Origin of the sequence: Rhizobium sp. S152, assembly GCF_030380735.1 — a bacterium.
Classification (GTDB): domain Bacteria; phylum Pseudomonadota; class Alphaproteobacteria; order Rhizobiales; family Rhizobiaceae; genus Rhizobium.
In genome coordinates, this window is record NZ_JAUDRZ010000008.1 from 505,680 (window position 1) to 559,907 (window position 54,228).

Annotated in this window: 62 protein-coding genes and 1 pseudogene (2 of these 63 running past the window's edge); 34 read left to right on the forward strand and 29 right to left on the reverse strand. The window is 62.8% G+C overall.

Annotated features, from left to right (window positions below; translation table 11 throughout):
• A protein-coding gene (locus QTL95_RS11985; protein WP_289720180.1) for a methyl-accepting chemotaxis protein crosses the window boundary here: on the forward strand, positions 1–218 show its final stretch. It extends 1,597 nt beyond the left edge of the window; the window shows 218 of its 1,815 coding nt (coding positions 1,598–1,815); its start codon lies off the left edge, out of view; its stop codon occupies positions 216–218.
• A gap of 54 nt (positions 219–272) precedes the next feature.
• Here the strand turns inward: QTL95_RS11985 and QTL95_RS11990 are convergent, their stop codons facing one another.
• A complete protein-coding gene (locus QTL95_RS11990) occupies positions 273–671 on the reverse strand; it encodes a RidA family protein (RefSeq protein WP_289720181.1) in 399 nt (132 codons plus the stop codon).
• 187 nt (positions 672–858) lie between these two features.
• Here QTL95_RS11990 and QTL95_RS11995 point away from each other — a divergent pair, with 187 nt between their 5' ends.
• Entirely contained in the window at positions 859–1,455 is a 597-nt protein-coding gene (locus tag QTL95_RS11995) for a TetR/AcrR family transcriptional regulator (RefSeq protein ID WP_289720183.1), read from the forward strand.
• 12 nt (positions 1,456–1,467) lie between these two features.
• On the opposite strand, the gene QTL95_RS12000 is transcribed toward QTL95_RS11995, so the two are convergent.
• Both QTL95_RS12000 and QTL95_RS12005 read right to left on the reverse strand, forming a co-directional pair.
• The gene (locus QTL95_RS12000; protein WP_289720184.1) at positions 1,468–2,721 is read right to left on the reverse strand and encodes a class I SAM-dependent RNA methyltransferase; all 1,254 of its coding nucleotides are present in this window, start codon (positions 2,719–2,721) and stop codon (positions 1,468–1,470) included.
• Complete coding sequence (locus QTL95_RS12005) at positions 2,718–3,464, reverse strand: TlyA family RNA methyltransferase (protein WP_289720185.1); 747 nt, start codon at positions 3,462–3,464, stop codon at positions 2,718–2,720. The genes QTL95_RS12000 and QTL95_RS12005 overlap by 4 nt, the downstream gene beginning before the upstream one ends.
• 130 nt (positions 3,465–3,594) lie before the next feature.
• Between QTL95_RS12005 and QTL95_RS12010 the strand changes: the two genes are divergently transcribed.
• Together QTL95_RS12010 and QTL95_RS12015 are read left to right on the forward strand one after the other, a co-directional pair.
• Positions 3,595–3,858, forward strand: coding sequence for a hypothetical protein (locus tag QTL95_RS12010; protein ID WP_289720186.1), 264 nt, complete (start codon positions 3,595–3,597; stop codon positions 3,856–3,858).
• Positions 3,858–5,798 carry a methyl-accepting chemotaxis protein gene (locus tag QTL95_RS12015; protein WP_289720187.1) on the forward strand — a complete coding sequence of 647 codons (1,941 nt, stop codon included), beginning with the start codon at positions 3,858–3,860 and terminating at the stop codon, positions 5,796–5,798. The genes QTL95_RS12010 and QTL95_RS12015 overlap by 1 nt, the downstream gene beginning before the upstream one ends.
• A gap of 140 nt (positions 5,799–5,938) precedes the next feature.
• Here the strand turns inward: QTL95_RS12015 and QTL95_RS12020 are convergent, their stop codons facing one another.
• Positions 5,939–6,409: a MarR family winged helix-turn-helix transcriptional regulator gene (locus QTL95_RS12020; protein WP_289720188.1), complete on the reverse strand. Its 471-nt coding sequence runs from the start codon at positions 6,407–6,409 to the stop codon at positions 5,939–5,941.
• 121 nt (positions 6,410–6,530) lie between these two features.
• Between QTL95_RS12020 and QTL95_RS12025 the strand changes: the two genes are divergently transcribed.
• Complete coding sequence (locus QTL95_RS12025) at positions 6,531–6,938, forward strand: nuclear transport factor 2 family protein (protein WP_289720189.1); 408 nt, start codon at positions 6,531–6,533, stop codon at positions 6,936–6,938.
• Positions 6,939–7,037: 99 nt separating this feature from the next.
• Complete coding sequence (locus QTL95_RS12030; protein ID WP_289720190.1) at positions 7,038–7,403, forward strand: BA14K family protein; 366 nt, start codon at positions 7,038–7,040, stop codon at positions 7,401–7,403.
• An 80-nt stretch (positions 7,404–7,483) separates the two neighbouring features.
• Here QTL95_RS12030 and QTL95_RS12035 read toward each other — a convergent pair whose 3' ends face one another.
• The gene (locus QTL95_RS12035; protein WP_289720191.1) at positions 7,484–7,906 is read right to left on the reverse strand and encodes a potassium channel family protein; all 423 of its coding nucleotides are present in this window, start codon (positions 7,904–7,906) and stop codon (positions 7,484–7,486) included.
• An 88-nt stretch (positions 7,907–7,994) separates the two neighbouring features.
• Here QTL95_RS12035 and cax point away from each other — a divergent pair, with 88 nt between their 5' ends.
• Positions 7,995–9,173 (forward strand): calcium/proton exchanger, encoded by a 1,179-nt coding sequence (gene cax / locus QTL95_RS12040; RefSeq protein ID WP_289720192.1) that lies wholly within the window; start codon positions 7,995–7,997, stop codon positions 9,171–9,173.
• A 15-nt stretch (positions 9,174–9,188) separates the two neighbouring features.
• Here cax and dxs read toward each other — a convergent pair whose 3' ends face one another.
• Both dxs and QTL95_RS12050 read right to left on the reverse strand, forming a co-directional pair.
• Positions 9,189–11,105 carry a 1-deoxy-D-xylulose-5-phosphate synthase gene (gene dxs / locus QTL95_RS12045; RefSeq protein ID WP_289720193.1) on the reverse strand — a complete coding sequence of 639 codons (1,917 nt, stop codon included), beginning with the start codon at positions 11,103–11,105 and terminating at the stop codon, positions 9,189–9,191.
• Between the two features lie 119 nt (positions 11,106–11,224).
• Entirely contained in the window at positions 11,225–12,148 is a 924-nt protein-coding gene (locus QTL95_RS12050; RefSeq protein WP_289720194.1) for a pirin family protein, read from the reverse strand.
• A 111-nt stretch (positions 12,149–12,259) separates the two neighbouring features.
• Here QTL95_RS12050 and QTL95_RS12055 point away from each other — a divergent pair, with 111 nt between their 5' ends.
• Together QTL95_RS12055 and QTL95_RS12060 are read left to right on the forward strand one after the other, a co-directional pair.
• Positions 12,260–12,550 (forward strand): toxin-antitoxin system TumE family protein, encoded by a 291-nt coding sequence (locus QTL95_RS12055; protein ID WP_289720195.1) that lies wholly within the window; start codon positions 12,260–12,262, stop codon positions 12,548–12,550.
• The gene (locus QTL95_RS12060) at positions 12,547–12,897 is read left to right on the forward strand and encodes an HVO_A0114 family putative DNA-binding protein (RefSeq protein ID WP_289720196.1); all 351 of its coding nucleotides are present in this window, start codon (positions 12,547–12,549) and stop codon (positions 12,895–12,897) included. The genes QTL95_RS12055 and QTL95_RS12060 overlap by 4 nt, the downstream gene beginning before the upstream one ends.
• Before the next feature lie 2 nt (positions 12,898–12,899).
• Here the strand turns inward: QTL95_RS12060 and QTL95_RS12065 are convergent, their stop codons facing one another.
• Together QTL95_RS12065 and QTL95_RS12070 are read right to left on the reverse strand one after the other, a co-directional pair.
• Positions 12,900–13,151: an exodeoxyribonuclease VII small subunit gene (locus tag QTL95_RS12065; RefSeq protein WP_289720197.1), complete on the reverse strand. Its 252-nt coding sequence runs from the start codon at positions 13,149–13,151 to the stop codon at positions 12,900–12,902.
• Positions 13,152–13,153: 2 nt separating this feature from the next.
• Positions 13,154–14,089 (reverse strand): histone deacetylase family protein, encoded by a 936-nt coding sequence (locus QTL95_RS12070; protein ID WP_289720198.1) that lies wholly within the window; start codon positions 14,087–14,089, stop codon positions 13,154–13,156.
• A gap of 223 nt (positions 14,090–14,312) precedes the next feature.
• Here QTL95_RS12070 and QTL95_RS12075 point away from each other — a divergent pair, with 223 nt between their 5' ends.
• Positions 14,313–14,714: an acyl-CoA thioesterase gene (locus tag QTL95_RS12075; protein WP_289720199.1), complete on the forward strand. Its 402-nt coding sequence runs from the start codon at positions 14,313–14,315 to the stop codon at positions 14,712–14,714.
• Here the strand turns inward: QTL95_RS12075 and QTL95_RS12080 are convergent.
• The 3 genes from QTL95_RS12080 to QTL95_RS12090 are packed head-to-tail and all read right to left on the reverse strand — an operon-like array spanning position 14,711 to position 16,581.
• Positions 14,711–15,274 (reverse strand): biotin transporter BioY, encoded by a 564-nt coding sequence (locus tag QTL95_RS12080; protein WP_289720200.1) that lies wholly within the window; start codon positions 15,272–15,274, stop codon positions 14,711–14,713. The genes QTL95_RS12075 and QTL95_RS12080 overlap by 4 nt on opposite strands.
• A gap of 24 nt (positions 15,275–15,298) precedes the next feature.
• Entirely contained in the window at positions 15,299–15,907 is a 609-nt protein-coding gene (locus QTL95_RS12085; RefSeq protein WP_289720201.1) for a CbiQ family ECF transporter T component, read from the reverse strand.
• Complete coding sequence (locus tag QTL95_RS12090; protein WP_289720202.1) at positions 15,907–16,581, reverse strand: energy-coupling factor ABC transporter ATP-binding protein; 675 nt, start codon at positions 16,579–16,581, stop codon at positions 15,907–15,909. The genes QTL95_RS12085 and QTL95_RS12090 overlap by 1 nt, the downstream gene beginning before the upstream one ends.
• Before the next feature lie 92 nt (positions 16,582–16,673).
• On the opposite strand from QTL95_RS12090, the gene QTL95_RS12095 reads away from it, so the two are divergent.
• Positions 16,674–17,864: a winged helix-turn-helix domain-containing protein gene (locus tag QTL95_RS12095; RefSeq protein WP_289720203.1), complete on the forward strand. Its 1,191-nt coding sequence runs from the start codon at positions 16,674–16,676 to the stop codon at positions 17,862–17,864.
• Between the two features lie 120 nt (positions 17,865–17,984).
• On the forward strand, positions 17,985–18,329 hold the full coding sequence (locus QTL95_RS28745; protein WP_289720204.1) for a KTSC domain-containing protein: 345 nt from the start codon (positions 17,985–17,987) through the stop codon (positions 18,327–18,329).
• Positions 18,330–18,377: 48 nt separating this feature from the next.
• On the opposite strand, the gene ribB is transcribed toward QTL95_RS28745, so the two are convergent.
• The 3 genes from ribB to QTL95_RS12115 form a co-directional block, all read right to left on the reverse strand.
• Positions 18,378–19,478: a 3,4-dihydroxy-2-butanone-4-phosphate synthase gene (gene ribB / locus QTL95_RS12105; protein ID WP_289720205.1), complete on the reverse strand. Its 1,101-nt coding sequence runs from the start codon at positions 19,476–19,478 to the stop codon at positions 18,378–18,380.
• Positions 19,479–19,488: 10 nt separating this feature from the next.
• On the reverse strand, positions 19,489–20,586 hold the full coding sequence (aroC, locus tag QTL95_RS12110; RefSeq protein ID WP_289720206.1) for a chorismate synthase: 1,098 nt from the start codon (positions 20,584–20,586) through the stop codon (positions 19,489–19,491).
• A gap of 157 nt (positions 20,587–20,743) precedes the next feature.
• Positions 20,744–23,914, reverse strand: a complete 3,171-nt coding sequence (locus tag QTL95_RS12115) for a bifunctional diguanylate cyclase/phosphodiesterase (RefSeq protein WP_289720207.1) — start codon at positions 23,912–23,914, stop codon at positions 20,744–20,746.
• Between the two features lie 245 nt (positions 23,915–24,159).
• Between QTL95_RS12115 and QTL95_RS12120 the strand changes: the two genes are divergently transcribed.
• Entirely contained in the window at positions 24,160–24,420 is a 261-nt protein-coding gene (locus QTL95_RS12120; protein WP_289720208.1) for a DUF1344 domain-containing protein, read from the forward strand.
• A gap of 2 nt (positions 24,421–24,422) precedes the next feature.
• Here the strand turns inward: QTL95_RS12120 and QTL95_RS12125 are convergent, their stop codons facing one another.
• The 4 genes from QTL95_RS12125 to QTL95_RS12140 form a co-directional block, all read right to left on the reverse strand.
• A complete protein-coding gene (locus QTL95_RS12125) occupies positions 24,423–25,013 on the reverse strand; it encodes a histidine phosphatase family protein (protein ID WP_289720209.1) in 591 nt (196 codons plus the stop codon).
• Positions 25,014–25,101: 88 nt separating this feature from the next.
• Positions 25,102–25,920 carry an enoyl-ACP reductase FabI gene (gene fabI, locus QTL95_RS12130; RefSeq protein WP_289720210.1) on the reverse strand — a complete coding sequence of 273 codons (819 nt, stop codon included), beginning with the start codon at positions 25,918–25,920 and terminating at the stop codon, positions 25,102–25,104.
• 122 nt (positions 25,921–26,042) lie between these two features.
• Positions 26,043–27,224, reverse strand: a complete 1,182-nt coding sequence (locus QTL95_RS12135) for a J domain-containing protein (RefSeq protein WP_289720211.1) — start codon at positions 27,222–27,224, stop codon at positions 26,043–26,045.
• Between the two features lie 259 nt (positions 27,225–27,483).
• Positions 27,484–27,942 carry an RT0821/Lpp0805 family surface protein gene (locus QTL95_RS12140; protein ID WP_037180944.1) on the reverse strand — a complete coding sequence of 153 codons (459 nt, stop codon included), beginning with the start codon at positions 27,940–27,942 and terminating at the stop codon, positions 27,484–27,486.
• Between the two features lie 66 nt (positions 27,943–28,008).
• Between QTL95_RS12140 and pdxH the strand changes: the two genes are divergently transcribed.
• Positions 28,009–28,629 (forward strand): pyridoxamine 5'-phosphate oxidase, encoded by a 621-nt coding sequence (gene pdxH / locus QTL95_RS12145; RefSeq protein WP_289720212.1) that lies wholly within the window; start codon positions 28,009–28,011, stop codon positions 28,627–28,629.
• Positions 28,630–28,634: 5 nt separating this feature from the next.
• Here the strand turns inward: pdxH and QTL95_RS12150 are convergent, their stop codons facing one another.
• Positions 28,635–29,681 (reverse strand): polysaccharide deacetylase family protein, encoded by a 1,047-nt coding sequence (locus QTL95_RS12150; RefSeq protein WP_289720213.1) that lies wholly within the window; start codon positions 29,679–29,681, stop codon positions 28,635–28,637.
• A 226-nt stretch (positions 29,682–29,907) separates the two neighbouring features.
• Here QTL95_RS12150 and QTL95_RS12155 point away from each other — a divergent pair, with 226 nt between their 5' ends.
• Together QTL95_RS12155 and QTL95_RS12160 are read left to right on the forward strand one after the other, a co-directional pair.
• Complete coding sequence (locus QTL95_RS12155; protein ID WP_289720214.1) at positions 29,908–31,182, forward strand: D-alanyl-D-alanine carboxypeptidase family protein; 1,275 nt, start codon at positions 29,908–29,910, stop codon at positions 31,180–31,182.
• Between the two features lie 70 nt (positions 31,183–31,252).
• A complete protein-coding gene (locus QTL95_RS12160) occupies positions 31,253–31,555 on the forward strand; it encodes a pyrophosphatase (protein ID WP_289720215.1) in 303 nt (100 codons plus the stop codon).
• 12 nt (positions 31,556–31,567) lie between these two features.
• On the opposite strand, the gene QTL95_RS12165 is transcribed toward QTL95_RS12160, so the two are convergent.
• The 3 genes from QTL95_RS12165 to QTL95_RS12175 form a co-directional block, all read right to left on the reverse strand.
• A complete protein-coding gene (locus QTL95_RS12165) occupies positions 31,568–32,065 on the reverse strand; it encodes a GNAT family N-acetyltransferase (protein WP_289720216.1) in 498 nt (165 codons plus the stop codon).
• Positions 32,066–32,076: 11 nt separating this feature from the next.
• A complete protein-coding gene (tldD, locus tag QTL95_RS12170; RefSeq protein WP_289720217.1) occupies positions 32,077–33,492 on the reverse strand; it encodes a metalloprotease TldD in 1,416 nt (471 codons plus the stop codon).
• Between the two features lie 121 nt (positions 33,493–33,613).
• On the reverse strand, positions 33,614–34,201 hold the full coding sequence (locus QTL95_RS12175; protein WP_289720218.1) for an invasion associated locus B family protein: 588 nt from the start codon (positions 34,199–34,201) through the stop codon (positions 33,614–33,616).
• A 339-nt stretch (positions 34,202–34,540) separates the two neighbouring features.
• Here QTL95_RS12175 and coxB point away from each other — a divergent pair, with 339 nt between their 5' ends.
• The 10 genes and pseudogenes from coxB to QTL95_RS12225 all read left to right on the forward strand — a co-directional run bounded on the left by coxB (position 34,541) and on the right by QTL95_RS12225 (position 43,729).
• Positions 34,541–35,431 (forward strand): cytochrome c oxidase subunit II, encoded by an 891-nt coding sequence (gene coxB / locus QTL95_RS12180; protein WP_289720219.1) that lies wholly within the window; start codon positions 34,541–34,543, stop codon positions 35,429–35,431.
• 18 nt (positions 35,432–35,449) lie between these two features.
• Positions 35,450–37,165 carry a cytochrome c oxidase subunit I gene (gene ctaD / locus QTL95_RS12185; RefSeq protein WP_289720220.1) on the forward strand — a complete coding sequence of 572 codons (1,716 nt, stop codon included), beginning with the start codon at positions 35,450–35,452 and terminating at the stop codon, positions 37,163–37,165.
• A gap of 71 nt (positions 37,166–37,236) precedes the next feature.
• A complete protein-coding gene (locus QTL95_RS12190; RefSeq protein ID WP_289720221.1) occupies positions 37,237–38,193 on the forward strand; it encodes a heme o synthase in 957 nt (318 codons plus the stop codon).
• A complete protein-coding gene (locus tag QTL95_RS12195) occupies positions 38,190–38,330 on the forward strand; it encodes a hypothetical protein (protein WP_037180922.1) in 141 nt (46 codons plus the stop codon). The genes QTL95_RS12190 and QTL95_RS12195 overlap by 4 nt, the downstream gene beginning before the upstream one ends.
• 1 nt (position 38,331) lies before the next feature.
• Complete coding sequence (locus tag QTL95_RS12200; RefSeq protein WP_289720222.1) at positions 38,332–38,940, forward strand: cytochrome c oxidase assembly protein; 609 nt, start codon at positions 38,332–38,334, stop codon at positions 38,938–38,940.
• A gap of 58 nt (positions 38,941–38,998) precedes the next feature.
• A complete protein-coding gene (locus QTL95_RS12205; RefSeq protein WP_289720223.1) occupies positions 38,999–39,877 on the forward strand; it encodes a cytochrome c oxidase subunit 3 in 879 nt (292 codons plus the stop codon).
• A gap of 198 nt (positions 39,878–40,075) precedes the next feature.
• Positions 40,076–41,164, forward strand: a complete 1,089-nt coding sequence (locus tag QTL95_RS12210) for a helix-turn-helix transcriptional regulator (protein ID WP_289720224.1) — start codon at positions 40,076–40,078, stop codon at positions 41,162–41,164.
• A gap of 282 nt (positions 41,165–41,446) precedes the next feature.
• Positions 41,447–41,938: a DUF995 domain-containing protein gene (locus tag QTL95_RS12215; RefSeq protein WP_289720225.1), complete on the forward strand. Its 492-nt coding sequence runs from the start codon at positions 41,447–41,449 to the stop codon at positions 41,936–41,938.
• Positions 41,939–41,975: 37 nt separating this feature from the next.
• Positions 41,976–42,095, forward strand: a pseudogene (locus tag QTL95_RS12220) (cytochrome c oxidase subunit 3); the annotation flags it as partial.
• A 137-nt stretch (positions 42,096–42,232) separates the two neighbouring features.
• Positions 42,233–43,729, forward strand: coding sequence for a DUF1254 domain-containing protein (locus QTL95_RS12225; protein WP_289720226.1), 1,497 nt, complete (start codon positions 42,233–42,235; stop codon positions 43,727–43,729).
• Between the two features lie 36 nt (positions 43,730–43,765).
• On the opposite strand, the gene QTL95_RS12230 is transcribed toward QTL95_RS12225, so the two are convergent.
• Positions 43,766–44,407 (reverse strand): chloramphenicol phosphotransferase CPT family protein, encoded by a 642-nt coding sequence (locus tag QTL95_RS12230; RefSeq protein WP_289720227.1) that lies wholly within the window; start codon positions 44,405–44,407, stop codon positions 43,766–43,768.
• A 130-nt stretch (positions 44,408–44,537) separates the two neighbouring features.
• On the opposite strand from QTL95_RS12230, the gene QTL95_RS12235 reads away from it, so the two are divergent.
• From QTL95_RS12235 to QTL95_RS12260, 6 genes are all read left to right on the forward strand, one after another.
• Positions 44,538–44,921, forward strand: a complete 384-nt coding sequence (locus QTL95_RS12235) for a DUF983 domain-containing protein (protein WP_289720228.1) — start codon at positions 44,538–44,540, stop codon at positions 44,919–44,921.
• Positions 44,890–45,666, forward strand: coding sequence for an SURF1 family protein (locus tag QTL95_RS12240; RefSeq protein WP_442981287.1), 777 nt, complete (start codon positions 44,890–44,892; stop codon positions 45,664–45,666). Before QTL95_RS12235 ends, QTL95_RS12240 begins: the two co-directional genes overlap by 32 nt.
• A 62-nt stretch (positions 45,667–45,728) precedes the next feature.
• Positions 45,729–46,730: a 4-hydroxy-3-methylbut-2-enyl diphosphate reductase gene (ispH, locus tag QTL95_RS12245; RefSeq protein ID WP_289720230.1), complete on the forward strand. Its 1,002-nt coding sequence runs from the start codon at positions 45,729–45,731 to the stop codon at positions 46,728–46,730.
• A 154-nt stretch (positions 46,731–46,884) separates the two neighbouring features.
• Positions 46,885–47,850 (forward strand): homoserine kinase, encoded by a 966-nt coding sequence (locus QTL95_RS12250; RefSeq protein ID WP_289720231.1) that lies wholly within the window; start codon positions 46,885–46,887, stop codon positions 47,848–47,850.
• A complete protein-coding gene (gene rnhA, locus QTL95_RS12255) occupies positions 47,847–48,287 on the forward strand; it encodes a ribonuclease HI (protein ID WP_289720232.1) in 441 nt (146 codons plus the stop codon). The genes QTL95_RS12250 and rnhA overlap by 4 nt, the downstream gene beginning before the upstream one ends.
• 87 nt (positions 48,288–48,374) lie before the next feature.
• The gene (locus tag QTL95_RS12260; RefSeq protein ID WP_289720363.1) at positions 48,375–48,671 is read left to right on the forward strand and encodes a YkgJ family cysteine cluster protein; all 297 of its coding nucleotides are present in this window, start codon (positions 48,375–48,377) and stop codon (positions 48,669–48,671) included.
• A gap of 118 nt (positions 48,672–48,789) precedes the next feature.
• Here QTL95_RS12260 and QTL95_RS12265 read toward each other — a convergent pair whose 3' ends face one another.
• Positions 48,790–49,731: an AEC family transporter gene (locus QTL95_RS12265; protein WP_289720233.1), complete on the reverse strand. Its 942-nt coding sequence runs from the start codon at positions 49,729–49,731 to the stop codon at positions 48,790–48,792.
• A 99-nt stretch (positions 49,732–49,830) separates the two neighbouring features.
• Between QTL95_RS12265 and QTL95_RS12270 the strand changes: the two genes are divergently transcribed.
• Positions 49,831–50,730 carry a LysR family transcriptional regulator gene (locus QTL95_RS12270; RefSeq protein ID WP_289720234.1) on the forward strand — a complete coding sequence of 300 codons (900 nt, stop codon included), beginning with the start codon at positions 49,831–49,833 and terminating at the stop codon, positions 50,728–50,730.
• Between the two features lie 24 nt (positions 50,731–50,754).
• On the opposite strand, the gene QTL95_RS12275 is transcribed toward QTL95_RS12270, so the two are convergent.
• Positions 50,755–51,252, reverse strand: a complete 498-nt coding sequence (locus tag QTL95_RS12275) for a GNAT family N-acetyltransferase (RefSeq protein WP_289720235.1) — start codon at positions 51,250–51,252, stop codon at positions 50,755–50,757.
• Between the two features lie 156 nt (positions 51,253–51,408).
• Positions 51,409–52,599, reverse strand: coding sequence for a formaldehyde dehydrogenase, glutathione-independent (fdhA, locus tag QTL95_RS12280; protein ID WP_289720236.1), 1,191 nt, complete (start codon positions 52,597–52,599; stop codon positions 51,409–51,411).
• A 246-nt stretch (positions 52,600–52,845) separates the two neighbouring features.
• On the opposite strand from fdhA, the gene QTL95_RS12285 reads away from it, so the two are divergent.
• On the forward strand, positions 52,846–53,154 hold the full coding sequence (locus QTL95_RS12285) for a Dabb family protein (protein WP_026283108.1): 309 nt from the start codon (positions 52,846–52,848) through the stop codon (positions 53,152–53,154).
• Between the two features lie 30 nt (positions 53,155–53,184).
• Here the strand turns inward: QTL95_RS12285 and QTL95_RS12290 are convergent, their stop codons facing one another.
• Positions 53,185–54,084: a metal ABC transporter solute-binding protein, Zn/Mn family gene (locus tag QTL95_RS12290; protein WP_289720237.1), complete on the reverse strand. Its 900-nt coding sequence runs from the start codon at positions 54,082–54,084 to the stop codon at positions 53,185–53,187.
• Between the two features lie 16 nt (positions 54,085–54,100).
• Positions 54,101–54,228, reverse strand: the 3' end of a protein-coding gene (locus QTL95_RS12295; RefSeq protein WP_289720238.1) for a metal ABC transporter permease. The gene runs 745 nt beyond the window's last position; the window shows 128 of its 873 coding nt (coding positions 746–873); its start codon lies off the right edge, out of view; its stop codon occupies positions 54,101–54,103.

Consider the following 54,228-nt stretch of genomic DNA (forward strand, 5'->3'; position numbering starts at 1 on the left):
CGATCGTCACCGCGACCCGCGAGCAGTCGACCGGTCTTGCCGAGATCAACCACGCCGTCAACACCATGGACCAGGGCACCCAGCAGAACGCCGCCATGGTCGAGGAACAGACGGCGGCGAGCCACGGGTTGGCGCAGGAGGCGGCGAAGCTGATGCAGCTTCTCGGCCAGTTCAACCTGCAGGCCGCCTCCCACGCCGCCTCCCGCTACGCCGCCTGATCCAGGCGACGGACAAAGAAAATGCCCGCGCATGTGTCGCGGGCATTTTGCGTTTCAGGCCGCCTGCGGGATGCGGGCGATGACCTTGATCTCGAAATCGAATCCCGACAGCCAGGTCACCCCGACCGCCGTCCAGTTCGTGTATGGCGGCTCGCCCATCATTTTGAAACGGACTGCATCGATCGCCGGAAACTGCGCCGCCGGATCGGTGTGGAACGTCGTGACGTCCACGATGTCGTCGAAGCTGCAACCGGCGGCCTTCAGTACGGCGGCGAGATTGTCGAAGGCAAGCTGCACCTGCTTTTCGAACACCGGCTCCGGTGAGCCGTCCTCCCTGCTGCCGACCTGACCCGACACGAACAGAAGGTCGCCCGAGCGGATGGCCGGCGAGTAGCGGTTGATATCATAGAGGGCCTGCCGGCCGGCGGGGAAGATGGCGTCGCGCTTGGTCATGTCTTTCTCCTTTGTCGACATGGCAGATCGCCCGCGTGCGGTGCGCCGCACGGCGTTCATCTTTTCGGGCTCTCTGCGCTTCACGGGTCGAAACGTAAATGATATACGCTTCGTATGTGAATATATGTTGGCATACGTCCCGTATGTCAATACGCATACGATGCGTATGTTCAGCTTGGAGGCATGGATGGTTTCGAAAACGCGGGCGCAGATGGTCGAGGATACCAAGGCCAAGCTGATCAAGGCGGCGCGCAAGGCCTTCGCAACAAAGGGTTATCAGGCGTCCTCAATGGACGATTTCACCGCCGAGGCCGGCCTGACGCGCGGCGCGCTCTATCACAATTTCGGCGACAAGAAGGGCCTGCTACAGGCCGTCATCGACCAGATCGATGCCGAGATGCTGGTGCGCCAGCGGGCCGCGCAGGCCGAGGGAAAGACCCCTTGGGAAGGGTTCATGAACGAGGGCATCGCCTATATCGAGATGGCGCTCGAGCCGGAGATCCAGCGGATCATGCTGCTTGATGGCCCGGCCGTGCTCGGCGATCCCTCGCAGTGGCCGAACCAGACCGCCTGCCTGCGCACGTCCACGCAAACGATCGAGGCGCTGATCGAAGAGGGGATCGTCAAGCCGATGGATGCCGAAGCCGCCGCCCGCCTCATCAACGGCGCGGCGCTGAACGCGGCGCTATGGATCGCCGCCGCCGACGATCCGCATGCGGTGCATGAAAAGGCGGTCGATGCCTTCCGCCATCTCGCCGGCGGCCTGCTACGCAGCGAAGCCTGACGAAGCCCTCGGTTACTTCTCGAGCGTCGCCACCACCTCGACATGGGCCGACCACAGGAACTGGTCTACCGGCGTCACCGACGTAATGCGGTAGCCGCCCTCGACGAGGATGGCGAGGTCGCGCGCCAGCGTCAGCGGATTGCAGCTGACGGCGACCACCTTCTTGACGGTCGAGCGGGCAAGCTCCCTGCACTGGAATTCGGCGCCCGCGCGTGGCGGGTCGAACACGACGGCGTCGTAGACCTTGAGTTCCGAGGTCATCAACGGACGGCGGAAGAGGTCGCGCTTCTCCGTCGTCACCGGCTTCAGCCCCTGCGTGTTGCGGCCGGCGAAATCGAGCGTCGCGATGGCCTTCTCGTCACCTTCGACCGCATGCACCCGGCCGATGCGGGCAAGCCGCAGCGCAAACGTGCCGGCGCCCGCGAAGAGGTCGGCAATCCGCTTGGCCTTGCCGACATGCGCCAGCACCAGCTCGGCCATCGCCTCCTCGGCCTGCTTGGTGGCCTGGGTGAAGCTGCCGGGTGGCGGCGATGCCTTGACCCCGTCGAACTCGACGACCGGCTTCACCGGCTCGATGAGGATTTCGCCATTGACCGAGATGCGCGCGACGCCGCGCAGAGAAAGCGCCGTCTCGATCACCTTGCGGCGATGCTGGTCGGAGAGCTTCTTCTTGATGCCATCAATCGCGATGTCGAGCCCCGACAGGGTCTCGAGCACGGCGATGCGGAAGGCTTCCGCGTCCGTCGCGATGGCCGCGCCGATCGCCTTGATCGCCGGCAGCCTGGCAATGATGCCCGCCGACGAGATGGGACATTCCTCGATATTGACGATGTGGTGACTTTCGGCCTGGTTGAAGCCGATGAGCATGTCCTTCTCGGTCTTGCGGGCGGCAAACACCACGCGCCGGCGCTCGCCGGGATGCGCGGCGATCGTCTCGCCGACCTCAGGCGTCAGACCCTTGGACTTCAGTGCGTCGATGACCAATTGCCGCTTGAAGGCGCGATAGGGGACGTCGGCCAGATGCTGCAACGTGCAGCCGCCGCAGGTGCCGTTGACGCCATCGGGACCGAAGTGCCGACAGAGCGGCTCTTGCCGGCCGGGCGATGCCGTCGCGATCGACATCAGCGTTCCCTGGTTCTTCACGCGCGCGATCGCCACGGTTTCGTCGGGCAGGGCGAAGGGCACGTAGACTGGTCCATCGCTGCCGATGACAATGCCGTCGCCCTGGGCGCCGAGTTTCTGGATCGTTACTTTCTCGGTGCTCACGGTTTCGTTCCTGCCAACAGATATTCCTGATTGCCGTCTCCGCCCGAGATCGGCGAGGGGATGAGCCCCAGGCTCGTCCAGCCCATGTCCTCCACGAACCAGCGCTGCAGTTCGGCGGCGACGCTAGGCGCGGAAGAGGGATCCTTAAGCATCCCGCCCTTTCCGATCGCCTCGCGCCCCGCCTCGAACTGCGGCTTGACCAGCAGCACGGCGGTCGCGGCCGGCTCCGCCAGATCGAGTGCCGGTGCCAGTGCCAGCTTCAGGCTGATGAAGGACACGTCGGAGACGATGAAGGTGAGGGGGTGGCCGATATCCTCGGCAACGAGGTTGCGCGCGTTCAGCCCCTCGATATTCGTCACGTCGGGGTTTTCGGCGATACGCGGATGCATCTGCCCATGGCCGACGTCGATGGCGGTGACATGCGCCGCCCCGCGCTCCAGAAGCACCTCGGTAAAGCCCCCGGTGGAGGCGCCGACGTCGAGACAGTGATGGCCACTCGGATCGAGCTTGAAATGGTCCAGCGCCGCCGTCAGCTTCAGCGCCGCGCGTGACACGTATTCCTGCGCGGGATCGTCGATCTCGATCGTGACATCCCCGCCGAAGACGGCGCCGGCCTTGGTGATAACCCGGCCGTCCACCTTCACGGTGCCGCGGCTCACCGCATCGCGGGCGCGCGAGCGACTGGCAAAAAGACCCAGGCTCACGAGAAGCTGGTCGAGACGTTGTGTGTTCTGATCGGACATGGCGTGTCCATGCCGATCAAAACCGTCACTTGCAAGCCTTTTTGTTTCTTTCCGCCTTCGTGTCACGTAAAGCGCTTATCAAGCAAAAGGTAAGTAAGATCTCGCTTATTACACCGACCAGGTAGACGGTTTGTTGTCCACAGATTGTATTGGCGTCGTGAAATGCACCTTATACAAGTCCAGACAGGCGGAATGTTGCAATGCACATTTAAACGTTTTTAAATTACTCGCCGCCTATGGTCGCGACGATTGCAGCGGGCTTCAAGCCGCTCCCGCCATGATGGCACCGACATCTGACCTGCCGATCATGTGTATTTTCCCCGATGAATTTTTCGGCATGCATCTGCATGCGCGAGTTGCCCACGGCGTTGCGCCGCCAGGAGAAATTGACTGATGTTTGCCAGAAACATGTCCCTGAACGGTAAGCTCGCCGCGACCTTCGCCGCGCTGATCCTTATCTTTCTTTCCGTTTCCGCCTTCGTCTACTCGAAGGCCGGCACGGCCGCCGATGCTTCCGACCAGCAGAAGAAATCCGAACAGCTGGTCACCCAGATCGACGACGCGCTGCAGGCCATGCTCGAGCAGGCCGTGAACCTGCGCGGCTTCCTGCTGTTTCGCAGCGACAGCACCTACGGAGATATCGCAGTCAACCGCGAGCGCATGTTGAAGGCGATCGCCGCCGCGCGCCAGACCGCCGCCGGCAACGCCGATTTCATCCAGCAGATCGACGGCATGCAGAAGGCCGCCGATCTCTATTACAACGAGCTTGCCGTGCCGCAGTCCAAGGCCCGCAAGGAAACCGAGATGCCGGTCGACCAGATCGTCAAGATCGGCGTCAACGAGACCAAGGGCCAGCTCGACGGTTTCCGCCAGGCATCCGCCAAGATCAAGGCCGCCGCCCGCGAGCAGTCCGATGCGCTTGCCGCCCTGCGCGCGTCCGCCAATAGCGAACTCAGCGCCAGCCTCGTCATCGGCGGCATCGCGGCGGCGCTTGCGGCAGCCCTGCTCGCCTGGATGCTGTCGCGCAGCATCGTCAAGCCGATCGTCGGCATGACGGCCGCCATGGGCCGCCTTGCCGGCGGCCAGAACGATATCGACGTTCCCGCCCTCGATCGCCGTGATGAAGTCGGCCGCATGGCGCAGTCGGTTCTCGTCTTCAAGGACGCCGCCATCGAGAAGATCCGCCTTGCAGGCGAAACCGATCGCATGCGCGGCGAGGCTGAACGTCAGCGCCACGCCGGCGATGAAGCGAAGGCCCGCGAGGAGAGCGAGATCCACTTCGCGATCGACAATCTCGCCAATGGTCTCGCCGATCTTGCCAACGGCAATGTCGCCGTGCGCATCGACACCCCCTTTGCCGCCCGCTTCGACCGCTTGCGCAGCGACTTCAACAATGCCGTCGAGAAGCTGCAGAGCGCGCTTCAGTCCGTCGGCCACAATGCCTCGGCCATCAACTCCGGTGCTGGCGAAATCCGCAGCGCCGCCGACGATCTGGCCCGCCGCACCGAGCAGCAGGCGGCAGCCGTCGAGGAAACCGCGGCCGCCCTCGAAGAAGTCACCACCACCGTTCGCGACAGCGCCAAGCGCGCAGAGGATGTCGGCCAGCTCGTCGAGCGCACCCGCCTGGGCGCCGAGAAGTCGGGCGAGGTCGTCCGCAAGGCCGTGACCGCCATGGAGCAGATCGAACGTTCTTCCAGCGAAATCGGCAATATCATCGGCGTCATCGACGATATCGCCTTCCAGACCAACCTGCTGGCGCTCAACGCCGGCGTCGAAGCAGCGCGTGCCGGCGATGCGGGCAAGGGCTTTGCGGTCGTGGCCCAGGAAGTGCGAGAGCTTGCCCAGCGCTCTGCCAACGCCGCCAAGGAAATCAAGGCGCTGATCAACACCTCGGGCAGCCATGTCGAGACCGGCGTCTCGCTGGTCGACGAAACCGGCAAGGCGCTCGCCGAAATTGTCGGCGCCGTGCAGGAAATCAACAAGCACGTCGGTGCGATCGTCACCGCCACCCGCGAACAGTCGATCGGCCTGCAGGAGATCAACACGGCCGTCAACAACATGGATCAGGGCACCCAGCAGAATGCCGCCATGGTAGAGGAACAGACGGCCGCCAGCCATTCGCTCGCGCAGGAGGCAACCGCGCTGGATGAACTGCTGCGCCAGTTCAACCTCGGTCAGCCGCAACAGGCCGCGCCTCGCGCCAGCGTCGCGACCGCCGCTTCCCGCCCTGTCGCATCGCCGGCGCACGCGCTCACCAAAACAGTCGCCAAGGCATTCGGCGGCCGCGCCACCTCGGCGGCCGTTGCCGTCAAGGAAGAATGGTCGGAGTTCTGATCGAACACCGACACCCCTCTATTTCAGGCAGGCCGAACATTTCAGTATGGCCTCATTTCAGCAGGGACGGGGTCGCGCTCAGGCGCGGCCCCTTTTTTGTTGTCACGCGCCGGCTCCAGATGCGCCATGAGTGCTCCCCGTTAGCCCTCCGGCATCGGCGGCGGCGGCTCCACACCCGCGATTCGGTCGAGGTTGTCGATCAGCCGCCGGAGCAGCCCGGTCAGTTGTTCGGTTTCGCTGTCGGTGAATCCCCGCAGCGCTTCGCGATTGCCTTCAAACAGGGTGGCGATCGCCCCGGGCATGCGCGCTTCGGCAGCCGCGGTCAGGCCGATGCGGCTGCTGCGACCGTCATCGGGGTCCGGCGTCCTGTGGATCAGCCCGTCGCGTTCCATCCGGGCCAGCATCTGCGCCATCGGCGGCTGCTCGACCCTGGCGAAGCGGGCAAGATCGCGCTGCGAGCTGACATTGCCGTTTTGCAGCGCCACCAGAACCGGCAGTTGCCCCACGCCGAAGCCCAGCGGCTTCAGGCGGGCCTCGCTGAGCCTCGCAAAGCCGCGTCCGGCCAGGCTGATGAGATGCCCCGGCGTCGACAGCACGTCCTTCTCTTTCATTACACTCCCTCAGCGCCCATTGACGAAAATATATATGCACGTATATAAATTGTTCATGCCATCGTCAACGCTGTTGGTTGATGCCCTGCATTCGACGCCAATCCCTCTCAAAGGAACCGACATGCCGGAAACCAACATGCAGCTGATCGAACGGATCTACGGCTGCTTCAACGCAAGGGACATCGACGGCGTGCTCGCCACGCTGGCCGAAGATGTCGCATGGGCAAATGGCATGGACGGCGGCCATGAACACGGGCGCGATGCCGTGCGCGCCTATTGGACACGCCAATGGGCGGTCGTCAGTCCGCATGTGGAGCCGGTGGCTTCAAGCGAAAGAGCCGATGGCGTGGTTGCCGTCCAGGTGATCCAGACGATCCGCGATCTCGAAGGCCGATCGCTGGCCGGCCAGAGCCACGGCTTGAAGGACAAGACGGTCGTGCATGTGTTCCAGATACGCGACGGCAGGATCACCCGCTTCGATATCGAGGAAGGAGCGCCAGCATTTTCCCTAGCGTCCTCAAAGCGGTAGCATCTTTGATCCGCAAACGATTAGGGAGCATATTATTCGCTTTCTTGGAACTTTTATTGTTCGATCGCGTTTCCCTTCGTAACCGAAAGGATCTCTATTATGAGAAAAATCATTACGACCCTAGCAGTCGGCGGTTTGAGCGCCTTGATGGCGCTGACGTCGGTCGCCCCCGTTCAGGCCATGCCGATCCAGGCTCCAACGGCCGTTCAGCAAACGGAAAATCGCGCTGCTAACGTGGAATCCGTGGAGTGGCGTCATCACCGCCGCGGCTGGGATCGCCGTCATGCCTATCGCCACGACCGGCGCTATGACCGACGCTACTATGGTCATCGTCGCCACCACCACTCGAATGGCGCCGCTATCATCGGCGGCCTTGCGGCGGGTGCGATCATCGGTGGCGCAATCGCCAACAGCAATAACCATCGTTACTACTATCACAACGGACGCCGGTATCTTCGCGATTAGGGGCCCGTAAGTGGAGGAGCGAAAGGGCCGCACGTCGATGCGGCCTTTTTGTTGCGCTCAGGCTGCTCGTACTCGCGACGCTAGACGCCGCTCTCGTCGCCGCGAAAATAGACCCGCTGGATAACCGCCATGATCAGCGCCGTCGCCCATCCGAAGATGATCCAGCCGTTGACCGCTTCGAACACCGAGATCTGTCGCCAATCCTTGCCGAGCACGATGTCGCCGTAGCCCACCGTGGTGAATGTCGTGGTGGAAAAATAGATGGCATCGTCGAGCGAGGGCAGGGCGCCGAGCGCGAGGTAGAGCAGCGCCCACAGGCATATGTCGAGCCCGATCGGCACCAGTAGATAGCTGACCCAGACGACGGTGACAATCGTCGCCCGCTGGGCGAGATAGTGCTCGTCGATCCGCCGGAAGACGCGGAGACCGGCTGCCATGAACACGGCCTGGATCGCAACGGTTGCCGCGATCATCGCGGTGGCGAGAAGCAGATTGAAGAACACCTGACCTCCAGAGGAAGCCGCGTCTGTTTGGCGCGGCCGCTGCCAGAATAGCAGTTGCACCTCTCCATGCATTGAGCCGGGTCAATGCATGTCGATGGCCATCGTCCTATCCTATGAGAGACGGGTGGAGGCATCGATCGTGCAGGACGCGCAACGCAAACACGGAGCTTCGGGTGTGGTCGATGCCGCGGTCGCCGAATTGCGGGCCGCGCCGCTTCTGGCGCTCCTCGTCTTCGTTCCGATCGTGATCCTCACTGAGTTCACCTCGCCGGATTCCCATACGCTGCTCTTCATCCTCTCCGTCCTGGCAATCGTCCCGCTGGCGGCACTTCTCAGCCGCGCGACGGAGGCGGTCTCCGCGCGTACCGGCGATGCCGTCGGCGGCCTGTTGAATGCGACGCTCGGAAACCTCACCGAACTCGTCATCTCCCTCGCGGCGCTGCAGGCGGGGCAGTATCTGCTCGTCAAGGCGTCGATCGCCGGCGCGATCGTCACCAACACGCTGTTCATGCTCGGCGGATCCTTCCTGCTCGGGGGCCTCAGGCATCACCTGCAGGAGTTCAATCGCGTCAGCGCCCGCTTCCAGGCATCGCTGCTGTTTCTCGCGACCGTCGCCCTGTTCGTCCCCTCGCTCGTGAGCCGGGCGGATCAGGGGCCGGAGATGGTGCAGGCGCTCAGCCTCGGCCTTGCCGTGATCCTGATCGCCGTCTATGCCATGGGCATGCTGTTCTCGCTCAAGACCCACCGCGAGCTTTTCGCCAGCGTCGGAGAGACGGAGGAGCAGCATGGCGCATGGTCGTTGTCGACCAGCATCACCGTGCTGATCGTGGTCACGCTCTTCGTCGCCCTGATCAGCGAGGTTTTCGTCGGCTCCGTGCAGGCGGCGGCCGAGAAGATGGGAATGACGCCTGCCTTCGTGGGCTTCATCGTGGTGGCGCTCGTTGGCGCGGCCGCGGAAATGACGGCGGCCTTCTCGGCTGCCCGCGCCAACCGGCTCGATCTCAGCGTCGGCATCGCGCTTGGCAGCGCCTCGCAGATAGCGCTCTTCGTCGCACCTGTTCTCGTCATCCTGAGCTATGTGATCGGCCCCGAGCCCATGTCGCTGCAGTTCTGGCCGGGCGCGGTGGCGATGATGTTCCTCGCCATGATGGCGGCGACTCTACTGTCCAGCGGCGGACACGGCGCCTGGTATGTCGGCGTGCTGGCGCTCGCCGTCTACGCCATATTCGGGCTGACGCTGTTCCTGCTGCCGCCCGCCGCGTCCTGAGGCCGGCGCGACACGTTACCCGGCAACCCCGACAGCAGCCGGCCGGCCCAGTGCCTTGAACACCGTCGCGACGATCCCGGCCCGGTCGAGTCCCGCTTGGGCGTTCATCACCTCGGGTTTAGCCTGCTCCACCCAGAGATCGGGCATCACGAGCGAGCGTATCTTCAGACCGTTGTCGAGCAGGCCCTCGGTCGCCAGGAATTGCACCACATGGCTGCCGAAGCCGCCGACGGCGCCTTCTTCGACAGTGATCAGCATCTCGTGATGGCGGGCAAGCTGGCGGATCAGGTCATGGTCGAGCGGCTTGGCGAAGCGGGCATCGGCAACCGTGGTCGATAGTCCCGCCGCATCCAGGTCTTCCGCCGCCAGCATGCAGTCCGCCAGCCGGGTGCCGAAGGAGAGCAACGCCACCTTGGTGCCTTCCTTGACGATCCGGCCCTTGCCAATCTGCAATATCTCGCCGCGAACCGGCATCTCGATGCCGACGCCTTCGCCGCGCGGATAGCGGAAGGAAATCGGCCCGGCATCATAGGCCGCAGCCGTGCGCACCATGTGCTTCAGCTCCGCCTCGTCGGCCGCGGCCATGACGACGAAGCCAGGCAACGTGGCTAAGAAGGTCGTGTCGAAGGAGCCCGCATGCGTCGGCCCGTCGGCGCCGACGAAGCCGGCACGGTCGATCGGGAAACGCACCGGCAGGCCCTGGATCGCCACGTCGTGGACCACCTGGTCGAATGCGCGCTGCAGGAAGGTGGAATAGAGTGCCGTAAACGGCTTGTAGCCTTCGGCGGCAAGTCCGGCAGCGAACGTCACGGCATGCTGCTCGGCGATGCCGACATCGAAACAGCGCGACGGAAATACGTTTGCCAGCTTGTCCAGCCCAGTGCCATTGGGCATGGCGGCGGTGATGCCGACGATCTTGTCGTCGAGTTCCGCTTCCTGCACCAGCGCTTCGGCAAACACATTGGTGTAGCTCGGCGCATTCGGCTTTACCTTCGCCTGCGCGCCTGTAATGACGTCGAACTTGTTGACGCCATGATACTTGTCGGCGGCGGCTTCCGCGGGCGCATAGCCCTTACCCTTCTGCGTCACGACATGGATCAACACCGGCCCGTTCGCGTTATCGCGCACATTGCGAAGCACCGGAAGCAGGTGCTCAAAGGAATGACCGTCGATCGGGCCGATATGGTAGAAGCCCATCTCCTCGAACATGGTGCCGCCGGTCACGTAGCCGCGGGCATGCTCGACGGCGCGGGTAATCGCCCGGTCGATCGACTTGCCGAGATAGCCGGTCAGTTTCTTGCCGACTTCGCGCATACCCATATAGGTGCGGCCCGAGGCGAGGCGCGCCAGATAGGCGCTCATCGCGCCCGTCGGCGGCGCGATCGACATGTCGTTATCGTTGAGGATGACGATCAGCCGCGCGTCGAGCGCGCCGGCATTGTTCAGTGCCTCATAGGCCATGCCGGCCGACATCGCGCCGTCGCCGATGACGGCGATGACGTTGCGCTTCGAGCCCGAGAGGTCGGCGGCGACAGCCATACCGAGACCGGCCGAAATGGACGTCGAGGAGTGAGCGGCGCCAAAGGGGTCGTATTCGCTCTCGGCGCGGCGGGTGAAGCCGGATAGTCCGCCCTCCTGACGCAGCGTGCGGATGCGGTCGCGGCGGCCGGTCAGGATCTTGTGCGGATAACACTGGTGCCCGACATCGAAGATGAGCCGGTCGTCGGGTGTGTTGAAAACGTTGTGGATGGCGATCGTCAGCTCGACAACGCCAAGGCCGGCGCCCAGATGCCCGCCCGTCTTCGACACCGCATCGATCATCTCGTCGCGGACCTCGCGCGCCAGCTGCGGCAGGTCGCGATCCTCCAGCTTTCGGAGGTCGGCCGGATAGGTCACTTTATCCAGCAGCGGCGTCTTCGGCGGTTGTGTCACGGGAGGCACTCTTTCTTGTGATTCTTGGGCCATGCGATTCTGGGGCGCATAGCCTTCAGCCATAAATTGCGGTGAAAAAAGTCGATTTCAAGAACCGCAACGATCCTTTCTAGATGAGATCAGCCCGCCGGCAAAGGGACGAATTCCTCTTCGTCCCCCGGAACGATGTCGAAACGCCCGGTTCGCCACTCCTCCTTCGCCTTTTCGATGCGCTCTTTCGACGACGAAACGAAGTTCCACCAGATATAGCGCTTCGAGTTCAGCGCGGCGCCCCCGAACAGCATGAGATGACAGCCCTGGCTGCCGCCCTCGAGCGTGATCGCGTCCCCGGGACGGAAGACAAGCAGTTGATCGGCGGCGAAGCGATCACCCGCGATCACAACCTCGCCTGACAGCACGTAGATTGCGCGCTCTTCATGCGCGGCGGCAAACGGAAAGCGGATGCCGGCGTCGAGGTTGATGTCGGCATAGAGCGTGTCGGAGAACACCTTGACCGGCGAGGCCATACCCTCGAACGCGCCGATCACGACACGCCCGCGCACGCCGCGCTCGTCGATCACGGGCATCTCGCTTCTTTCCGTATGCGCGAAGGAGGGATCGATCTCCTCCTTGTCGTCAGGCAGCGCCAGCCATGTCTGCAGCCCGGACATCAGCAGCGGATGGCCGCGCAGATTATCAGGCGTGCGTTCCGAATGCACGATGCCGCGCCCCGCCGTCATCAGGTTGATATCGCCGGGACGGATCACCTTTTCGGTGCCGAGGCTGTCGAGATGGCGGATTTCACCATCGAACAGATAGGTGACGGTCGAGAGCCCGATATGCGGATGCGGCTTCACATCAAGCGCCTCGTCCGGCTTCAGGATCGCCGGCCCCATCCGATCGAAGAAGATGAACGGCCCGACCAGCCGCCGCTGCCGTGTCGGCAACGCGCGCCGCACCTGAAACCCGCCGATATCGCTGGTGCGCGGAATGATCAGGTTCTCGATCGCATCGCAGGCGAAGGCATCGCCGGGCAGCGGGTCTTTACCGGGAAAGAAGGACATGGGAGATCTCCATTCACGAAAGCGGTCAGGTTACCGACTGAGACAGCCAATAGCCAGTCACGCCGCGCATTGCAATTGACCGGCTATGGCGTCGGATGTCATAGTGCCTGTATGAAGGCTGAGCTGCTCTTTCGTGAACGTATAATTTATGACGATGGAGCCATTCTCGAAATGACCATCTGGCGTGTTCCCGATCGTGTGCCGCCATCGCGGCACTTCCTGAAATATGCGCTCTTCTATGGCCTGCCCGGCGAGCGGCTTGTCCTTTACGACAATGAGCGCGGCAAGGGAGACCATCGGCACTACGGAGCACGCGAGGAAGCATATCAGTTCGTTTCGGTCGAACGTCTGGTGGCAGACTTCAAAAGGGATGTCGAGCAATTGAGAGGTGAAGCGATATGAGCAAGGAGATCGAACTTCACGTCGGAGGAACCTTCGACCAGGCAGCCAGCCGCTTTGTCGATGCCTGGCATCGCGCCGAAGGGGGCGAGCCCGTCTCCGAGGAGCATCTGACCTTCGTCGACTGGGAAGCCTTTTCCCGCACCATGACGGCGAAAAGGCTGGAACTGCTGCGCCACCTTCATCGCAATCCGCAGACGAGCATCTCGGCGCTGGCAAAGAGCCTGAAGCGCGATTACCGCAGGGTGCACGAGGATGTCGACATCCTGTCCGAAGCCGGCCTTATCAAGCGCGACGGCAACGGGCTACGCACCGGCTATGATGAAATCAGAACGGTGATAGCCCTCTAGCCTCAAGCCCCATCCAGCGGCTCGACGCCCTGCGGTTTGCCCGCGCGGTCAAGGCGGATCTTCTCGATGCGGTTTTCGGCGGCGGACAGCAGCGTTTCGCAATGCTTCTTCAGGGTCTCGCCGCGCTCGTAGATTTCGATGGATTCGTCCAGCGCCACGTCGCCGCGTTCCAGGCGCGCAACGATGCTTTCGAGTTCGGCGACCGCCTTTTCGAAGGAAAGGCCCGAGACCTCTGGCTTGGCGCTTTCACTCATGCTCAACCTCTCATCATTCTCAGAATATGCAGCCCGGCCGATTCGGCGAGCCCTTCCAGATCATAGCCGCCTTCCAGAAGGCTGACGACCCGGTTGCCGGCACTTTTGTCGGCGACCTCGAGCAGCCGCCCGGTCGCCCAGTCGAAATCCTCGCCGACAAGATTGATCTGGGCCAGCGGATCGCGATGGTGCGCGTCGAAGCCGGCCGAGATAATGATCAGGTCCGGCCGGAAGTCGTTGAGCGCCGGCAGCACGCGTGACTTGAAGGCCTCGCGGAAATGGTCGCTGCCGACATTCGGCGAGAGTGGCGCGTTGACGATCGTGCCGTGCTTGCCCGTCTCGTCCTTGGCGCCGCTGCCGGGATAGAGCGGCATCTGGTGGGTGGAGCAGAAGAGTACCGAGGGATCGTCCCAGAACACGTCCTGGGTGCCGTTGCCATGGTGCACGTCCCAGTCGACGATCGCTACCCGCTCGGCGCCGTAGGTCTTCTGTGCGTGGCGCGCGGCGATGGCGGCATTGTTGAAAAAGCAGAAGCCCATCGCCTTGGATTTCGCCGCATGGTGTCCCGGCGGGCGCGAGGCGACGAAGACGTTGTCCGCCTTGCCCGTGAACACGTCGTCGATCGCGGCCATCGCCCCGCCGACGCCTGTCAGCGCCGCCTGCAGGCTTTTCGGGCTCGCATAGGTATCGGCCTCGAGCTGTTTGATCTCGCCGTCCTCTTCGGGAATCTGCCGCATCACGGCGAAGAGATGCTCTTCCGGATGGGCGAGCAAGACGGCGTCCTCGTTCGCCTGCGGCGCCTCGCGGCGCTCCAGCCGCTCGAAGTTCGGATGCTCCAGCGCGACATTGATCGCCCGCAGCCGGTCGGACCGCTCGGGGTGCCCCTCCGGCGTCACATGCTCGAGAAAGATCGGGTGTTCGTAAAGGCGGGTGCTCATCGGTTCATTCTATCCGTCTGTCGGCGGGCGATCCACAGCAGATGGGGCCGGTTGTCGCGATTTCAACAACCGCGCGGCTTCGGTCGATCGATGTCCAGGTATGTCGTCGGGAGATGGAAACCGCCCCGGAAACAACGCACTAGCGCGTGATCATCAGGAAAACCGCTTACGCTTTGCCGCGCCTTGTTTTATCATCCTGTCAGGGGACGAGGGCGGACAAGCGATGCACGACGCTGGGCGATCGAACGTGGTTGAGATGCATGTGCCGTTTCGCGACGTGGACATGAACGGCCAGATGTTTCTCGGCTCCTATATCGCCTATGCCGAATCCGTGCTCGCCAACTTCTGGTCTTCGCGGCCGCAGCTGGAGGATGAACCGCTTTACGTCGCCTCCAAGGTCACCTGCATCCTTCACCGCCCGCTGCGCTTCGACGACAAGGTGGCCTTCACCGCCTCGGTCGACAAGATCGGCCTGCGCTCCGTGGGCTTCATCATCGCGGCGGTCACCAGCGGCGAACATGCCGCCGAGGTGGAGATTATCTGGCAGGCACGATCACCCGAGGACCAGCTACCGGTGCCGCTGCCGGAGATCACCCGCGACTGGCTGTATGGCTTCGTGGACTAGCCGCGTGCCGGCAATAGCGGGTAGCCCGCCATGACGGCGCGGCCGACCAGTGCGGCGACGAAGGCCTTGATGATGTCGCCGGGAATGAAGGCCATCGAGCCGAGGAATGCCTTGCTGAAGTCGATCCCGGCGGCGAAGGTCAGGTAGACGATGCCGAAGGCATAGAGCACGACCACGCCGCCCATCACCGCCGCCAGGAAGAATCCGGCCGTCTGTGCGAAGGCGGATTGGCCCTCCCGGACAACCGTCTGGCTGATATAGCCCGTCGTCAGCGCCGCGAACACCCAGCCGATCAGGAAGCCGGTGGTTGGCGCCGCGAAGGCGGCAAGGCCGCCGCGGCCGCCGGACAGCACCGGCAGGCCGATGGCGACAAGCACCAGCACGATCAGCACCGCGATCGTCCCGCGCCGCGCGCCCAGCACCACGCCGGCCATCATCACGCCGAGCGATTGCGCCGTGATCGGTACCGGAATGAAGCCGAGCGTGATCGGCGGCAGCAGTCCGAGCGCAACGATGATGGCGGCGAAAAGGGCGGAGAGAACGAGATCGCGGGTGCTCATGGGGACTCCGTGTTTTAATTTCTGCTAATCCACATGCCGCCGAATGCCGCGGGCGTCAATCGCCGCCGCGATGTTATCCGCATCCTTGAGGGTGAGGATGATCAGCGGCACCAGCACCGTCGTCGGACGCAGCTTGATGCCGCGCGCCGCATGGGCTTCGCGGATGGCATGGTAGCGGCTTAGAATTTCAGGCACGAAACGCACCACAAGCCCGACCGCCAGCCCGACATCGTCGGCGCGCAGCAGGCCGAGCCGTTCCAGTGGCCGCGCCAGAAGCGTGATCTCGTCCATGAACTGCGTGACTGATGTCGTCGCGGTGACGGAGGCGGCAAAAAGCATCAGCGCCGTCAGCCGCAACAGCGCGATGACGGCTTCGTGCCAGGGATTGAAGGCGAGGCTGAACAGGGCGACGATCACGATCGTCAGGAAGATCGGCCGCAGCCGCGCCAGCGCCGCGCGAAAGGGCAGTCCGATGCTCAGATAGACCACGGCGGTTGCCGCGACGGCAGCCGCAAGCAGCGCGATATCGGCGGTCGCAAACAGCAGGATGCCGAGAAGGGCGAGGGCGATCAGTTTCGCCCGGGCGGAAAGCCGGTGCATCGAACTGCTGCCTTCGACGAAGAGCGATTGCATCAGCCGGCGATCTCCCGGTAGCGGCGAACGGCCTCGGTGGGTAGCGCATCGGCAACGAGCTGTCCTTCGTGGAAAACCAGCACGCGGTCGTAGCCGGAAACGAGGTCGAGATCGTGGGTGATGACGATCGTCTGCTCGTGGAGGTCATCAATCAGCTTCTGCACCAGGCCGCGGTTGCGCAGGTCGAGCTGGTTGGTCGGCTCGTCGAGGATGAGAATGCCGGGATCCGTCGCCAGCACAGAGCACAGGGCCGCGACCTGCAGTTCCCCGCCCGAGAGCTCGTGGGCGCGGCGGTCGGCGAGGTGCGCCGCGTTGAAACGTGTGAGCACCGCCTCGACCTTGGCGTCGATCTCGGCCTTGCTCAGACCACGGCTTTTCAGCCCGAAGGCGATGTCATCGCGCACGATCGGCAGGATGATCTGGTTCTGCGGCGATTGAAAGATGAAGCCGACGGCGCCGGGTCCGGTCTTCTCGTCCGCCGTGTCGCGACCGTCGACGAGCACTCGCCCAGCCGTCGGTTTCGTCAGGCCGTTGATGAGGCGCGCGAAGGTCGTCTTGCCGGAGCCGTTGAGCCCGATGATGCCTATGCGGCGTTCGCTGATCTCAAGCGTCAGCGGCTGCAGCGCGACCCGTTTTCCATAGCTGACGCCGGCGCCTTCGAAGCGGATATCCAAGCGATCCCCCTGACTTGATACGCCGCTCTATAAACCAATGCCGGCCCTGAGATAACGGGTGGCGGGGAATATTTTCCGGATTATGCTGGGCCATGACGACTCTCATCTCGAATGCCGATGCACGCCGCGTGTTCCTTGCCAAGCAGGGATTGAGCGCGCCGCCCAACAAGGCCCTGAGCAAATCGGGGCTGCTGCAGCTGATCAACGATATCGGCTTCGTCCAGGTGGACAGCATCCAGACCGTGGAACGGGCGCATCACCAGATCCTGTTCTCGCGCAACCAGACCTACAGGCGCGAGCACCTGACGTCGCTGCTGGAGAAGGACGGCGCGCTGTTCGAACACTGGACGCATGACGCCTCGATCCTGCCGAGTGCCTTCTTCCGCTACTGGAAGCACAAGTTCCGCCGCGAAGAGGACGTCCTCGTCGAGCGCTGGCGCAAGTGGCAGGGGGAGGGCTATGCGGATGCGTTCGACGAGACCTACGAACGGGTGGCGCGCGACGGCGCGACCATGGCACGCGAGATCAAGGCCGATGGCCACGTCTCGGGCGGCTGGTGGAACTGGCACCCTAACAAGACCGCGCTCGAATATTTCTGGCGCACCGGCAAGTTCGCCATATCCGGCCGCTCCAATTTCCAGAAGATCTACGATCTGGTCGAGCGCGTCATCCCAGCCGAGTTCCATGAGCCCGAGGTGAGCCGCGAGGAGTTCGTCGACTGGGCCTGCCGCAGCGCCCTGACGCGCCTCGGCTTCGCCACGCACGGCGAGATCGCGGCCTTCTGGGACCTGCTGTCGCCGGATGAGGCCAAGGCATGGGTAGCGGAGCATCGCGACGAGCTGGAGGAAGTGCTTGTAGAGCCGGCGCTCGGTGGCAAGCCGCGTCCGTCCTGGGCGCTCGCCGGATTTCTGTCGTCGATCGATGAGCACCCGGGCGCCCCGCCGCGTATCCGCGTGCTCAGTCCCTTCGACCCGATGATCCGCGATCGCAATAGGACCGAGCGCCTGTTCGGCTTCTTCTACCGCATCGAGATATTCGTGCCGGAACCGAAGCGGGAATACGGCTATTATGTCTTCCCGCTGTTGGAGGGCGACAGGCTGATCGGCCGCATCGACATGAAGGCGGATCGCAAGAACGGCCGTCTCGACGTCAAACGCCTCTGGCTGGAACCGGGCGTGCGCCCATCCGCAGGCCGCATCGAAAAGCTGCTGGCCGAGCTCGACCGCGTCGCCAGGTTTGCCGGCGTCGAGCAGGTGGTGCTGATGGACGGCTGGCAGGGCTGAACGCAGTCGGGATAACTCGAATTTTACGAAATTGCTTCGCGATTACAAAGCATTAATGTTGATGCGCGCTTTACCATGCTTGTCCTGAACTCTTTAAGACACGCTTGCGTAGATGGCTGCATGAAAACACGAGCCATCAAATTCGCCGTATGGACGGCCCTGAACAGCCTTCGCCGCGAGGTGCGGGCGCTGCTGCGAATGCGACGCGATGCGCGCGCCGCGACGATCGTCACCCGCGCCGGACGGCAGGCGAAGATGGAGCCGTTGACGGTGAAGTCGACGCTGATCGATGCGGTCTATTTCAGCCAGGAGGACGGCCGGCTTCGCGTCTGCCTGAGCAATGGCGAGGAGCGGCAGTTCGAAGGCGTGGCCGAATCTGATGTGATCGCCATGGTCACGTCGCAGTCGCCGGGACAATATTACATTCAAAACGTCCGCAGCCGCTTCAGGCGCATCGCCGCCTGAGCATGAACCGGCGGCACGTTAGCGCCGCCGGGTCTGATCTCATCGATCTCAGCCAATCTCGGTTTCGGCGATCTTGATGCCGAAGCCTTCGAGGCCGACGTAGTGGCGCTCGCTGCGAGTCAGGAGCTTGATCGAGCTGACGCCGAGATCCTTCAGGATCTGCGCTCCCAGACCGATTTCCAGCCATTCGCTTTCACGGTTCTGCGCTTCCGCATGGGCTTCGCGGCCCTGGCCCAGCGCCTTGCGGCCGTTGTCCTGATGACCGACGCCCACCGAACCTTCGCGCAGGTAGACGATGACCCCGCGACCCTTCTCGGCGATCTTCTTCATGTAGTGATCGACGGTGCGCTTGCCGAACAGGTCGTCCACGACGCTTTCCGTATGCAGGCGAACCGGAATGTCGATGCCGTCGCGGATGTCGCCGAAGACGACCGCGAGATGCTGCATCGGATCCCAGGGCAGCGAATAGCTGTGTGCCTTGGCCTTGCCGAACGGCGTTTCGACGTCGAAGCTCGCCTGCAGCTGGATCAGCGTTTCCTTGCGCTGGCGATAGGCGATGAGGTCGGCGACGGAAACCAGCTTCAGGCCGTGCTCTTCGGCAAAGCTGGACACCTGCGGACCGCGCATTACGCTACCGGTGTCGTTGACCAGTTCGCAGATCACGCCGATCGGCGGCAGGCCGGCGAGCTTGCAGAGATCGACAGCGGCCTCGGTATGGCCGGAGCGCATCAGAACGCCGCCCTCGCGGGCGACCAGCGGGAAAATGTGGCCGGGGCGCACGAAGTCGGAGGCGCCGACATTCGGATTAGCGAGGTTGCGCACCGTCAGCGTGCGGTCGTCGGCTGAAATGCCGGTCGTCGTGCCGTGCTTGAAGTCGACGGTGACGGTGAAGGCAGTCGTGTGCGCTGAATCGTTTTCGGCGACCATGGCGTTGAGACCGAGGCGCTTGGCCTCTTCCTTCGGCATCGGCGTGCAGACGATGCCCGAGGTGTGGCGCACGATGAAGGCCATCTTTTCCGGCGTACAGTGCACGGCGGCGACGATGAGGTCGCCTTCGTTTTCGCGGCCGTCGTCATCGACGACAACGACGATTTCGCCGGCCTCGAAAGCCCGGATAGCGTCAACGACGCGCTTCTGATCGTAAGCCATGGAGATATTCCTATTTCAGTCGGCCGGTCTGGCCGCGGTCACGGAGATAGTGGTCGGCGATGGCGCAGGCGACCATGGCCTCGCCGATCGGCACCGCGCGGATGCCGACGCAGGGGTCGTGGCGACCCTTGGTACGGATATCGACGTTCTTGCCGTCCGCGTCGATCGACTGACGCTCTGTCAGGATCGACGAGGTCGGCTTGATCGCGAAGCGGGCGACTAGCGGCTGCCCTGTCGAAATGCCGCCGAGAATGCCGCCGGCGTGATTGGACAGAAAAATCGGCTGCCCGTCATTGCCCATGCGCATTTCGTCGGCGTTTTCCTCGCCGGTGATTTCGGCGGCTTCGAAGCCGTTGCCGATCTCGACGCCCTTGACCGCGTTGATCGACATCAGCAGCGAGGCGATGTCTTGGTCGAGCTTGGAATAGATCGGCGCGCCGAGACCGGCCGGAACGCCGTCGGCGACGACCTCGACCACGGCGCCGATCGACGAACCCTTCTTGCGTATGCCATCGAGATACTCTTCCCAGACGGGAACGATCTCGGGATCGGGCGCGAAGAACGGGTTCTGGTCGACCTGGTCCCAGTCCCAGTTGTCGCGGTTGATCTTGTGCTTGCCGATCTGCACCAGCGCGCCGCGCACGCGAACGCCGGGAACGACCAGCCGTGCAATTCCGCCGGCCGCCACGCGCGCCGCCGTCTCGCGCGCCGAGGAGCGTCCGCCGCCGCGATAGTCGCGGATGCCGTATTTCAGATCGTAGGTGTAGTCGGCATGGCCCGGCCGGTACTGGCGGGCGATCTCGCCGTAGTCCTTGGAGCGCTGGTCGGTGTTTTCGATCAGCATCGAGATCGGCGTGCCGGTCGAGATCATCGTCTCGCCGTCCTCGTCGAACATCACGCCGGAGAGGACCTTTACCAGATCGTCCTCGCGACGCTGGGTCACGAAGCGCGACTGGCCGGGCTTGCGCTTGTCGAGCCACACCTGCAGGTCTGAAAGCTTGAAGCGCAGGCCGGGAGGGCAGCCGTCGACGACGCAGCCGAGCGCCGGTCCGTGGCTTTCGCCCCAGGTGGTTACGCGGAAGAGGTGACCGAATGTATTATGCGACATATGTTCCGACCGGATCGCGCTGCACCGTCACTGCCGGCCGCGCCGTTCTTCAAAAGGCGCGACACTCATAGGCCAAAAGCGGTGACGGAAAAAGGCTTTCTTTGCTTGAAAGCGGTCGCTGACGAAAATGCTGTTTCTGCAAATCGTGAACGACCATCTACGAGGCGAGCCGCCAGGATTGTTCCATCGCGGCGTTGCAGAAATCCTCGAAGGAAAGCGGACGGGCGAAAGCATAGCCCTGCAGAAGATCGCAGCCGAGTTCGTCGAGAAGTGCTGCATGTGCCCCTGTCTCGACGCCCTCGGCCACGGTTTCCACGCCGAGCGAACGGGCGATGTCGATGATCGAGCTTACCAACGCGCGTTCCTGTGGCGAGGTGACGATCGGCTGCACCAGCTGTCGGTCGATCTTCAGCCGCTTCGGCCTGAGCTTCAGAAGGCTGACGATCGAGGTGTGTCCGGTGCCGAAGTCGTCGATCTCGATGTCTATGCCGAGCGCCTTGATACGTTCGATATTCTCCGCAGCGATATCCTCGCTCTCGTCGAGAAAGATCGATTCGACGAGTTCGAAGGAAATCTCGCCGGGCGTGATCTGCAGCCCGCTCAGCGAATGCAGCAGATTGTCGTCGTGCAGCCGCCGCGCAGAAACGTTGACGGAGACCTTCGGAACAGTGATCCCCATCGCCGCCCAGCGCATCTTGTCCTTGAGCGCGGTTTCCAGAACGATGCGGTCGAGTGCCTGCACGACGTTGATTTCGTCGGCGATCTTCAAGAAGCGGTCGGGTGTCAGCAGGCCACGGGTCGGGTGCTGCCAACGCACCAGCGCCTCAATGCCGGTCAGCTGCATCGTGCGTGCGCTGAACTGCGGCTGGTACCAGGCGGTGAACTCGCCGTTCTCGATGCCCGCGAGGATCTCGTCAGCCATCCGCTTGTTGTTGATGATATCGGCCTGGAGGTTGTGATTGAAGAACTCGAAGCGGTTCCGGCCCAGGCTCTTTGCGCGGTAGAGCGCGATATCGGCATTGATCAGCACCTTGCGCGCATCGACATGTACGCCGTTGGCAAGCGCGATGCCGATCGAAACGCCGCAGCGGCAGGAGAAGCCCTGGAAATCGACCGGCTGCCGCATTTCCTCGATCACGCGTGCCGATAGCGCCGACATTTCGGTGTCGCTGGCGTTTTGCGCCAGGATCACGAACTCGTCGCCACCGATGCGCGCCACGAGATCTCCGTCGCCGATGCTCCGCGACAGGATCTTCGACGCATGCACCAGCATGGCATCGCCGGCGGCATGGCCGAGCGTGTCGTTGATTTCCTTGAAGCGATCGAGGTCGATATGCAGGATGGCGAACCTCTGGCGGTCACGCTCGCCATCGATCGTCAGGCGCTCCAGCGCGATGTCGAGTTTGCGGCGGTTGGCGAGTGCTGTCAGCGGGTCGTGCAGCGAATTGTGCTCGATGCGATTGTTGGCAAGCTCGAGCTCGATGTTTTTGGCGACGGCCTCGTCCTTGGCAGCCTTGAGCTTGATGGTCATCAGCGCGTCTTCGGTGACATCGAATGCAACACCGATGATCTTCAGCTGGCCGCTCGGCGTCTGGTGCACCTTGCCGGTGGAACGGACATAGCGGATGCCGTCATCCCGGGTCGGAACGCGGCAGATCAGCGTATGGCTATCTCCGAGCTGCTGATAGTAGCGCGCGCTTTCCACCGCCAGATGCCGATCTTCCTCGAGAATGCAGGAAAGCCATGTCTCTTCGGTCATGAAGCCGGATGTCGGCGCCAGCTCATAGAGATCGTGCATCCGCTCATCCCAGATGGACCCCTGGTCGCCAAGCGTCGCTTCCCATATGCCGCACTGGTAGGAATCCAGCGCCAGGTCGAGCTTGCCCGACAATTCCGCCAGTTCGGTCTCCCGTCGCGACAGTTCGTCCAGCGCCAGTTCCAGCTCGGCGTTCTTGATGTCGCTGAGGTCCTTGGCCTTGCGCAGCGTCTCCGCCGCTTCCGCATCCGCCGTCACGTCCCAGACGATACCGACCGTCTTATCGGCTCCGCCCGCGTCGGTGTAGAAGGCGCCGACGGAGCGCAGATGCCGGAGCGAGCCGTCTTCCAGTTCGATGCGGTATTGTGCGGTATAAGCGGAGCCGGCGACGTTGTAGTTGAAGAAGTGCACCTCCGCGACATGGCGGTCCTCGGGCAAGATCGTCGCCAGCCAGTCCTCGAGCGAGTGGCTGCCGTCTTCCGGTTTCTTGCCGTGAAGCGCTGCCGCGCGCGCATCCCAAAACAGTGTGTGCCCGTGGTCGTGCAACTCCCATATGCCGATCTTCGACGATTCCAGCGCCAGATTGAGCCGCTGCGAGAGTTCCAGCAGTGTCGCCTCGCGCGCCTGGAGCTGCCTGATGTTACGGTTGCGCTCGCCGAGCAGCAGTGCGGCGAAGAACACGGAGAGGATCAGGATGCCTCCTGCAATAAGGATGATCACCCGCAATACCGGTTGGTTGTCAGGCGTTTCATCCCATCCGGCCTTCGGCACGGCGGCGATTTCCCACTGTCCGCCGGCGAAATTCACCTTGCGCAGCATTGGCTGCCTGTCCAGCACGTCGGACGGCCCGTAGAAAGGCGCTGCAGGTCCATCCTTGCCCGCCAGATCGCGCACCGCGATCGAAAGATGGTCGAGATGCGGATACTTCTCTTCGTTTTCGTTGTTGTGCACGGCCTTCAGGCCGGTGCTCTGATAGAAAAGGCTCTGGTCGATCGCCACCTCGACGGCGCCCCAGACCTTGCGTATCCCGTTTTCCTTGACGAAGACGGGAAAGAAGATCGCGAAGTTGTCCTTGTCGTCGATCCCTTTGATCGGTCCGTAGAAACGGGCCTGATGCATGCCGATATCGCGTAGTCCCTGCGTCGAGGGAAGCGCGTCGCGCACGTCCTTGCCAAGCCGCTCCTTGGCGGCGCGCGGCGGATACACGGAGCTGACGATGAAGTTGGGAGCAAGCGCCACGTGCACGAAATGCGGGTTCTGGATCAGCAGCCAGTTGATCTGCCGCTCCATTTCCTCGGTATTCATGGCGGAACTGATCGCAACCATGTTCGCGAGGTCCCGGACGACGGTCATGTCCATGTTGATCTGCGCCGTCAGGCGGGCGCGAAGCAGCCCTGTCTCGTTTTCGGTGCGGATGCTCAATTCGCGAAGATGAGTTGCAGTATTGGCGCGATCAAGACTGAAGCCGACGATAACGACCATCGCCGCGACGATGCTGGAAACCAGAAATGAGACGCGGGTATTCCGGAAGACGCGCCGCAGCCTGTTGCTGTTCTTGAGGCGGAATGGCAAAAGAAGGTTCCCCTGTTTGGGGAAAGACTCTAGGTCGCGTCAGTTAATTTACGATTTCCTCGATCTCAACTTCGGCGATAGTCGAAAAACACTTCGGGGATTGTTAATGAATTCTTATGGAGACCGTTAGACTTCATTCATAAATTAGGCGCGGAAGGCCATTCTTCAGGGCAAATTTCGCCATATTCGAGGGGTTATCTGTGAGCAATTGGATATTGGAATCGCGTTTTCGAGGGAAAGCCGTCATGCGTTTTGTAGTTGCTACCCTTCTGGCCACGGCAAGCTTCCTGTCGCCGATCAACAGTTTCGCCGAGAGCGCGGACGTCGAAGCCACGATCAAGACGATCGACATGACCAATCTCAGTCTGGTGCTGGATGACGGCAAGACCTATCAGGCGCCGGAAGAGTTCAATTTCGAAGGGCTTAAAGCCGGCGTGAAGGTCATCGTCTTCTACACGGAGGTCGATGGAAAACGCGTGATCAACGACCTCGACGTCGTTCCCTGAAATCAGATCCAGCCGATAAGATTGTCCGACGTCTCGATCTTGAGGATGCGGTCCTGCGGGATCTCGCCCTCGGCCGCTTCATCCTTCGGCAGCCCCGCGATCGTCCTGAACATGCTGCGGATCACCCCGCCATGCGTCACGCACACCGTTGGCCGGTCCACGGAATTCAGCCAGGACGCCACCCGCCATGACATGATTTCATAGCTCTCGGCGGCAGGCCCCGGTGGAATGAAATCCCACTTGTTGAGGTTGCGCTCGGTGATCCGGTCACGCGCGGTCGCTTTTAGTTCCTTGATTGTAAAGCCTTCCCAGTCGCCGAAGGAAACTTCAACCAGCCGCTCGTCGGTGCGGTAGTCTTCCGGTGCAAGGCCCATGGCGCCGCGCAGGATTTCCATCGTCGCGCGTGTGCGGCCGAGAGGGCTGGCGACGAAGTCGAAGGCAATGCCTTCCACCTTGAGGATTTCGGCGAGATCGACGCCGTTCTGGCGCGCCTGTTCGCGGCCGATGGCGTTCAGGGGAATGTCCTTTTGCCCTTGCAGGCGACGTTCGGCATTCCAGTCAGTCTGGCCGTGTCTGACGACGTAGATAAGCAATGATCGGCTCCGTGTGGCGAACGCGCCTCCCGAATCGCTGTCGCGAAGTCGGCGGGAGACGCGAGCGCGATGCATTACAGGAGTGCGATCAATCCTTTATGACGGAAATATCCGGCGCGTCCACTGCCTTCATGCCAATGACATGATAGCCGCTGTCGGCATGGTGCACTTCGCCGGTGACGGAGCGCGACAGGTCGGACAGCATATAGAGGCCGACGTCGCCGACTTCCTCGATCGTCACGGTACGGCGCAGCGGTGCATTGTACTCGTTCCACTTGAGGATGTAGCGGAAATCGCCGATGCCGGAGGCCGCGAGCGTCTTGATCGGGCCGGCCGAGATCGCGTTTACACGGATGTTCTTCGGTCCGAGATCGACGGCGAGATACTTGACGCTGGCTTCGAGTGCGGCCTTGGCGACGCCCATCACGTTGTAGTTCGGCATGACCTTCTCGGCGCCGTAATAGGTCAGCGTCAGCATCGAGCCGCCATCGGTCATCAGCTTTTCGGCGCGGCGCGCCACCGACGTGAACGAATAGACGGAGATTTGCATGGTCTTGGCGAAGTTGTCGGCGGTCGTATCGACGTAGCGGCCGGTCAGTTCGTCCTTGTCGGAGAAGCCGATCGCATGCACGATGAAGTCGATCTTGCCCCAGGTCTTTTCGATGTTGTCGAAAACCTCGTCGATCGATGCTTCATCGCTGACATCACAGTGGCCGGCCAGAATGCCGCCGAGTTCGGCGGCCAGCGGCTCTACGCGCTTCTTCAGGGCGTCGCCCTGGTAGGTGAATGCGATTTCGCCGCCCTGCGCATGAATGGCCTTGGCAATACCCCACGCAATCGAGCGATTGTTGGCGACGCCCATGATGACGCCGCGTTTGCCTGACATGAGGCCTGCTGCCTGAGTCATAATTCGTCCCCTAAGATTCCTGATCGATCCTGCCTATGGCATAGCCGGCCCATCGGTTCAAGATTGGCAGCAATCATCAACTGTTAGGGATCGTAATAAAGGGTGCTCTACTCACTGGAATCTTACAAAAACAGCCCGTTCTTCATGCTGCGCATGAGATCCGTGACCTTGTCGTCGGGCTTTTCCCACAGGATTATCCGGAGTTCGACCACAAGATCGCCCTTTCCGCCGACGTCGTTGGGAAGCCCCTGGCCTTCGACGCGGATGGTCTTGTCGGAACCGGACCATGCGGGAACGGTGATGGAAAGCGAACCGTCGGGGCCGTCGATCGTCGCTTCCGTGCCGAGCACCGCGTTCTCGATCGTAACCGGCAACACCGTATGCAGGTCGAAGCCGTCGACTGTGAAATGCGGATCCGGCGCGATGTGCAGAGTGATGATAGCATCGCCGCGCTGCATGCCGGTCAACTTGTGGCCCTGGCCCTTCAGGCGCACCTGATGCCCCTCCGTCATGCCGGGGGCGAGCTGGATGACAGCGTCGCGGCCTTCGCCGAGATCGACGGTCAGGCGACCGCCCTTCAGCAGCTCGCCGACGGCAACTGTCGCTGTCACCGTCTGGTCCGGCGCCTTTTCCGGCGCGGGCGCCGGTGCTCCGGTGAAGCGGCGGACCAGCGAGGTCAGCAGGCTAAGCGGCTGCAGGATGGCGGCGGAGGCAGCGGCTGCGTCTTCCGCAGGCTGCTCGGCCTCGGCCTTGGGGGCATCCACCGGCTTCTCGGCATTGGCTTTCGCGGGCTCGGGGCGCTTGGCGGCAGCAGGTGCCGGACCGGCAGCCTGGCTGCGTCCGCCGCCGGAAGCGGCGCGTGCGCCGAAAATCCGCTCGACCACCTCTTCAGCCGCTTCCGCGGTGCCGGCCTGCTGCTGCTTGGCGGCGTCGGCGGCGGCCTTCTGCGCGGCGGCGCGGGCAAGCTCTTCCATCACGCGCTCGGCATTCTCCTGCGCCGCCTTGGCGCGAAGCGCGGCTTCGCGGGCGGCGTTGCGCTGCTGCATGATGGTGTTGTCGTCGGCCTTGCTCGCTGCGGCGGCCTTGGCTTCCGCCATGCGGGCGGCACTGTCGAACAAGCTGCGCTTCCTGGGATCCTTCAGCGTATCGTAGGCGCGGCCGATCTCGGCGAACCGCGCGGTCGCGGTCGGGTCGCCCTGGTTGTGGTCGGGATGCGCAACCTTTGCCATGTTGCGCCACGCTGCCTTGATCTCATCCTGTCCCGCGTCGCGCCTGACGCCCAATGTCTTATAAGGATCGCGCATATGTCTCAAACCGCCGGTTAGGGTGCGGTGTGCTTGCTTTGTCCTGCACACCGAGCTCTTACAACTCATTTGGTGCGTCCGGGTTCACTTCCAAAGAAGATAAATGAACGCGCTAATCAGGCTGATCCTCCGGTAAAGTTGCTAATCAGTCCTTATTTCGCATCGACGCGGCCGGCGCTTTCACGCCGGATGGTTATCGTTTTGCTAAAAATTGAACGAAGTACGCAAGGCCATGCCGGGCAGGGCCAGCCTGCGCATGTCAGCTCTCCGGCTGGAAGCTCAGAAGCTGCCAGTTGCCACCGCCGACCAGGCATGTCTTGCCGTAGAATTTGGCGATGCCGACATAGGAATGGCGGGTGGTGCGGAACTGCCGGCAGACTTGTCCGGTATCGCTATTTTCGACGATCGTGTCGATCACGCCGGCGCTGCCCGTCGAGGCGTTCGCCCAAGGCAGCGGGCGTCCCTGCAGGCCGTTGATATCGGCCGAGGTGACGGCATTGCCGACGGTCATTTCATCCGAGATGCTGTCGCTGGTCGGTGCCGGCTGCGGCACGGTGCCGGTGGCGACCGAGCGATCGACCTTCGAACTGCTGAACAGATCGAGCCCCCCGGCCATGCAGCCGGAGAGGGAGAGCACTGCCATGCCGACAACGCAGAAGGCCGCGCTTCGACGCAGCAGACCCTTTGTATGACGACCTGACTTTGCTATGACTTCCACCCTTCGTCCTGTCCAGTAGCGTAAAGCTGGGCAAATTTCGCATAAACCCGGGGCATTTGAGCTAATATGTCGGAAAATGAGTTAACAACCAGTGACTTCACCGAGCGAAACGAGCCGTTCGACATCTTTGCCGACTGGCTCAAGGAAGCCGAGGCTTCCGAGATCAATGACCCGAATGCGGTAGCGCTGGCGACGGTCGACGAAAACGGCCTTCCCAATGTCCGCATGGTTCTCCTTAAGGGGTTCGATCTCAACGGGTTTGTCTTTTACACGAATTTCGAAAGTCAGAAAGGCCGAGAGATCCTCGGGCAGAAAAAAGCCGCCATGTGTTTTCACTGGAAAAGCCTGCGTCGTCAGGTGCGGCTGCGTGGCGATGTCGAAATCGTGACCGACCGGGAAGCCGACGAATATTACAAGACGCGCGCTCGCGGCAGCCGAATCGGCGCCTGGGCCTCCAAGCAGTCGCGTCCGCTGGAGAGCCGATTCGCGCTCGAAAAGTCGGTGGCCGAGTACACCGCGCGCTATGCGATCGGCGACATTCCGCGCCCGCCGCACTGGTCCGGCTTCCGCATCAAGCCGGTCTCGATCGAATTCTGGAAGGACCAGACGTTCCGCCTGCACGATCGCGTCGAGTTTCGCCGCGAAACGCCGGATGGCGACTGGAGCAAGGTGCGGATGTATCCGTAGCCGCCTCAGCGGCCCATGAGCTTCAGTGGAATGCCCGACGCGAGGCCCGAGACATAGCGGGCCTTCTGGTAGAGCCCGTTGATCGACAGTCGTGGAAGATAGGCGGTGCTGGAAAGCGACCGTGGCGTCACCACGCCCGGCTGCGTCGTCACCGCAATTTTGAAGCCCATGTCTCCGGCGATTCCGGCCTCACGGGATGTCGCCGCTTCGCGGGTGCCATAGGGGTAGGCGAACGCCTGCGGCCGCCGGCCGCTGATCTCGGTCACGTAGTCCAGCGACGCCTGCATCTCCACGCGCACCTCGGCGTCCGACAGCCGCGAAACGGCGCGGTGGCTCACCGTGTGGGCGCCGAGCGAGGCCAGCGGACTGGCGTCAAGCAGGTTGAGCTCCGGCGCCCCCATGACGAGGTCTTCGACGATCTCGATAGGATCGACGTCATGCGCGCGGGCAAGCGCATCGATGGCGGCCACCGCCGTGCTCTCGTCGCTCTGGTGGATAAAGCGGGCGAAGTGCCCGAATGCCTGCGCCTTGCCCGAAGGCGTCGAGCAGTCGATCGCCTCGCTGCCGCCGCCGAAATCGAAGGTCAGCCGCTCTTCCTTGCGTAAAAGCACCGCCAGCGTCTCCCACCAGATGGTGTGGGTGCGCTCGGTCAGCCCCTTGGCGACGAAAATGGTGAAGGGCGTCTCGTGGCGCTCGAAGACGGGAAACGCGTAGACCAGATTGTTGCGATAGCCGTCGTCGAGCGTGAACGCCGCGAAGGGCTGCTTGGGCGACGGTTCGGCCAAAAGGGCAGGGACGTCGTCCAGCGCCACGAAGCGATAGCCGTCGCGTTTCAGCTGCGAGAGCGCCTCTTCCAGGAACTCCGGCGTGATTTCGAGGTGCGCGTTGGGAGAGAAGGACGCGCCCTGATCGGGGCGGACATGATGCAGCGTGAAGATCGCGCCACGTCCACGCGCGCCGCGCATCAGGCCCGTCGAACGGATCACATTCGCGGCTTCCAGCCCGCCTGATATCGCGATTCGCTTGACAAATTGCTTGGCGCTCGCCTTCATTCCGCTGGCCCTCAGGTCTCGTCGGGCGGCGAAATTATCAGGCCTGAGGTTAAGTGTTACTGAACATTGAGCTTTTTTCTTTCCGTTTTACCGTTTCTTCACCAAGAAAGGTAAAACTTGAGAAAAATGGTATCAGTTGCCGCAAAGTCGCGCCACATTGTGGCCTCTTATAGCGTAACGGGACATCCGCGTGGGACCGCGTCACCAGTACATTGAGGGGAAGTGCATGAGAAAGCTATTGGCCGCGTTTATGACTGCGACGCTCGTCGTTGCAGCGCCATTGGCGGCAATGGCAGGCAGCGCCACCCTGATCCTCGATGCACGGACGGGCAAGGTTCTGACCTCCGAGAATGGCGATACCCTCAACCATCCCGCATCGCTCACCAAGATGATGACGATCTACATGGCCTTCGAAGCGATGAGCCGTGGCAAGATGACCTGGAATACGCCGATCGTGATGTCGAAATACGCCGCCTCCCGCCCGCCGACCAAGCTCGGCGTGCGCCCCGGCACCACGATCACCGTGCGCGAAGCGATCCTCGGCATGATCACCAAGTCGGCCAACGACGCCGCTGCCGCCATGGGCGAGAAGCTCGGCGGCTCGGAAAGCAATTTCGCCCGGATGATGACGCAGAAGGCGCGCCAGCTCGGCATGAGCCGCACCGTCTTCACGAACGCATCCGGTCTGCCCGACAGCCGTCAAGTGACCACCGCTCGCGACATGTCCACGCTCGCCGTAGCCCTCATGCGCAATTATCCGAACGAGTACCGCCTGTTCGCCACGCAGAGCTTCAGTTTCCGCGGCAAGCAGATCCGCGGCCACAACAATCTCATGTACCGCTATCAAGGCATGGACGGCATCAAGACTGGCTACACCAATGCCTCCGGCTTCAATCTCGTCAGCGCTGTCCGCGACGGCAACCGCCGCGTCGTCGGCGTGGTGATGGGCGGCCGCACGGCCCGCAGCCGCGATGCGATCATGGAAAACCTTCTCGACAAGTATCTTGGCCGCGCAACGAGCGGCGGCAAGCTGGTCGCCAGCGTCAACGCCCGCCAGCCGGTCGAGGTTGCCTCCGCCGCTGCCGCCAGCGATCTGCCGCTGCCGGCAACGGCACCCCGCTCGAACGAGCTCGCGCCGCCGCCCCAGGCGCTCGGCTATCTCAGCGACACCGTGCCGATGGAGCGCCCGTCCGCGCTGGACGAAATGGCCAATGCCGGCAAGCCCGCCGCTTCGCGCCCCGTCGCCAACGGCGAATGGCAGATCCAGATCTCGGCCGCCCCGACCGACGATGCCGCGCGTGCGCTTCTCGCTCTCGCCAAGGCCGAAGGTGGTCCGGCGCTGAAGACCGCGTCTCCCTACACCGAAGCCGTCGGCAGCGGTTCCAGCAAGGTCTACCGCGCACGCTTCGTCGGCTTCCAGAGCCGCGACGCCGCGACGTCCGCCTGCGACGCGCTGAAGAAGCGCTCCTACGACTGCATGCTGCTGCCCGATCACGGCTGATCGGCCAGCCATTCTGACTGGACATTGTCACTGAATCAGGGTTCTCCTACGGAAACGAAAGGAGAACATGATGCTGGACGATCTTGCCCGAAAATTCGAGCGTGCCTCGAGCGCCTATGCCGGAGAAAACGGCATCACGCGCGATGCCGACTGGTTCCTCCTGAAGCTTCAGGAAGAAATGGGCGAGCTGACCCAGGCCTGGAACCGTGTGAGCGGGCGAGGGCGGCCGAAGGGCCGTTCCGGCGAGGACATGGCCCGCGACCTAGAAGACGAAGCCGCCGACGTGCTCGGCCATATCCTGCTCTTCGCGCACCGCAACGATCTCGACCTCGCGTCGGCGATCAAGCGCAAGTGGCGGTTTTCGCCGGATTAAGCTCTCTGAGCCTCAGGCGGCGCGTAGGCTCAGCCTGTAGAACTTGCTGTCGACGGCCATGACGGGGAAGCTCTCAGGCAACGTGCTCTTCTCGACTTCGATGAAGCCGTTCTTCTCGTAGAAGCGATGCGCGGCGAGAAACTTGTCCGTCGTCCCGAGATAGATGTCGGAAAGCCCCTGCGTTTCGGCATGCCGCACCAGTGCCGCAAGAAGTGCCGTGGCCACGCCACGTTCGCGCCCGCGAAAATCCGCCGCCACGAACATCTTGCGCAGTGCCGCCTGGTCGTTGCCGATATCCTTGAGGCCGATCGTGCCGACCACGATGTCATCCGATGTCGCCACCCAGAACTGACCCTTGCCCGACTGGTAGAACTCGGGAATGGCTGAAAGATCCGGCTGGTCGGCGGCGGTGATCGCGATCCCGAACTCCTCGCTCTGGATCGGAAGGATCGTCGAGATCACGCCGTCCTTGTCCGACGGCGCGAAGGGGCGAATGCGGATATCGGTCATCGGGGAGGGGCCTACGCCTGCGTGCCGCCGACGGTGACCTGGTTCATCCTCAGATGCGGCTGGCCGACGCCGACGGGAACCCACTGGCCCGCCTTGCCGCAATTGCCGATGCCGGTGTCGAGCTTCATGTCGTTGCCGACCATGGAGATCCGCTTCATCGCATCCGGACCATTGCCGATCAGCATGGCGCCCTTGACGGCGGGACCGATCTTGCCGTTCTCGATCAGATAGGCCTCGGTGCAGCCGAACACGAACTTGCCCGAGGTGATGTCGACCTGTCCGCCGCCGAAGGAGACGGCATAGATGCCCTTCTTGACCGACGAGATGATTTCTTCCGGCGTCTTGTCGCCGCCGAGCATGTAGGTATTGGTCATGCGCGGCATCGGAACGTGCGCATAGCCCTGCCGGCGACCATTGCCGGTTGCCTTCATGCCCATCAGCCGCGCGTTCTGCCGGTCCTGCATGTAGCCGACGAGCTTGCCGTTTTCGATCAGCACGTTGTAGGCCGACGGCGTGCCTTCGTCGTCGATGGTAATGGAGCCGCGGCGGTTGTCGATCGTGCCGTCATCGACCACGGTGACGCCCGGGGCCGCGACCATCTGGCCGAGCAGGCCGGCGAAGGCCGATGTCTTCTTGCGGTTGAAGTCGCCTTCCAGCCCGTGGCCGACGGCCTCGTGCAGCATCACGCCCGGCCAGCCGGAGGAAAGCACCACGTCCATCGTTCCGGCCGGGGCCTCGATCGCCTCTAGATTGACCAGCGCCTGACGCAGGGCCTCGTCGGCGCCGTATTGCCAGCTGCCCTCGGCGATGAAGTCGCCAAAGCCGATGCGCCCGCCGCTGCCGTAGGAGCCGCTTTCCTGGCGGTCACCCTGGCCGACCATGACCGAGATGTTGATGCGCGTCATCGGGCGGATGTCACGCACCCGGTGGCCGTCGGCGCGCAGGATGTCGACCACCTGCCAGCTGGCTGCGACCGAGGCCGTCACCTGCCGCACCTTGTCGTCCTTGCCCCGTAGATAGGCGTCGATGTCCTGCAGGACCTTTACCTTCTCCTCGAAGGTGGGCGAGCCGATCGGGTTCTCGTCGCTGTAGAGCTTCTTGTTCGTCCCTTGCGGAGCGGCCGCATAGCTGCCGGTATAGCCGCGCGTCACCGCGCCCACGGCGTCGGCCGCCCGCTTCAGCGCCGAGACCGAGAGATCGCCGGCATGCGCATAGCCCACCGCTTCGCCTGCAACCGCGCGCAGGCCAAAACCCTGCTCGGTGTTGAAGCTGCCGCCCTTCAGGCGGCCGTTGTCGAACATCAGCGATTCCGCCTGCGCGTGCTCGATGAACAGTTCTCCGTCGTCGGCGCCGGAAAGGGCCTCGGCGACAAGCGAACGCATCTTCGCTTCGTCGGCGTCGAAAAGCGTCAGGAGATCGGTATTCATGTCATTATGCTCCGCTGCGGCAGGAAGTGCTTCCAGCCGATGTAGGTCCCGGGGACGGTTCGAGCAAGTGTCGAATTCGTAAGGATCGCAGAAGCGATCAGGCCTGAAGCCGGGCCAGGTATCAGGGAAGCGCGTCGTAGCCTTCGGCGAAGCCCTTTAGGTCGACGGGAATGCCGATGCCTTCTTCAGGCGTCTGGAAGACGATGAAGGTAGCGCTGGCGCCGCTGCGGAAGGTCTTCAAGAGTTCGTCCTCGAGCACGACTTCGGCATAGCAGCCGTCGGCGAAGCAGCGCACGAAATAGGCGCGGCCGATATCCTTGCCGTCGACGTTGAGGCCGAGACCGTTCGGCAGCAGCACGCCGAGAGGTGCGAGCACGCGGAGAATCTTCGACTTGCGGTCGGCAGTCTTCAGCACGACGACCGACAGCCCGACTTCCGGGCGATCCTCGGCGATGACGTTCTGCATCAGCGCGCACTGCTCGGTCGAAGCGCCGGCCGGCTTGTCGCAGACGACGGACCATGCGCCGTGGTTCGACTTCACCGTGCCGGGAGCCTGCGGCTGCGTCTGGCCCGGGGTCGCCTGAGCCGCCGGCGCGCCGGGAGCCGGCTGCGGGGTCGGCGCGGGTTGCTGGGCGAAGGCGGGCGCCGTCGCGGCGGCCGCAATACACGCTGCCAGGATAAACGGCCGTGCAAGCGAAGGGAAACCCATGAAAACCTCTGGAATTCGAATCAGTGCCGCTAAAGTGAGGCGACCCATCCAAAATGAAAAGCCCCACCTGCTGAAAAGCCGGGGACTACGGCGGAAATGGGACGTTAACCAGAGAATGTTCGCCAAGTCGATTGGCCGGCGCGGCGAATTTGCCTATGATGGTCTCTAAAGATGCCATTTTCAGTCATGTTTCCGGGACGTGGAGGGAAGCGAAAATGCCGCATCTACAAATGCTTTGCGCTGTTGCGGCGCGTAGCAAACTGTGGTTTGAAGCGCAGAGGATGGCAAGATTCCGCACGGTTTTTGCGCGGGTCGGCGCTAGAGGGAGATGTTAACGTGATGAAGAAGGCTTACGCAGCCATGACAGCGCTATGCTGTCTGCTGTTTGCTTCCGGCAGTTATGCCGACCAACCGATGCCTTGGCAGGCAACATTGCAGCCGGCGGCCACGCCGATCATGCGCTCCATTCATTGGTTCGAGCAATATACCCTCTGGTTCATCGTTCCCATCACGCTCTTCGTGCTGGTGCTCCTGATCGTCGTCTGTTTCAAGTTTCGCGCCGGCGCGAACCCGGTTCCGTCGAAGACCAGCCACAACACGCTGATCGAGATCGTGTGGACCGTCGGCCCGGTTCTGGTGCTGCTGTTCCTGGCGATCCCGTCCTTCACGCTTCTGACCGACCAGCTGACGCTGCCGGAAAACCCCGACGTGACGATCAAGGCGACCGCGACCCAGTGGCAGTGGAACTACGAGTATGAAGGCACTGGCGAAAACCAGCTCGCCTTCGATTCCTTCCTGCTCAAGGATCAGGACCGCGCCGCCGCCGGCAAGGAAGACCGGGCGGTTTATCCGCGTCTTCTCACCGTCGACAACGAGCTCGTGCTGCCTGTCAACAAGACGGTTCGCGTTCTCGTGACCGCCGCTCCGACCGACGTCATTCACGCCTTCGCCATGCCGTCCTTCGGCGTCAAGATCGATGCCGTTCCCGGGCGCCTCAACGAGACCTGGTTCAAGGCGGAGCGTGAAGGCCTGTTCTACGGACAGTGTTCCGAGCTTTGCGGCAAGGACCATGCGTTCATGCCGATCGCCATCCGTGTCGTCTCCGAGGACAGGTACAAGCAGTGGCTGACCACGGCCGCCGCCGACCTTCCCGGAGCCTACAAGGCACTCATGGCCGCAACCGATGGTCCCGCAAAGGCCGTCGACGTTGCCGATAACGTCGCAAAGTAAGGAAGAGGGAACGCACCAATGGCTGGACCTTCGACACACGATCATTCGCATGACCACGATCACGGCGCCCACGCGCATGACGATCATCACCATGACGATCACCATCATGACCATTCGCACAAGCCGAGCTTCGTCAACCGCTGGTTCTTCTCGACGAACCACAAGGACATCGGCACGCTCTACCTGATCTTCGCGATCATCGCCGGCATCATCGGCGGCGCGCTCTCCGTTGCCATGCGCATGGAGCTGCAGGAACCCGGCATCCAGATCTTCCATGGCCTCGCCGCCATGGTCTACGGCTACGAGGGCGATGCCGCCATCGATGGCGCCAAGCAGATGTTCAACATGTTCACGACCGCGCACGCGCTGATCATGATCTTCTTCATGGTCATGCCGGCGATGATCGGCGGCTTCGCCAACTGGATGGTGCCGATCATGATCGGCGCACCCGACATGGCCTTCCCGCGCCTGAACAACATCTCCTTCTGGCTGATCGTTCCGGCCTTCTTCCTGCTCATCCTGTCGATGTTCGTCGAAGGCCCGGCCGGCGCCTACGGTGCAGGCGGCGGTTGGACGATGTATCCGCCGCTGTCGAGCTCCGGCACGCCGGGACCGGCGGTCGACCTCGCGATCTTCGCGCTCCACATCGCCGGCGCGTCGTCGATATTAGGTGCGATCAACTTCATCACCACGATCCTCAACATGCGCGCTCCGGGCATGACGCTGCACAAGATGCCGCTCTTCGCCTGGTCGGTGCTGATCACCGCCTTCCTGCTCCTGCTGTCGCTCCCGGTTCTCGCCGGCGCCATCACCATGATGCTGACCGACCGCAACTTCGGCACGACCTTCTTCTCGCCTGAAGGCGGCGGCGATCCGATCCTCTACCAGCACCTGTTCTGGTTCTTCGGTCACCCTGAGGTCTACATCCTGATCCTGCCGGGCTTCGGCATCGTCAGCCACATCATCTCGACCTTCTCGAAGAAGCCCGTCTTCGGATATCTCGGCATGGCCTACGCCATGGTCGCGATCGGCGCCGTCGGCTTCGTCGTCTGGGCCCACCACATGTACACGGTCGGTCTGTCGCTCGATGCGCAGCGCTACTTCGTCTTCGCGACGATGGTCATCGCCGTGCCGACGGGCGTGAAGATCTTCTCCTGGATCGCGACGATGTGGGGTGGCTCGATCACCTTCTCAACGCCGATGGTCTGGGCGATCGGCTTCATCTTCCTGTTCACCGTCGGCGGCGTCACCGGCGTGCAGTTGGCGAACGCCGGTCTCGACCGTTCGCTGCACGACACCTACTACGTCGTGGCGCACTTCCACTACGTTCTGTCGCTCGGCGCGGTCTTCGCGATCTTCGCCGGCTGGTACTACTGGTTCCCGAAGATGTCGGGCTACATGTACAACCAGTTCATCGGCAAGCTGCACTTCTGGGTCATGTTCATCGGCGTAAACCTGGTGTTCTTCCCGCAGCACTTCCTCGGCCTGGCAGGTATGCCGCGCCGCTACATCGACTATCCCGATGCCTTTGCCGGCTGGAACTACGTGTCGTCCATCGGCTCCTACATCTCGGCCGTTGGCGTGCTGATCTTCCTCTTCGGCGTCTTCGAAGCCTTCGCCAGGAAGCGCGTCGCCGGAGACAATCCATGGGGTGAGGGTGCTACGACCCTCGAGTGGCAGCTTTCGTCGCCACCCCCTTATCACCAATGGGAACAGCTCCCGCGCATCAAGTAAATGGATGCGAGACATCGTGATCGCCGCCGGAGGAGCGCGGCGGTCACAGTTCAGTTTTCAGGACAATACCAATGACAGTCATCGACGATCGCAACAGCCTTGGACACGACAGCGAGCTTCGCATGTCGGAAGCCAGCGCACGCGATTATTTCGAGCTCCTCAAGCCGCGCGTGATGTCGCTTGTGGTCTTCACCGCATTTGCCGGCCTGATCGTGGCGCCCGGCCACATCAACCCTGTGATCGGCGCGATCGCCATCCTGTGCATCGCCGTCGGCGCCGGCGCCTCCGGTGCCCTCAACATGTGGTACGACGCCGATATCGACGCCGTCATGACCCGCACCGCCAAGCGCCCGATCCCTGATGGCCGCATCCAGCCCAGCGAGGCGCTGGCCTTCGGCCTCGTGCTTTCCTGTTTCTCCGTTTCGATCCTCGGGCTCGCCGTCAACTGGCTCGCAGCCTCGATCCTCGCCTTCACCATCTTCTTCTACGCCGTCATCTACACGATGTGGCTCAAGCGCTCGACGCCGCAGAACATCGTCATCGGCGGCGCCGCCGGCGCCTTCCCGCCGATGATCGGCTGGGCCTGCGTGACCGACAGCGTCACGATCGAGAGCATCACGCTCTTCATGATCATCTTCCTCTGGACGCCGGCGCATTTCTGGGCGCTGGCGCTGTTCAAGATGCGTGACTACGAATCCGTCGGCGTGCCGATGCTGCCGAACGTATCGGGCGAGCGCACCACCAAGAACCAGATCGTCGTCTATGCCGTGCTGACGGCCGTCAGCGCCGTCGCCCCGACCTTCCTCGGTTTCGCCAGCACCGGCTACGGCGTCGTTGCCGCGCTGCTCAGCGCCATCTTCGTCTACTGGTCCGTCATCTGCTGGCGCATGCCCGACGGCGACGAGAAAATGGTGCCGGCCAAGAAGCTCTTCGCCTATTCCATCTTCTATCTCTTCGCCATCTTCTCGGCCCTGATGTTCGATCGCCTGGCCTCCTTCCTTGTCTCGCACTGGGGAATGCTGCTGTGATCGAAACCGTCAAGCTCACCGAGGGACAGCGCAAGTCGCGCCGCAACCGCAACGTCGCGCTCGGCCTGGTGCTCGCCGGCCTCGTCATCCTGTTTTACGCGATCACCATCGTGAAATTCACCGGGGGACACGGCTGATATGAGCGAGACGAAGCAGGTCACACAGGGCAAGCCGCGCAACAACAGCGCCGTCGTCTTCATGTGCCTCGCCTTCGTCTTCGGCATGGGCGCCGCGAGCTATGCCGCCGTGCCTCTCTACCGCATGTTCTGCCAGCTCACCGGCTACAACGGCACGACGCAGCGCGTCGAGCAGGCGTCGTCCGAAATTCTCGACCGCAAGATGCGCGTCACTTTCGATGCCAATGTCGCGCCCGGCCTCGAATGGGAATTCAAGCCGGTCGAGCGCGAGGTCAACCCGCGCATCGGCGAAACGATCCAGGTGAACTTCACCGCCGTCAACAAGTCCAGCGAAGCGCAGCGCGGCCAGGCCGTGTTCAACGTCACGCCGGGCGAGGCGGGTGTCTATTTCAACAAGGTCCAGTGCTTCTGCTTCAACGAAACCGTGCTGAAGCCGGGCGAGAAACTGGACATGCCTGTTGTCTTCTACATCGATCCCGAGATCACCAGGACGGTGGAATCGAAGAACATCCACACCATCACCTTGTCCTACACGTTCTATCCCAAGGAGGGCCCGAAGCCGCTGGCGTCGCGCGAGGATGGAACGAAAACGCTTGAAAAGAAACTTTGATACTGGGTTCGTTTCCGGCTAAGCCGGGCGAAGAGGAAGAGATCTGGGGGTAGCTTATATGGCCGATGCGCATCAGAAACATCACGATTATCACATCATCGACCCGAGCCCGTGGCCGCTGGTGGCCTCGATCGGCGCCTTCGTCATGGCCTTCGGCGGCGTCGGCTACATGCGCTATCTCAGCGGCGGCTCGCTGCATCTGTTCGGCATCGAATGGGCGCAGCCATGGATGTTTTTCATCGGCCTGATCGTCGTCCTCTACACCATGTTCTGTTGGTGGGCCGATACGGTGAAGGAAGCCCACGAGGGTGCCCACACCAGCGTAGTCTCGCTGCACCTGCGCTACGGCATGATCATGTTCATCGCGTCCGAAGTGATGTTCTTCGTCGCCTGGTTTTGGGCCTATTTCGACGTCAGCCTGTTCCCGAACGAGGCGATCCAGGCCTCGCGCGTCGCCTTCACCGGCGGTCAGTGGCCGCCGAAGGGCATCGAGGTGCTCGATCCCTGGCACCTGCCGATCTACAACACCGTCATCCTGCTTCTCTCCGGCACCACGGTCACCTGGGCGCACCACGCGCTGCTGCACAACGACCGCAAGGGCCTGATCCAGGGCCTGACGCTGACGATCCTGCTCGGCGTGCTGTTTTCCAGCGTCCAGGCCTACGAATACGCCCACGCTCCGTTCGACTTCAAGAACTCGATCTACGGCGCCACCTTCTTCATGGCGACCGGCTTCCACGGCTTCCACGTGCTCGTCGGTACCATCTTCCTGCTGGTCTGCCTGATCCGCGCCATGCGCGGCGACTTCACCCCCAAGCAGCACTTCGGCTTCGAGGCTGCCGCCTGGTACTGGCACTTCGTCGACGTGGTCTGGCTGTTCCTGTTCTTCTCGATCTACGTCTGGGGCGGCTGGGGCGCGCCGCTCGCGGCGGGGTGATCGCCGGGGTAACTGATTTAAGAGAGGCGGGCCATGGTGCCCGCCTTTTGCGTTAGCGTGGAACCGTCGGGATACCGCGGTTCCACATTTTTTGTGCCAGCCTTCAACCTAAAGTCGGTTACATCAGCATGGCCGAATATATTTCTCGGTTGTGCCCGCCGTGATATTCTCGCGCCTGGGGTGTCGCAGGGGGTATCCATGGATCACGAGCTTATCGCATCGATATATGAGGCGGCGGTCGTGCCCGAGCTCTGGAAGGGCCGCGGGCTGCTCGACCAGCTGGCGCGCCGCAGCCAGTCGCATGATGGCGTGCTGATGGGCGTGTCGCCGGATGGCGTGGCCCGCTGGATCGGCAACGATTCCGCCATTCCCAAGATGGAGATCTACATCAAGGAAGGCTGGGGCGCGAAGAACCCGTATCTCCTGAGCGAGGAGCGCAGCCGCAAGTTCTCCGAGCCGCGCTTCTTGATGGATACCGACATCATGACCTACGAGGAAATGATGGAGAGCGAGTATTATCAGGGCTTCATGCGGCCCCACGGATGCTTCTGGCACGCCGGAACCGGCATCACCTCGCCCTCGGGAGATATCATCAAGATCTCCGTCCATCGCAGCTACGAGGAAGGGCCGCTTCCGGGCGAGGTGACGACGGCACTGACCGAGATCAGGCCGCATCTGGCACGCGCCGCACTTCTGGCATCCCGATTGAAGTTCGAGCAGATCAAGTCGACCTTGGACGCGATGGAAGCCCTCGGCATCTGGGCGGGCGCGCTGAAGAACGGCCGGCTGGTCGTCGCCAACCGGAGCTTTCAGAGCCTCCTCCCCGACGTGATGCGCGACTGTCGCCATCGGCTGGTCATCGACCAGAAGACGGCCGATGCCCGCTGGGCGTCCCTGCTGGAATCGCGTGTTTCGCAATATGGCGGCTCCTTCCCCATTGCCGCGCGCGAGGGTCATCCGGCGATGGTCGTCCACGCCCTGCCGATCGCAGGAGCCGCAAACGACATCTTTAACGCGGCTGATCTGCTACTGGCGATCACGCCCGTGCTGAAGGAGGCGAAGGTGGACGACGGCATCCTGGCCAGTCTCTACGACCTGACGCCCGCCGAAGCCTCCGTCGCCAAGGAGATCGGCCTCGGCAGGAGCGTCGACGAGGTGGCGCGGTTGCGCGACGTCTCCGTGGGCACGATCCGCGCCCAGCTCCACGCCGTCTTCGACAAGACCGGCTCGAAGCGCCAGAGCGAACTGGCACGCCTTGTCCTGGGTGTCGGCCAACTCACGGAATGAATTCAGCAAAATGGCCGAAGGCCGTCGCTCCCGATCGGCTTCCGTCAAGCATTTCGAGGAACATATACCAGATGATATATGCGTTCCCGCCGCACTTTCTATAGCGTTGCAGATGGTGACCGGAGGGGGTGCCTGCGGACCTGTGTAACTGAGGGCGTGGTTGTCCGACGGTTTCCGGTCACCAATTTTCCACTGCCAGAAACGGCTCCGCCGAACTTGGACCCCCGCATGATGCGGGCCGTCTTCTGACGGGCACATCCACGCGAAACACAGGAGTATCCCATGCGACCGATGATCGCTTTCGCAGTCCTGGCTGCCCTTCCCACTCTTGCTTTCACCAACCTCGCATTCGCCCAGGCGGCGCCAAAAGGCACCGCGCCGGTCCCCGCGGCCGAGATCAAGCAGATGTTCGCCGGCAAGACATACAACTTCACGGAAAAAGGCCACAAGGGCGAGAAAGAGCCGATCTCCTGGTACCTCGCCGCCGATGGCAGGATGCTCGGCTACACCGGAAACGGTCCGTCGCACGCCGAAGGCACATGGTCCACCGCCGACGGCAAGCTATGCGTATCGGACCAGTGGACCGGCGCCTGGGGCACAAACCATTCAAACGAATGTCAGCTCTGGGCTCGCGACGCCGCCAAGCCAACGGTTCTCTACCGCGCCGAGCCGAGCAAGGGCGGCAAGTGGGCGAAGTTCACGCCGAAACTCTCCGGCGGCGATACGATTACGCCCAAGATCGAGGCTTTGAAGGTGAAGCTGCAGAAGGGGTGAGCGTCGACGAAAAGTCCGCCCTCGGCGAAATCGTGCCGAGGGCGCTGCCTGGTACTGGCACTTCGTCGATGTGGTCTGGCTCCTCCTGTTCTTCTCGATCTACGTCTGGGGCGGCTGGAGCGCGCCGCTCGCGGCGGGTGATCCCAGCAATAGTTGAATGAGAAAAGGCGGACCACGGTGCCCGCCTTTTGCGTTGTCGAGTTACCGTAACGTACTTCCATCTTCCTGGCCTTGAGGTCTCTCTGAAAACGGGCGGCGTCCTCCTTTCGCCTCCTTGCAAGCAGGAGACCAGTGATGTCGAAATTTCGTCTTGCCACGGCGACCGCCGCATCGTTGTTTGGACTTGCGGTCGCTGCCAGCCTTCCGGCGCTCGCCCAGGACGGCGGCGCCCAAATTCCTCCGCTCATGGAACAGATAAACAAGGGAAACTGGCTGCCGCAGCAGGAAGCTGAGGCACTGCGCGACGAGTTCTATTATCAGAATGCTGTCCAGGCCTACGTCATGACAATCCCCATTCTGAATACGATAGGCATGAAGGATGGCTCTGAGTCCACATTCGGCGCGGGTTATAACGTTCTGCCGATCTGGAAGGAGCGTATGGATAGTCGAACCTGGGTTCCGACACCCAACGCCGACGTCATTTACTCGATGAGCTACCTTGATCTGAAAAGGGACGGGCCGCTTGTTGTTGCCGCACCCCCGAACGTCATCGGCATGTTCACCGATTTCTACCAGCGCACACTGACCGACGTCGGCGCGATTGGCCCGGACAGGGCGCGTGGCGGCCTCTATCTCCTTCTGCCGCCGGACTACGACGGTGAAATTCCGAAGGGCTACTTCGCCTTCAAGTCACCAACCTATAATGTCTTCCTGTTCTTCCGCACGGTGATGGCCAAGGGCGAAAACGGACCCGACCCGGCGCCGGCCGCCGCGAACGCCGAGCGCACGCGTGTCTATCCTCTCTGGGCGACTGAGAAGGACGTGAAGCCGATGCAATTCCCCGATGCCAGCGGCAAGCGCGTCAACATGATGTATCCGACCGGCAGCACCTACTGGTCGAAGCTGAAGGCATTTGTCGACTACGAGCCTGTTGCTTCCATCGACCCCGTGACACGCGGCGTTCTCGCCTCGATCGGCATCATAAAGGGCGTTCCCTTCGAGCCTACCGACAAACAGAACGCGGCATTGCAGAAGGCGATCGAAACGGCGCCCAAGATGATCCTGGCGAGCCGCCAGCTCGGTCGCCCGGACAAGCGCAATCTCTATTACAAAGATCGCCAGTATGAGAACATTTGGGCCGGAGGCACGGCCGAATGGATGCAGGACAGCTATCTCGACGTTCTCCAGAGAGCCTCATACTTCCAGTTCGCCTATTCCTCCGCCCCCGCGATGGTCATGCGCACACTGGATGCCGGTTCCAAGTATCCGTTCACGGCACGCGACGCCGATGGCAATTTCCTCAACGGTTCGAATGGCTACAAGCTCCACCTGCCTCCCGATCCGCCCGCGGCGCTCTTCTGGGCCGTGACGGCCTATAATGTCACGGATGGATCGATGCCGGAAACCAAGCAGCTGCTTCCATCGATCAATGGCTTCTACAAAGTGAAGACCAATGACGACGGATCGGTTGATCTCTATTTCGGAGCGACCAAACCGGCCGAAGCCCCTGACACCAACTGGATACAGACAGTCCGGGGTCGCGATTTCATCGCGGCAGTGCGACTTTACGGCACGGGAACCGAGTTCTTCGACCAGACCTGGAAGCCGGATGACGTGGTGAAAGTGAAATAGGGCGAGAGCCTGCCTGCAAAGCGTCGGCGTCGCTCCCTACCGCTCGCCCGCGATCCTCTCGAACGCCGAAGGGCTCGGAATCCCGATATCCAGCTTCTGCCGGATCGCTTCCGCGCATTCCAGCGGCGTCATCACCGAGGTGTCCAGTTCGAGATCGTAGATCCCGGGCACATGCACCTCTTCCTGCCAGCGCAGCACCGGCTCCGGAACGGCGCCGTTCTCGTCGCCCTGCGCATACAGTCCCTCGCGGCCCGGCACCTCGACCGCGCGCCGCTTCATGATCGTCTCGATCGGACATCTCACGCCCACGAACAGCACCGGCAGTCCCTCCAGCCGCCGCGCGCAATCGACGAGAATGCCGAGCGGTTGCGAATAGCTGTCGTGATGGCCGACGTCGGCGACGACGTTGAGGCCGAGCCCGGCGTGGATGGCGATGGATTCGTAAAGGGCCGCGTAGAAGAACGGCACGACCTCTTCCAGATCGGGCCGCTCGCCGCCGGGGCGCAGGCCCACGCCCGGCAGGTAGCGCTCGGGCGTCATGCCGTTATAGGCGTCGACCCCAAGGTTGACCCATGGGCCGTCGAACTCGCCCTGGATCGCCTTGGCGATCGACGATTTCCCACTGCGCGGCGCGCCGTTCAGGATCACGATTTGGGCGGCAAGTGTTTCCTCGGTCATACATTTTCTTCTTCTGTTTGGCGCGAATCGGTGAGGCGAAAGCGCGCAGGCATTTCCTTTCGTTCTGCGATTACATTATGGGTGACTTTAAGGCAGGCTCGATGTTAGCCACAGCCATCGGGAGGATAGCATGAACGAGGACGACACGCATTTCCCTGTTGTCGATCCCGTGAAGACGGGCCTGCGCGGCTGCTGCCCGCGCTGCGGCGAGGGGAAGCTGTTCGACGGGTTGCTGGGCCTGAAGCCGCGCTGCGCCGCCTGCGGCCTCGATTATGCTTTCGCCGATGCCGGCGATGGCCCCGCCGTCTTCGTCATTCTGATTGTCGGCTTCGTCGTCATCGGCTCGGTGCTGTGGCTGGAAGTCAACTATTCGCCGCCGATCTGGCTGCTCATCCTCATCTTCGCGCCGCTGACGATCATTCTTTCGCTGCTGGCGCTGCGCTGGTGCAAGGGCATCCTGATCGCCATGCAGTACCGCCACAATGCCAGCGAAGGGCGTCTCTCCCGTGACTGATGCAGCATCCGCACCGCGCCGCGCGCGATCCGTCCTGACCGCCGTCGCGGTCATCATCGCGCTCGCCATCCTGATTGCGCTCGGCACCTGGCAGGTCGAGCGGCTGCAGTGGAAGGAAGGCCTGCTCGCCGATATCGCCACGCGCCTCGCGGCCCCCGCCGTGACGTTGTCCGAGATCGAGGCGATGACGGCGAAGGGCGAGGATATCGAGTACCGCCGCGTCACCTTGTCAGGTGTCTACGACAATAGCCGCGAACGCCACTTCTTTGCCACCTGGCGCGGCCAGACCGGCTTTTACGTCTACACCCCGCTTGTGCTGGCCGACGGTCGCTCCCTTTTCGTCAATCGCGGCTTCGTGCCCTACGACAACAAGGAGCCGGAAATGCGCATGCAGGGCCAGCTGACGGGCGAGCAGACCGTCAACGGTCTCGCCCGCGCGAAACTATCAGGCAAGCCCTCCTGGGTCGTCCCCGACAACGACGTCAAAAAGAACATCTTCTACTGGAAGGACCTCGACGTCATGGCTTCCAGCACCGGGCTCGACAAGGCTGCCGTCGTGCCCTTTTTCGTCGATGCCGACGACACGCCCAATCCCAAGGGCATGCCGATCGGTGGTGTTACCGAGGTCGATCTGCCGAACAACCATCTGCAATACGCCTTCACCTGGTATGGCCTCGCCGCGACGCTGGTCGTGATCGTCATCGTCGCGCGGTTTCGAAAGCGCGGCAATCCGCCGGCGCAATAGTATCGCTTCAATTCGTGCCTATATTGGGCTAGAGACGCGTATCTGCACACACCGGAACAGACATGAACATTGCGGCGAAACCTCCACTGACGATCAGGCTCTGCGGGCCGCGCGGCTTTTGCGCCGGCGTCGACCGGGCGATCCAGATCGTCGTTCTGGCGCTGAAATCCTATGGCGCGCCCGTCTATGTCAGGCACGAGATCGTCCACAACCGCTATGTCGTTGAGGGGCTGGAAGCCAAGGGCGCCGTTTTCGTCGAGGAATTGAACGAGATCCCCGAGGAGCATCGCGCCCAGCCGGTCGTCTTCTCCGCCCACGGCGTGCCGAAATCGGTGCCGGAGGATGCGACGACACGCAATCTCTTCTATCTCGACGCCACATGCCCGCTGGTCTCCAAGGTTCACAAGCAGGCGATGCGCCACAACAAGCTCGGCCGCCACGTGGTCCTGATCGGCCACGCCGGCCACCCGGAGGTGATCGGCACCATGGGCCAGCTTCCGGAAGGCACTGTCTCGCTGGTCGAGACGGTCGCCGACGTCGATGCCTACGAGCCCGCCGATCCCGACAATCTCGGCTATGTCACGCAGACGACGCTCTCGGTCGACGACACCGCCGGCGTCATCGCCAGATTGCAGGAGCGCTTCCCGAATCTCACCGCGCCATCGGCCGATTCGATCTGCTATGCCACCACCAACCGCCAGGAAGTGGTGAAGCAGGCCGCCCCCGGCTGCGATCTCTTCATCATCGTCGGCGCGCCCAACTCGTCCAACTCCAAGCGCCTCGTCGAAGTGGCTTTGAGGGCAGGGGCGAAGAAGTCCATCCTGGTGCAGCGCGCCTCCGAGCTCGATTGGGACGATATCGGCCACGTCGGCACGCTCGGCCTGTCCGCCGGCGCCTCCGCCCCCGAGGTCATCGTCAACGAGATCATCGAGGCCTTCCGCGCCCGTTTCGACGCCAAGGTAGAGCTTGCCGAGACGGTGCAGGAAACCGAGCACTTCCTCGTCAACCGCGAACTGCGCGACGTCGAGCTGACAACGGCGGATATGGCGTTTGTGAACGGCTGACGTCCAGGCCGTCTTGACCGAGGTCAATATCTTCAATTGTTTGGGGAAGACGGTGCTTCCATCCAATCTCCCCCCTTGTGGGGGAGATGCCCGGTAGGGCAGAGGGGGGTATCCTACACCCAGTGACCCTTCCACCCGAAAACGAGAGCCCGCCTTGGCAGTCTACACCGATATCTCCGAAGACGATCTGAAGTGGTTCCTGACGGAATATGACGCCGGCACGCTGTTGTCCTACAAGGGCATCGCCGAGGGCGTCGAAAACAGCAATTTCCTGCTGCATACATCAAAGGACCCGCTCATCCTGACGCTCTATGAAAAGCGCGTCGAGAAAAGCGACCTGCCGTTCTTCCTCGGCCTGATGCAGCATCTTTCCGCCCGCGGCCTGTCGTGCCCGCTGCCGCTGCCGCGCAAGGATGGCGCGCTGCTGGGCCATCTGTCGGATCGGCCCGCGGCACTGATCTCCTTCCTCGAAGGCATGTGGCTGCGCAAGCCCGAAGCCAGGCACTGCCGCGAAGTCGGCAAGGCGCTGGCCCGCATGCACATCGCCGGCGAGGGTTTTGAGCTCAAGCGCCCCAACGCGCTCTCGGTCGATGGCTGGCAGGTCCTGTGGGACAAGTCGGAGGCCCGCGCCGACGAAGTCGAGACCGGCCTCAAATCCGAGATACAGGGCGAGCTCGACCATCTCTCGACGCACTGGCCGAAAGATCTCCCCTCGGGCGTCATCCACGCCGATCTCTTTCCCGACAACGTCTTCTTTCTGGGGGACGATCTCTCGGGCCTGATCGACTTCTACTTCGCCTGCAACGATCTCTTGGCCTATGACGTCTCGATCATCCTCAACGCCTGGTGCTTCGAGAAGGATGGCGCCTATAACATCACCAAGGGCATGGCGATGCTCGAGGGCTACACCAGCGTGCGCCCGCTGAGCGACGCCGAACTCGCCGCCCTTCCTATCCTGTCGCGCGGCTCGGCGCTGCGCTTCTTCCTGACCCGCCTCTATGATTGGCTGATGACGCCGGAGGGCGCGATGGTCACCAAGAAGGACCCGCTCGAATATCTGCGCAAGCTGCGCTTCCACCGGCAGATCAAGTCCGCCGCCGAATACGGGCTCACCCTATGAAGCACGTCGATATCTACACCGACGGCGCCTGCTCAGGAAATCCCGGCCCCGGCGGCTGGGGCGCGGTGCTGCGCTATGGCGAGGTCGAAAAGGAGCTCTGCGGTGGCGAGGCCAACACCACCAACAACCGCATGGAGCTGCTGGCGGCGATCTCGGCGCTGACGGCATTGAACAGCCCTTGTGAGGTCGATCTCCACACCGACAGCAAATACGTCATGGACGGCATCTCCAAGTGGATCTTCGGCTGGAAGAAGAACGGCTGGAAGACATCAGACAAGAAGCCGGTGAAGAACGGCGAACTCTGGCAGGAGCTCGACGCCGCTAACCAGCGCCACAAGGTCAAGTGGCACTGGGTCAAGGGCCATGCCGGCCACCCCGAAAATGAACGCGCCGACGAGCTGGCGCGCAAGGGCATGGAGCCGTTCAAGAAGCGGTAAATTCGACACAGTCATGGAGCACCATGCATTGCTCACGACCTGAAAGCAAAACGCCCCATGAATGCCGTGCCTCAAATAGTGCCGCCGCTGACTGAGATAGCCGATTTCGACTGCCAGAGCTGCGGCGCCTGCTGCGCCTACGACGCCAGCTGGCCGCGCTTCTCGACCGAGACCGACGAGGAGCTGGACGAACTGCCCCGCCACTTCGTCTCCGACGACGAGCAGGGCATGCGCTGGGATTGCGATCGCTGTTCGGCCTTGTCCGGCAGCGTCGGGGTGCACACGTCCTGCATGGTCTACGACGTCAGGCCCGATATCTGTCGCGCCTGCATGCCCGGCGACGGCGCCTGCCTCGAAGCCCGCGCCGCTTATGGATTCAGCTGAGGGATGCCGCGCGGGCCGGTTCGCATTTGCCGGGCACGGTCGATGAAATCAACCGGATAGCGCGCAACCGTGAATCAATCCGGCAAGCGCTTCAAAGATTGGATGAAGGCGTGGCACATCACGCGCCCGCAATGACGAGATAAGCCGAAATCGTCGCGATCGACAGCACCGTCGAGGCCAGCACCACGCGCCCCGTCAGGCTCGCCTCGCGCCCGTAGAACTCCGCCAGCATGAACGGCCCGGTGCCCGTCGGCAGCGCCGCCAGGAGAACGCAGGTATGCACCGCAACCGGCGGCAGCTTCAGGATCGGCCCTGCGATGAGCCAGGTGACGGCCGGCTGCGCGATCAGCTTCAGCCCGACGAGAATCCCCGCCGTCGCCGCCCGCTCGGTCGCTGCCCCCGCCTTCGATCCCGCCAGAAACAGCCCGAGCGCAATCAGCGCGCAGGGCGAGGCCGCGCCGCCGAGAAGCTTCAGGAACGCATGCACCGGCGCCGGCAGCGCCACGCCCGAGACCATGAACAGCGCACCCATAACCGGCGCAATCAGAAGCGGGTTCTTGGCCAGCGAAAGCAAGGTCTTCATCGCGATATCGCGCCGCCGCGTCTCCGATTGCAGCCCGCCCTCGATCAGGACGATGGCGACGGCGAAGAGCACGCAGACGGTGACGATCGTCGCGATCAGCGTCGGCGCCATGCCGTTGTCGCCGACGATCGAGAGCACCAGCGGAAAGCCGACGAACCCCGTATTGGCGTAGCTGGCGTTGAGGCTGTCGATCGCCGCATCCGCCAGATGCCGCCCCTTCGCCATCCGCCACCAGAGCGTCGCGCAGAAGATGATGGCGCAGCCCGCGGTGAAGGCGAGGATGAAGCCCGGCTGCCAGATCTGCGAGAGCTTCGCGTTGGCCATGATGTCGAAGAGCAGGGCGGGCAGCGCCAGATAGACCACCAGCCGGTTCACCTCGCGCGTCGCATTGGGGCCGAGCGCATCCGTCTTGCGCGCGATCCAGCCGGTCAGGATCAGCGCGAAGATGGGGAGCACGATGAGGAGATTGGTCAGCATGGGGGAGGGAACTCAGGTTGCAAAGACCATTGTCTAGCCCCTGTTATCGATATAATCCAATGTCGATATAATCGCTGATCGATACCTCAGAGGTATGAAATGGACACGCGCCACATGCGCTATTTCGTGGCGCTCGCCGAGACGCTGCACTTCGGCCACGCCGCGGCCCGCATGAACATGAGCCAGCCGCCCTTCAGCCGCCAGATCGCCGCGATCGAGAAGACGCTTGGCGCCCGCCTCTTCGAGCGCAATTCCCGCAACGTCGCGCTGACGGCGGCGGGCAAGCATTTTCTCGAGGAGTGCCGCGCCGTTCTTGCCCATTTCGACGCCGCCTGCCGTGACGTCCAGCTGGTGGCCTCGGGCGTGAAGGGCGAGCTGAAGCTCGGCTTCATGATGAACGCCGCCTACAGCGTCGTGCCGGCGCTGGTGAGGCTGTACTCGGAGGCTCGCCCGGATGTCCGCCTCGTGCTCGAGGAGCGCATACCCACAGATATCGAGGAGATGCTGATCGAAGGCCGCCTCGACGCGGCGGTCACCTTCGGCGGCAGCCCGGCCGCGCATCTGCGCACCACGCTTCTCGCCCGCGACCGCTTGCGCCTGATCGCACCGCGAGATCACCGTCTGGCTGAACTCGAAATCGCCGGCCCAACCGACCTCGCAAGCGAACGCCTGATCGCCGCCCCCGCAAGCGTGACGCCGACACTGCGCGACGCCATCCGCAACTACTGCGCTTCCTCGGGCGCCACCCCGCATTTCGCGCTCGAACCCCGCCTGCAACACACCATCATCCGCCTCGTCGCCGAAGGCCTGGGCATCGCGCTCATCCCGCAATCGCTTTGCGCGGGTCTGGCCGAGGGGCTGGTGTCGCGGCCGATCACGGATGCACCGGAGTTCGACATCGTACTCTGTGCTGCGGCGGGGTCGAGCAATCCGGCGGTGCCGGCGTTGTTTGAGGTGGCGGAGAGGTTGGGTGGGGAGAGGGCGGAAGAACAAGGCTGACAGCAGGAACACGCTGGCAGCGGACTATTCCCCGTAGAATGCCGAATGATAGCGCACGACCCCACGAAGCTCGCCGTCGCCGAATGCCAGACGTTGGAAATATTCTTGGGGAACGCCTGGAAACTGGAGCGCGCCGTCAGCATTGAAGCCGAAGCGAGCGTAATAAACGGGATCACCGAGAACAACGCAACCACGTGCGCCCTTCGTTTTTATCTGGTCAAGTCCGGCTTCGATGAGCCGAACGCCAACACCTTGCCGTTGTTGGTCGGGTCGTACGGCAACAGGCCCGAGACCGTACCAGTCCACCGACTTTCCATCGATCTCGACCGGAGAGAAGGCGACGTGACCGACGACCACGCCGTCGTGCTCCGCGACGAGGGAAATCGTCAAGGCACCGGCGGCTCGCAAGGCCGCGACAACCGCGCCTTCGGTCCCATCACTATGCGGCGCGTCCTTGAAGGCGATTGTGACGAGCTTTTGAATTTCCGGAATGTCGCGAGTGGTCTCGGAGCGTATGATCATGGAAGGCTTGTAGCAATCGACCGGCGAACCGCCAATAGCAGTCCGCTCCGGACCGATAGCGGCACTCTCCGCGCCATCTTCCCCTCTCCCCACCGGGGAGAGGGTAGGGTGAGGGGGCTACGGGCGCGACGGCCCACCATAAAGCCCCCAACCCACTCAAGCCGCCTTCGCCACATCCCCGTGCGGGTCGAGCACGAATTTCGTCGCCGCGCCGTGGTCGAAGCTTTCATAGCCCTGAACGGCCTCGTCGAGCGGGATCACCTTGGCGTTGACGATATCGGCGATCGGCAGGCGGTCGTGCAAGATGGCCTGCATCAGCTGCCGGTTATATTTCAGCACCGGCGTCTGGCCGGTGTGGAAGGATTGCGCCTTGGCCCAGCCGAGGCCGAAGCGCAGCGACAGGTTGCCGGTCTTGGCGGCGCTGTCGACGGCGCCGGGGTCCTCGGTCACGTAAAGGCCGGGAATGCCGATCGAGCCGGCGGCGCGGGTGATGTCCATCATCTGGTTCAGGACGATCGCCGGCTGCTCTCCGCCCGAATGGCCGCGCGCCTCGAAGCCGACGGCGTCGATTGCGCTGTCCACCTCGTTGCTCCCGGTCACCTGCGCGATCATCTCGCCCAGCCGGTCGCTTTTCGACAGGTCGATCGGCTCGAAGCCTACCTTGGCCGCATGCGCCAGGCGATCCTTGTTGAAATCGCCGATCATCACGACGGCAGCTCCCAGGATGCGGGCAGAGGCGGCGGCGGCCAAGCCCACCGGGCCGGCGCCCGCGACATAGACGGTCGAGCCGACGCCGACGCCTGCGCGCACCGCGCCATGGAAGCCTGTCGGCAGGATGTCGGAGAGCATGGTGAGGTCGCGAATCTTCTCCATCGCCCGGTCGCGATCCGGGAATTTCAGGAGGTTGAAGTCGGCATAGGGGATGGTGACGTAGCGGGCCTGGCCGCCGATCCATCCGCCCATGTCGACATAGCCATAGGCGCCGCCGGCGCGCGACGGGTTGACGGTGAGGCAGACGCCGGTGTCCTGCGACTTGCAGCAGCGGCAGCGGCCGCAGGCGACGTTGAAGGGCACGGAAACAATGTCGCCGACCTCGAGCATCTCGACGTCGATGCCCTTTTCGATGATCTGGCCGGTGATTTCATGGCCGAGAACCAGCCCCGGCATCGCAGTGGTGCGGCCGCGCACCATGTGCTGGTCCGATCCGCAGATATTGGTCGAGATCACCTTCAGGATCACGCCATGCTCGATGCGGCGCCCATCGGGTGCCTCGAGCTTGGGATCGTCGATGTCATGGATTTCGACAACGCCGGGCCGCATGTAGACGACGCCACGGTTCTTGCTCATTTTCATCTCCTCCGTTGAAAATGCTCATGTCCGCGCGGGCTCCTCTTCCCGTGCGGTGATGGTCGCAGCTTAGAGGAGAATGTCGCCGGCGTCGTCCCGTTTACGACGGTTTGGCCGCCGGAAATGGTCGCGGATCAAGAAGTGAGGGGATGCGATCGAAGGCCGGGGAAGGCCACTCTTTGCATCTTGCCCATGGCTGCATTCCCACTATGCTTTGCGCATAACAATAGATCGGGAGGCTACCACATGATCCTGCACTCGGTGCTGATGCGGCTGAAATCGGCCATCACGGGCGAAGAAAAGCAGTCCCTGTTCGAGCAGATCGTCGCGCTGAAGCAGGTCATTCCGGGTATCCTGGATATCAAATACGGCCCCAACGTCTCGCCCGAGGGCCTGCATGCCGGCTTCGTCGATGGCTTTGCCGTCACCTTCGAAAGCCCGGAGGCGCGCGACGCCTATCTCGTCCATCCCGAGCATGTCGCTGTCGGCGAGCGCATCGTCTCGTCGCTGGATGGCGGCCTCGGCGGCCTGATCGTCTTCGACCTGCAGGTGTGATCCCGCAGGCCGAGTTCTCATTCGCTTGTCTCAGCTGCCCTTGCGCATCGCGGCGGAGATCTGGTCGACATTGTAGCGGAACATCTTCTCGTAGGTGGATGCCGGACCCTTGGCGTCGGAGAGCGATTCCACATAGAGCTCGCCGCCGGGCTCGGCCCCCGTTGCCTTGGCGATCTGCTTGACGAGGCGCGGATCGTTGGAGTTCTCGAAGAAATAGGTCTTCACGTGCTCGGCCTTGATCTGCTCGATCAGCTTGGCGACTTCGGCGGCAGAGGCCTCGCTTTCGGTGGAAACGCCGAGCGGCGCCAGGAAGCTCACATGATACTCCCGGCCGAAATAGCCGAAGGCATCATGGCTGGTCAGCACCTTGCGGTGGTCATCGGGGATATTCGCGAACTTCGTCTTGGCATAGGCGTCCATTTCGTCGAGCTTCTTCGTATACGCCTCGGCATTGGCCTTGAACGCCGCCGCATCGTCAGGATCGGCAGCCGACAACGCCTTCTCGATGTTGGCGACCCAGACCTTGACGCTGACGGGGCTGTTCCACACATGCGGATCTGTCACCGTCTGCCCGTCCTCTTCCATGGTGCGGGTCTTCACGCCCTCGGAGACGGTCACCGGCGTGCCCTTGTAGCCGGATGCCGAGATCAGCCGGTCCATCCAGCCCTCAAGCCCTTCGCCGCTGACGAAAGTGACCTTCGCTGCCTTCAGGTTCTTGGCGTCGGTCGGCGACGGCTCGAATTCATGGGGGTCGCCGTTCGGCCCGACGAGGCTCTTTACCTCGACATGGTCGCCACCAACCTGTTTGACCACATCGGCCAGAACGGTGAACGAGGCCACGACATGAAGCGTTTCGGCCGAGGCCGGCATGGCCGAGAAGGCCATCAGCGCGGGAAGCGAGGCGGCAATAAGCAATCTTCTATGGGGCATAGAAGGGATCCTTTGGTTAGCCCTTGAGATGGGCGCGGGGGAAAAGTCGCCGGGCAAGGCCCGACGGTGCGAAAAAGATGGAAAAGCTGTAGATCGCCGCCGCCGTCATGATGATCGTCGGCCCTGAGGCGAGCTCGAAATGGT

Bases quoted from the DNA above. Each gene is read 5' to 3' on its own strand.
- ispH (WP_289720230.1), top strand. From the start codon at position 45,729: ATGAACATTGCGGCGAAACCTCCACTGACGATCAGGCTCTGCGGGCCG.
- QTL95_RS12290 (WP_289720237.1), bottom strand. From the start codon at position 54,084: ATGCCCCATAGAAGATTGCTTATTGCCGCCTCGCTTCCCGCGCTGATG.
- QTL95_RS12015 (WP_289720187.1), top strand. From the start codon at position 3,858: ATGTTTGCCAGAAACATGTCCCTGAACGGTAAGCTCGCCGCGACCTTC.
- coxB (WP_289720219.1), top strand. From the start codon at position 34,541: ATGAAGAAGGCTTACGCAGCCATGACAGCGCTATGCTGTCTGCTGTTT.
- QTL95_RS12060 (WP_289720196.1), top strand. From the start codon at position 12,547: ATGAGCAAGGAGATCGAACTTCACGTCGGAGGAACCTTCGACCAGGCA.
- QTL95_RS12265 (WP_289720233.1), bottom strand. From the start codon at position 49,731: ATGCTGACCAATCTCCTCATCGTGCTCCCCATCTTCGCGCTGATCCTG.
- QTL95_RS12240 (WP_442981287.1), top strand. From the start codon at position 44,890: ATGCCAGCGAAGGGCGTCTCTCCCGTGACTGATGCAGCATCCGCACCG.
- QTL95_RS12005 (WP_289720185.1), bottom strand. From the start codon at position 3,464: ATGTCCGATCAGAACACACAACGTCTCGACCAGCTTCTCGTGAGCCTG.
- QTL95_RS12065 (WP_289720197.1), bottom strand. From the start codon at position 13,151: ATGAGTGAAAGCGCCAAGCCAGAGGTCTCGGGCCTTTCCTTCGAAAAG.
- QTL95_RS12080 (WP_289720200.1), bottom strand. From the start codon at position 15,274: ATGAGCACCCGCGATCTCGTTCTCTCCGCCCTTTTCGCCGCCATCATC.
- QTL95_RS12120 (WP_289720208.1), top strand. From the start codon at position 24,160: ATGCGTTTTGTAGTTGCTACCCTTCTGGCCACGGCAAGCTTCCTGTCG.
- QTL95_RS11990 (WP_289720181.1), bottom strand. From the start codon at position 671: ATGACCAAGCGCGACGCCATCTTCCCCGCCGGCCGGCAGGCCCTCTAT.
- fabI (WP_289720210.1), bottom strand. From the start codon at position 25,920: ATGACTCAGGCAGCAGGCCTCATGTCAGGCAAACGCGGCGTCATCATG.
- QTL95_RS11995 (WP_289720183.1), top strand. From the start codon at position 859: ATGGTTTCGAAAACGCGGGCGCAGATGGTCGAGGATACCAAGGCCAAG.
- QTL95_RS12095 (WP_289720203.1), top strand. From the start codon at position 16,674: ATGACGACTCTCATCTCGAATGCCGATGCACGCCGCGTGTTCCTTGCC.
- rnhA (WP_289720232.1), top strand. From the start codon at position 47,847: ATGAAGCACGTCGATATCTACACCGACGGCGCCTGCTCAGGAAATCCC.
- QTL95_RS12160 (WP_289720215.1), top strand. From the start codon at position 31,253: ATGCTGGACGATCTTGCCCGAAAATTCGAGCGTGCCTCGAGCGCCTAT.
- QTL95_RS12205 (WP_289720223.1), top strand. From the start codon at position 38,999: ATGGCCGATGCGCATCAGAAACATCACGATTATCACATCATCGACCCG.
- QTL95_RS12075 (WP_289720199.1), top strand. From the start codon at position 14,313: ATGCACGACGCTGGGCGATCGAACGTGGTTGAGATGCATGTGCCGTTT.
- QTL95_RS12175 (WP_289720218.1), bottom strand. From the start codon at position 34,201: ATGGGTTTCCCTTCGCTTGCACGGCCGTTTATCCTGGCAGCGTGTATT.
- QTL95_RS12150 (WP_289720213.1), bottom strand. From the start codon at position 29,681: ATGAAGGCGAGCGCCAAGCAATTTGTCAAGCGAATCGCGATATCAGGC.
- QTL95_RS12135 (WP_289720211.1), bottom strand. From the start codon at position 27,224: ATGCGCGATCCTTATAAGACATTGGGCGTCAGGCGCGACGCGGGACAG.
- QTL95_RS12230 (WP_289720227.1), bottom strand. From the start codon at position 44,407: ATGACCGAGGAAACACTTGCCGCCCAAATCGTGATCCTGAACGGCGCG.
- QTL95_RS12050 (WP_289720194.1), bottom strand. From the start codon at position 12,148: ATGTCCTTCTTTCCCGGTAAAGACCCGCTGCCCGGCGATGCCTTCGCC.
- QTL95_RS12190 (WP_289720221.1), top strand. From the start codon at position 37,237: ATGACAGTCATCGACGATCGCAACAGCCTTGGACACGACAGCGAGCTT.
- QTL95_RS12215 (WP_289720225.1), top strand. From the start codon at position 41,447: ATGCGACCGATGATCGCTTTCGCAGTCCTGGCTGCCCTTCCCACTCTT.
- QTL95_RS12165 (WP_289720216.1), bottom strand. From the start codon at position 32,065: ATGACCGATATCCGCATTCGCCCCTTCGCGCCGTCGGACAAGGACGGC.
- QTL95_RS28745 (WP_289720204.1), top strand. From the start codon at position 17,985: ATGAAAACACGAGCCATCAAATTCGCCGTATGGACGGCCCTGAACAGC.
- QTL95_RS12025 (WP_289720189.1), top strand. From the start codon at position 6,531: ATGCCGGAAACCAACATGCAGCTGATCGAACGGATCTACGGCTGCTTC.
- QTL95_RS12210 (WP_289720224.1), top strand. From the start codon at position 40,076: ATGGATCACGAGCTTATCGCATCGATATATGAGGCGGCGGTCGTGCCC.
- tldD (WP_289720217.1), bottom strand. From the start codon at position 33,492: ATGAATACCGATCTCCTGACGCTTTTCGACGCCGACGAAGCGAAGATG.
- ribB (WP_289720205.1), bottom strand. From the start codon at position 19,478: ATGGCTTACGATCAGAAGCGCGTCGTTGACGCTATCCGGGCTTTCGAG.
- QTL95_RS12055 (WP_289720195.1), top strand. From the start codon at position 12,260: ATGAAGGCTGAGCTGCTCTTTCGTGAACGTATAATTTATGACGATGGA.
- QTL95_RS12030 (WP_289720190.1), top strand. From the start codon at position 7,038: ATGAGAAAAATCATTACGACCCTAGCAGTCGGCGGTTTGAGCGCCTTG.
- QTL95_RS12270 (WP_289720234.1), top strand. From the start codon at position 49,831: ATGGACACGCGCCACATGCGCTATTTCGTGGCGCTCGCCGAGACGCTG.
- fdhA (WP_289720236.1), bottom strand. From the start codon at position 52,599: ATGAGCAAGAACCGTGGCGTCGTCTACATGCGGCCCGGCGTTGTCGAA.
- QTL95_RS12070 (WP_289720198.1), bottom strand. From the start codon at position 14,089: ATGAGCACCCGCCTTTACGAACACCCGATCTTTCTCGAGCATGTGACG.
- pdxH (WP_289720212.1), top strand. From the start codon at position 28,009: ATGTCGGAAAATGAGTTAACAACCAGTGACTTCACCGAGCGAAACGAG.
- QTL95_RS12235 (WP_289720228.1), top strand. From the start codon at position 44,538: ATGAACGAGGACGACACGCATTTCCCTGTTGTCGATCCCGTGAAGACG.
- aroC (WP_289720206.1), bottom strand. From the start codon at position 20,586: ATGTCGCATAATACATTCGGTCACCTCTTCCGCGTAACCACCTGGGGC.
- QTL95_RS12085 (WP_289720201.1), bottom strand. From the start codon at position 15,907: ATGCAATCGCTCTTCGTCGAAGGCAGCAGTTCGATGCACCGGCTTTCC.
- QTL95_RS12275 (WP_289720235.1), bottom strand. From the start codon at position 51,252: ATGATCATACGCTCCGAGACCACTCGCGACATTCCGGAAATTCAAAAG.
- QTL95_RS12020 (WP_289720188.1), bottom strand. From the start codon at position 6,409: ATGAAAGAGAAGGACGTGCTGTCGACGCCGGGGCATCTCATCAGCCTG.
- cax (WP_289720192.1), top strand. From the start codon at position 7,995: ATGTCGATGGCCATCGTCCTATCCTATGAGAGACGGGTGGAGGCATCG.
- QTL95_RS12285 (WP_026283108.1), top strand. From the start codon at position 52,846: ATGATCCTGCACTCGGTGCTGATGCGGCTGAAATCGGCCATCACGGGC.
- QTL95_RS12225 (WP_289720226.1), top strand. From the start codon at position 42,233: ATGTCGAAATTTCGTCTTGCCACGGCGACCGCCGCATCGTTGTTTGGA.
- QTL95_RS12155 (WP_289720214.1), top strand. From the start codon at position 29,908: ATGAGAAAGCTATTGGCCGCGTTTATGACTGCGACGCTCGTCGTTGCA.
- QTL95_RS12200 (WP_289720222.1), top strand. From the start codon at position 38,332: ATGAGCGAGACGAAGCAGGTCACACAGGGCAAGCCGCGCAACAACAGC.
- ctaD (WP_289720220.1), top strand. From the start codon at position 35,450: ATGGCTGGACCTTCGACACACGATCATTCGCATGACCACGATCACGGC.